The organism is Burkholderia sp. KBS0801 (assembly GCF_005937855.2).
Lineage (GTDB): Bacteria > Pseudomonadota > Gammaproteobacteria > Burkholderiales > Burkholderiaceae > Burkholderia > Burkholderia ambifaria.
The window spans coordinates 801,133-858,803 of record NZ_CP042179.1; the positions used below are offsets into that span (position 1 = coordinate 801,133).

Genomic DNA, 57,671 nt, shown 5'->3' on the forward strand with positions numbered 1-57,671 from the left:
TTCCAGATACTTGTTCTCGGTCAGCGTGTCGGTGCCGTCGCCCTGCTGGAACCAGTTGCGCCACACGCGCCAGTCGACGTGCTCGCACACCTGCGCGCGGCCGAGCATCGACAGGTTCAGGGTCGGACGCGACAGCAGGTCCAGCGGCTTCAGCCGCCGAACGGCGTCGACAGTCGCCTTCGCCGAAGCAGTTCACCGTGACCGTGCCCGCGCGAATCCGCGCGGCGACCTTGTGCGCGCTGTTCACGTTGTCGGTCCACAGCGACGCGGCCAGCCCGTAGCACGTATCGTTGGCGATCCGCACCGAATCGTCGACGTCGTCGTATTCGATGACGCAGACGACCGGCCCGAACACCTCGTCGCGCGCGATGCTCATCTCCGGCGTTACCTGACCGAAGATCGTCGGTTCGACAAACCGGCCGCCCGTGTCGGCGAGGATCAGAACGCGGCCGCGACGGCCTGTTCCGCCACCGCATCGAGGTTCGCGACGTGATGTGCTGCATGGACTGCATGAACTGCGTGCACCGCACACCGCACGGCCGCCGGCATCGGGCGAAGTGCGTCGCCGGTGGCGCGGCTTTACTGCTGCAGCCAGGCCTTCAGCTTCTCTGGATGTGCATCGACGAACTTCTTCGTGGCCGTCGCGTAGTCATTTACCGGTGCTTGACAGCCAGGATGTGCTCGAATCCTCGAACCGAGACATTCCGATTTCTCACTTAAAATAAAATATTCGTTAATACAATTACGCAAATCCATATGGGCGCAATCCGATACCCCGGCGCCCGAACCCGTGATTTTCCATCCAGATCGACTCAAGCCCCGCTGCTCCTGAGAGCGCGCGGATCTTTCGCCTTTTGCGCGGGGCATTCCACTTCGTGACGCGATGCTCGTTTCGCCTTGGTGAACTTCCTGACGCTTTATTCAGTGCTCCGACAACCAGACTCCACCGAAGTCAACAAATCGCAAGATGGTTAACCGAAATCGATTAATTCAATAAAACGTCGGTGCTTAATGGAATCGATTTCAACAAATAATTCCAATCACCCCCTCGTATGACCGTTTACTTTCCAAGTTTACTTCCGCTAAGCTTACGGCACACTTTTTAAACCCACCAAATCGATCGACGAATTCCCAACCTTCAAGCAATCCGCACTAAATAGCTCGATTATTGTTTATTTTCAAAATCAAATGAGACGGAATCAATCCATAAACACCGGCAAGCCATCATGTGATTGACCGGCCTCTCCGTGCGTCGCTCGTCGACATGTGCCTGCCGCGCCGACGCCGTCTCTTTGGCATCGCGATTCAGGTTGGGCGGGCCGGGCCCGATCATCTGGCCCGGCCCGCGCCGCACCGCTATCGCGAACTTCAAACTCACACTCTTGCGAGCGCTGACGATGGATGACTTTTGCCGCGCGAACTTGCCCCCTGCCGAAGATTGGCCAACGTTTGTCTTTGAGTTGCCGGGGCTGCAGTTTCCGCCGTTTCTCAATTGCGCCGCCGCGCTGCTGGATACCGCAGTCGAAGAACGAGGCTGGGGCGATCGCATTGCGATCAAGACCGAGTCGGGCATCGCGTGGTCGTATCGCGAATTGCGCGATGCCGGCAACCGGATCGCCAACATGCTGGTCAGCGATGCGGGCCTGGTGGCCGGCAATCGAGTGCTGTTACACGGCACCAATCACCCGATGCTTGCCGCCGCGTGGTTCGGCGTGGTCAAGGCCGGTGGCGTGGCCGTCGCGACGATGCCGAAGCTGCGCGCGGGAGAGCTGTCGACCATCATCGGACGAGCCCGGGTCACGCACGTCATCTGCGAAGCCGGTCTGTCGACCGAGCTCGACGGCGCGATGGCGAGCGTGCAGTGGCGCGGCGAAGTTCGACGCTACGAGACGGACGACACGCATCCGCACGCGCGCTGGCTCGGTGGCTATTCAGCGGAATTCGCGGCCGCCGACACGCGCGCGGACGATCCTTGCCTCATCGCGTTCACATCGGGGACGACCGGGGAACCGAAGGCAACCGTCCATTTTCATCGCGACGTGATGGCGGCCTGCCACTGCTTTCCGGCGCACGTGCTCCGGCCCACGGCCGATGACGTCTTCTGCGGATCGCCGCCGCTCGCGTTCACGTTCGGGCTCGGCGCGCTGCTGCTGTTTCCGATCAGTGTCGGCGCGAGCGTCGTGCTGTTGCCGAAAGCGAGCCCGGAACGGCTGCTGGCCGCCGTCGACCGGCACCGGGTCAGCATCCTGTTTACGGCACCGGCGGCCTATCGGTCCATGCTCGACCATCTCGACAGGCATGACGTGTCGTCCCTGCGCAAATGCGTGTCGGCGGGCGAGGCGCTCCCGTCGTGGACGCGCGACGCATGGCAGGAGCGCACCGGCCTGCACCTGATCGACGGAATCGGGTCGACCGAGATGCTGCATATCTTCGCGTCGACAGGCGACACCGGCGCGAAGGACGGCGCGATCGGCAAGGCGGTGCCCGGTTACCGCCTTGCCGTCGTGGACGAGCACGGCCGATGCCTGCCACCCTACGAAATCGGCTATCTGGCCGTGCAGGGGCCGACCGGGTGCCGCTACCTGAATGACACGCGGCAACGCGACTACGTGAAGCACGGCTGGAACCTGACGGGCGACAGCGCCTACCTGGACGAGGACGGCTATCTGTTCTATCAGGCGCGCGCGGACGACATGATCATCAGCTCCGGCTACACGGTGTCTCCCGGCGAGGTGGAGCAGGCGCTGCTGCGCCATCCCGATATCGCCGAATGCGGCGTCGTCGGCCAGATCGACGAACGAGGCGGCACGCTCATCTGCGCGCACGTGGTGCTGCGACCTGGCGTCGACGGCTCGGAAGCGTTGACGATGCAACTGCAGCAGCACGTCAAGAGCGTGATTGCGCCGTACAAATGTCCGCATCGTATTGCCTACCACGCCTGCAGTTTGCCGCGCAACGAATCGGGCAAATTGCGTCGCGCCGTGCTCCGGCAGGCGGGTCATGGCGTGACGCGTCCCCTGAATCAAGCAGTCCAGAACGAACACACCCTATGAAAATTCTCGGAGCCGCTGTGGCCATCCCGGACTCGGCGACCACGGCGCAATCCTGCGCCAACGATTACGCGATCAAGGCAGCCAGGCAGGCGCTGCTGCAAGCCGGTTGCCTGCCGTCGGAACTGGATCTGATCGTCAGCCTGTCGATTTCTCCCAGCCGGATGGCGGACGCACCGACGATCGCCGGGCCGCGGCTGGCGCACCCGGTGCAGCGCGACCTGCGTGCGCGACATGCGGCCGTGTTCGATCTGCTCGACGCGGACTGGACGCTCGCACTCGATCTCGCGCAAAGCCATTGCAAACAGCTCGGCTATCGACGCGCGCTCGTCGTTCGCGCGGAGGCGCTCGCGGACGTCGAACAGGTGGCCACGAGCGGCTTCGCCGACGGCGCGGGGGCGATCGTCCTGACGCCTGCCGGCCATGACCGAGTTTATGCCAGCCGCTACGCGGACCTCGAGTCGCCCCCGTTCGCGACGCTCGACGCGCTTCCCGCCCGGCGCGTGAACGGCATCCTGTCACTGGCCCGCTTCGAGAGCCGGTTCGATCACGCAACCGGTCGATTCGACGCCGAACCGGCCAATGCGGCCACCGCGCTGCGCGCGATGGTCGACGCGGTGCAGAGCCGCATCGACCGGCGCGTCGCCACGCTATTTTGCGAATCCTGGTTGAGTGGATGGCCATCGATCGTCACCGGCGTGGGTCGCGATTTCCACGTCGATGTCGTCTCCGGTTCGACGGACATCCCGAACCCGTTCCAGTTGCCCGCGTGGCTCGCGTCCCGCGTCGCACATTCGAGGTCGTTGCGTGACGATGAACATACGGTGGTCGCCATGACGCTGGATCCGTTCAGGCCGCGCATCGCCTGCAGCACGATGGAGATCTGATGGTGCACAACGTCCGAATCGCAAGTCTGGCGTGCCGCCTGCCGGCACGCCAGGTACCCAACGACGATCCCGTCTTCGCGGGCGTCGAACCCATTCCGTCGGAATGGTGGCAATTCTGGGGCATCGAATCGCGCTACATGATCGATCCCGATGCCGGCGAATCCGAGCTTGCGCTGGCCGAGCGCACGGCCCGCGACGCACTCGCCCGTGCCGGCGTGGAGGCCGCCGAACTCGATCTGGTGCTGTTCAACATGACGTCGCCGTTCGTCTCGCTCGCCGACGGCCGGCGCCGTTTCGCGCCGCGGCTGGCGCGTGCGCTGCGCGACAGGCTCGGCGCCACGCGCGCGCTCGATGCCGATGTCGAGATGGAATGCGCGAGTTTCGTGCTGCAACTGCAGATCGCCACCAACCTCATCAAGCAGGGACGGGTGAAGCGCGCCCTGGTGTGCTCGTCGGAGCGCATGTCGGCCGTGGTCGACTACACCAGTAAATCGTCGACGAACTTCGGCGATGGCGCGGCCGCGGCCGTGCTCGTCGCCGAGCCGGCCGATCCCGATGGCGCCGATTGGCTGGATGCCGCGTATCACAGCGATGCAACCCGCTACGACCTCGTGACGATGCAGTGGCGCAATGCGCGGGCGGCGGCAGACGACGCGGCAACCGACGCCGACAACCCGTTCGGCGTGTATTTCACGCTCAAGCCCGAAGCGCAGGAGGCGATCTCGCGTTTCATGCCGGTGGCCATTCCCGACATCGTCGAGCGGCTGTTGCACCGGAGCGGAACGGGCATCGCCGACATCGACGCGATGGTGTTCCATCAGCCGTCGGCGCTGCTCGTGCGCGCATGGGCGCAGCGGCTCGGGCTCAAGCCCGACCAATACGTGATTCGCGTGGCCGATTGTGCGTGCCTCGTGTCGGCCGCCGTGCCGTTTGCGCTGTACGAGTCGATCCGGGAAGGCGTGATCCGGCCAGGATCGTTGGTCGTGATTGCCGGCGCAGGCGCCGGCTGGGGCTTCGGCGCGCAATTGTGGCGCTGGGGCGAAACCGTCGTGACGGATGCGGGCGATGCCGTCGCCGCCGTGACGGAGCAGGAGGTGCGGACATGACCGCCAGACTCGTCATCGCCGGGATGGGCCACGCACTGCCGGACCGGATCGTCAGCAACGACGAAGTCGCCGGCATGATCGACACCAGCGACGCGTTCATTCGCGAACGAACCGGCGTCGTGGCGCGACGCTATCTTGCCCCCGATCAGCATCTGGCGGATCTCGCGTGCCCGGCCGCGGAACGGGCGATGGCCGACGCCGGCGTCACGGCGCGCGACGTCGATCTGCTGATCGTCAATACGCTGTCGCCGGATCACCACGATCCGTCGCAAGCGTGCTACATCCAGCCCCGGCTCGGATTGCGGGAAATTCCGTGCTTCGATATCCGCGCGCAGTGCAGCGGCGGGCTCTACGGAATCGAGATCGCGCGCCACTTCCTCGCGAGCGGCCTGTATCGCAACGTGCTGCTGATCTGCGCCGAAGCCCTGTCGCGGCGGATCGACTCCAGCAATGCCGGCCGCAATCTGTCGATCCTGCTGAGCGACGGCGCCGCCGCGCTGCTGCTGCAAGCGACGGACCACCCGGCGCACGGGCTGATCGACCTGACGCTCGGCGCCGACGGCACCCAGTTCGACCTGCTCAGCACGGAAGCGCCCGGCGCGCGACGCCCACGCTTCATCGACGCGGACGACATCGCGGCCGGCCGGCACCATTTCCGGATGAAAGGCAGGCCGATGTTCGAAGACGCCACGCGGCGCATCGTCGACGCGTGCCGGCAAATGCTCGACAAGCACCGGCTGACGATGTCGGACATCGGCCTGGTCGTGCCGCACCAGCCGAACCTGCGCATCCTCGACGCGGTCATCGGGCAACTCGGGCTGCCCCGCGAGCGGTGCATGATTTCCGTCGATCAGCTGGGCAACATGGCGAGCGCGGCGTTTCCAGTCGCGCTGGCCATCGCACGCGAGCGGGGCCGCATGCCGGCCGGGCAGCTCAACCTCTTCGTGACCTACGGCGCGGGCGCGACATGGGCCTGTGCGCTCTATCGGAGCTGAACGAACATGCTGAACGCTTCCCCGGGGTGGATCGATCAGCGGCTGGCCCTCGTCGGCACGGCCGACGTGCCGCTGTACGTGATCGTCAACGACGAGGCCGCGACGCTGATCGAGGGTGGCCTGAGCGGCATGACGGAGCTCGTGTGGCAGCAGCTTCACGACCTGCTGCGGGACTTTGGCGGCATCCGGCATTTGCGCTACTGGCTGATCACCCACTCGCACTATGACCATTGCAGCCTGCTGATGACGCTCAAGTCGCGCATGCCGTGGCTCCATGTATCCGGTTCTCCCGACGCGTTCGATGCGTTCCAGAGCCCGTCGGCCTGCCGAACCATCCGTCAGCTCGACGCGCAAGCGTCACGGTCGTGGGATCCCGCCGTCGGCGTCGATTTCACCGAGTTGTCCGACCTGCCGTTCTACCCGGTCAATCCGGACACGCAGCTCGACATCGGCGACGGGATGCAGATTCGCACGATCGCGCTGCCGGGCCACAGCCGTTGCCAGTTCGGCTACTACTGCCCGCAGCTGGACATCGGTTTCGTGTCGGATGCGCTCGGCGAATTTCAGGGCGCCACCAGCTGGCTGCCGCTGGTCTTTCAGGACCTGTTTGCGTATCGGCACACGCTGGACGTCATCGAGCAACTGCAGGCGCCGCGGCTCGCATTGGGACATCACGGCATCCTCACCGGCGAGCTTGCCCGATCGGCCGTGCGGCATGCACGTGCGTGCCTCGATGCGCGCGAGGCCGACGCACGCGCGGTTCGCGGCAACGCCACCGCCACGCACGAACTGGCCCACCACTGGACTGCGCGTTATGCGGCAAGGAGCGAACGGGTGGTGCCGCATTTCCTGCACCTCAAAAGCATGATGCACATGATCGATCTGTTCCATCGCGCCGAATAGCCTCCTACGGATTCCCGCCGCAGCAACGCATGGGCGCCGGCCGGCGTCAGGCCGCTGCTCGCTGTTTTCATTCCACTTCCGACGACATCATGACCACTGCGACCTCGCCGACCACGCTTAGCGAATTGCTTCAGAACCGGGCCGCCACACTCGGCGACAAAACCGCCTACGTGTTCCTGAGCGGCCCGCCCGAACAGGAACAGGCCGAATCGATGACCTTCGCGGAACTCGACGCACACGCTCGCCGGGTCGCCGCGCTGCTGCAGCAGAACGCGATCGACATCGGCGACCGGGTCCTGCTGCTGTGCCGGCCGGGGCTCGACTATGTCAGCGCCTTCATGGGGTGCCTGTATGCGGGCGCGATCGCAGTTCCCGCCTACCCGCCGCGCAACAGGCAGCATATGGTGCGGATCGCCGGCATCGTCGAGAACGCAGGCGCGAACACGATTCTGTGTTCGGCCGAGGACCATGCGCGCTGCGCGACCTGGCTCGCCGATACCGACGCATCCGGCAGCACGCTGCTCGACGTCGGAGGCGCGCAGGCGCTGGATCCCGTGCCTTCGCCCGCCAGCGTGCAGCCATCCCGAATCGCCTTTCTGCAATACACGTCGGGAACCACCGGTAGCCCCAAGGGCGTGATGGTGTCGCACGGCAACCTGATGCATAACCTGGGGCTGATGCGCGAATGGCTCGCCTACGACGAGCAGAGCACGATCGTCAGCTGGCTGCCGCCATACCACGACATGGGCCTGATCGGCGTGATCCTGACGTCGCTCTACGGCGGCTTCCGGAGCGTGCTGATGGCCCCGGAACGCTTCATCCAGCATCCGTACCTGTGGTTGCGTGCGATCAGCCAGTACCGTGCGGATCTGACGGGCGCTCCGGATTTCGCATACCGGATGTGCTGCCGGCGGATCTCCGACGAACAGCTGGCGACGCTCGACCTGTCGTGCGTGCGGGTCGCCTATAACGGCGCCGAGTCGGTGCGCGCCAGCACCTTGACTGATTTTGCGCAGCGCTTCGCCGCCGCAGGCTTCGCTGCCGACGGCTTTCTGCCGTGCTACGGGCTGGCGGAGGGAACGCTGTACGTCGCCGGTCGCGCGAAGCAGCATCCGATCCGGACGCTATGCGTCGACCAGGCTGCGCTCCAGCGGCAAGCCGTGGTGCTGCGCCGCGAATTCCTGGGCGTGTCGCCGCAGCCGCTGGATCGTCCGGGCGAACGGGTCCTGGTCGGCGTGGGTCGCACTGACGGCGAACAACACGTGATCGTGCGCGACCTGGAGACGAACGAGCGTTGCGCCGATCGGACCATCGGCGAAATCTGCGTGGCCGGCCCGAGCGTCGCCGCCGGCTACTGGCATCTGGACGAGCAGACGCATTCGACCTTCCAGCACAGTCTGGCGGGCCATCGGGATCAGGTGTTCATGCGCACCGGCGATCTCGGCTTCATTCTGGGCGACGAGCTTTACGTCACCGGCCGGCTCAAGGACATGGTGATCCTGGCCGGCCGCAACTACTACTCGGAAGACATCGAGTACGCGCTGATCGTCGGCGTGCCGGAACTCGTGCCGAACGGTTGCGCGGCCTTCATGGACGACCAGGTCGACGCGGAGCGCCTGATCGTCGTGGCGGAAGTCGAGCGCACACAGCGCAAGGGCAATCTCGACAGCTTCATCGACGCGATTCGCCAGGCTATCTGGAACCGCCTCGACATCGGCCCGAGCGCGATCGTGCTGGTGTCGCCCGGCAGCGTGCCGAAAACGTCGAGCGGCAAGGTGCGCCGCAGCACGTGCCGCACGCAGCTGCACGACGACGCGCTGACGATCCTCGCGCAGTGGGACGTCGAGGGCGGTGTACATACGCCCGCGCCCGATCGCCGGCAGCCCGCACGCCCGACAGCTGTTGCCGACCAGCCGGCGGCCAACGATCGCCGGCGTGATGAAAGCGCCACCGTCGACGAACTGAACGACTGGCTCAGGCACTACGCGCGCACGCGGATCGATTCGCGAACCATGGACGAGCGTCGCACCATTCCGCCGCACGTCGTGCTCGATTTCGGGAATCGGGGCCTGCTCGGCATGCCGATCGACCGTTCACATGGCGGCCTCGGCCTCGGCCAGCGCGACATGTTGCGCGTGTTCGCGCAGCTGGCCGCGATCGATTCGACGCTGGCTTTCTTTGTCGCCCTGAACAACACGCTCGGGATCCTGCCGATCATGCAGCATGCGCAGCCACCATTGCGCGAGGAATTGCTGCCGAGCCTCGCGAGCGGTCGGATGCTCGCCGCATTCGCGATCACGGAGCCGGCCGCGGGCTCGCATGTGCGCGCGATTGCCTCCCGCGCACAGCGCACCGGGTCCGGCGACTGGCTGGTCACGGGGAACAAGCGCTGGAGCGGCTCATCCGCCTGGGCGGGAATCATCAACGTGTTCGCGAGGCAGGCCGACGGCACCGGAATGGTCGGATTGGCGGTGCGCCCCGGCACGCCAGGCGTGCGGATCGGTGCCGAGGAGCTGACGATGGGCGTGCGCGGCATGATCCAGAATTCGCTCCATCTGGATCGGGCACGAATCAGCGACGCATACCGGCTCGGCGACATCGGCCAGGGGATGCTCGTGGCGCAGCACGCGATGAACATTGCACGCCTTGGCATCGCTGCCGTTTGCGTGGGCGGAATGAGACGCTGTGCGCAGCTGATGCATCGCTACGGAGCGCGGCGCCAGGTCGGCACCGGCCTCCTGCTGGACAACCCGCTGAGCCGCCTGCGCCTGGGCGAGCTGCGTGACCGCATCGACGGGCTCAATGCGCTGGTCGAGCACCTGGCCACGGAACTGGACCTCGGCGTCGCGCTGCCTGAAGACTGTCTCCTGATTTCGAAGATTCTCGGCTCCGAGCTGCTGTCGCAATCCGCTGACGAGATGATGCAGTTCCTGGGTGGCCGCGGTTATATCGAGACCAACCTGGCGCCGCAGATCTTCCGGGACGCGCGCCTGACCCGCATCTTCGAAGGGCCGACGGAAACGCTGCTGGTTCACCTGGGCAGTCGTCTGCTCAACGGGAGCGACGATTTGCTGCGTTATCTGGAGAGTGCGCTGAGCGCCGGTGCGCTGGCCAGGGAACTGCGCGAACTGGGCGCACAGCTGGCGCAAGACGGGCTCGCCAATGCGTCGAAACTCGGCGGCACCGCGCACGCGGCCGTGTGGGTCAATTATTGGCTCGGCACGATCGCGCAATGGGGATTGCTGCTGGCGGTGACCGAACGCGCGGCTGCGCAGCAGCGCATCGGCGACGGCACGCTGCGCTGGGCGCAGAGCCAGTACGAACTCGCGATCGAGGCGGCGCAACGGCAGGTCGGCCTGCGATCTGCCTTGTCCACGACAGTGGAATTGAACGACTGGGCAGCGCGCATCGGGTTCGAGATCGGCTCGATCGAGCAAACGATCCCGGGCGCAAGCCAACTCGTCGATCCGTTGCTGGACGCCGATGCCGACGCGCGTTCGGTCTCCCGCGCGCCCGACGCGCCAGCCGGCGAAGACGCCGGTTCGGCCGCAACCCCGATCGTGAGTGAGCCGGCAAGCCTGCTCGATCGCCAGCAGATTCATGCCGTCGAACAATGGCTCATCGCGTGGCTGGGCGAGCGCCTCAAGCACCGCAAGCTTCGATTGACGCGCGAGTCGACGTTCGCCGAAATCGGCTTCGACTCGATCCTCGCCGTCGAAATGACGATCGTTTTCAGCGAGACGTTCAGCGTGACCGTCGATCCGTCCGCGGTCTGGGACTACCCGTCCATTCGCGCGCTGGCCGCCCATCTCGCGCCCCGGACTCACGGCGCCGCGCCGGCCGTTGCCGTAGCGCACGCCGATTCGGATGCATCTTCATCCATTGCAGCGCAACCTTCGACCCTGTGAGACCGTCCAACATGCACGCCCGATTCGACCTTGGTGATTCCACCACCGCACTGGCCCGGCAGCTCGAACACTATCTCGACGCCTATCCCGACGAAACACGCACATTGCTCGGCCTGTCGGCCGGCACCACGATCGGCGTCGAGGTGCTCGACATGGAGCTGCCGGTCAAGCTCGAGCAACACACGCATGCAGCCACGTTGCGCATCGGCCGACACGACGCTCAGCGCGTGATGGCCTATACACGCAGTTGCAACTGGGCGAACGGTATCGTGCTGGTGCCGACGCTGGCGCGTCTGGTGTTTGCCGGCGCGTTCCGCGGCCTGCGGGCCGGAGCGCCCCGCGCGATGCGCGCGTTCGCAAAATCCCGCCAGCCCGACCCGACCCGTAACCTGGGGGTTCTGTGGGGCGCCCTCAACCTGTTGAGCCTGGCCGGCTGGTTGACCCTCGATCGCGGCGACGAAGACGCCGAATATGCGCTCACCCCGGCCGGTGAATATGTCGTCGCGTGCGTCGAGCACACCCGTCCGCTGTTCGAGCAACTGGCGAGTGCCACGTCGGTGCTCCAGCATCTGCACGCCCTGTGTCATCGAACGCGCATGGCGGCCGACGACAGCGTGCTGTATGCACAGCTCGCGCGGATCTGCATAGCGGGTTGGCCGGAGCTTCCGATTCCGGCCACCGATCTGGAGCGCCAGGTGAATGGACAGCTGCGCACGGCGATGGACGGCCTGTTGCTCGGCCCGACCTGGGTCGCGCTCGATATGCCGGTATTCGACAGGCAGCCGGATGGCCAGTACACGCAATCGGCGCCCGGAATCCTCGGCAAGCTCGACCAGCAGCCCGAAGGGGTCGCGGTCGGCGCCTGGACGCAGGCTGATCCTGTCGTGCTGCACGCGGCATGGGCGCTGATGTGCAAGTTCGGCATGGCGGAAATCGATCGGGAGAAGGTGCGCCTCACCGAGGCGGGCCGGATTCACCGTCCGATTGCCGCCCCTTACGCGGGGTTGCCCGCGTCCTATCTGCGTTCGTATGCGTTGCTCGACGAACTCCTGTTCCGCGACCCCGATCCGCTCGATATCGATAGCGACGGCCACATCGATCGCGTGATGAACGTGTATGCGTCGAGCGGCGCCGGGTCCGGGCCGGCGTCGCAGGAAATCACGACAAAAATCCTGCGCAAGTTGTTCGACGACACGCCGCTGGATCGCCAGCCGGCCGGCATCGCCGACATGGGCTGCGGCGACGGCAGCGCGCTGAAGCGCCTGGCGGAATACGTCATTACGTCGACGCGGCGCGGCCGGCACCTCGCGGCCTATCCGCTGCTCGTGATCGGCGCGGACTACAACGAATCCGCGCGCGGCCGCGCAGCCGCCACGCTGTCTGCGCTGAGAGACATCTCCGGCGTGCAGGTACGCGTGATCGCCGCCGACATTTCCCAGCCCGACCGCTACGACGAAGCCGTGGCCGAAAGCGGCCTGACCGTCAGACAGCCGGACGGCAGCGTGCGCCCGGCGCGATTGAGCGACTTGTTGCATACCTTCATGTTCCTGGTCCACAACCGCCGGCTGAGCATCCGTCGCAAGGACGCCGCCGAAGCGATCCTCGAGAGCCATCTCCGCACCGTCGATCGAGCACGCCTGCGCGCGGTTATCGATCAGCACTATGCGGGCGTCCTGACGGTATCTGATCAGGCCGAGTTGCCGATCGCGCTCGACCAGATCAAGCTTGCGTTCAAGGTGGCGTATAGCGATGCGGAAGGCCTTGTTCCCGGTTACGTGGCGGCTGCGGATCTCATCGACTTCCTGACCCGCTGGAAGCGCCACGCGAAGCATGGCTTTCTCATCGTGGAAGGGCATAGCCCGTGGGCGGAGAATCTTTGCGCGCGTGCGCCGGGCGGGCCGGACACGTGGTTGCGCACCGAACAGCTTCCGTCGGTGTTCAACTGGGGCATGCATTTCGTGTCGCGCCAATTCATGGCGCCGTTCAACGAATTCACACTCGCGTTGACCCTGGCTGGCCTGCGCCCCGACAGCCCGATTTATGGGCGGATTCATCCGGAGGGGTTCCCGGCGCCGGATCTGCTGAGCGACTATCGATTCTTCAGTATCGCAAACTATGTTGCCGATGCCGGCAACGCCGTTTCCGGCTAACGGTCCGTTCGGCGCCACGCAGCGTGCGGCTACGCCGCGAATGGCGTCAAGAAAACACCCCGGAGGCCGGATCGAGATCCGGCCTCCGGGGTGCGGTGCCAAACCTGCCTTCACGCCGGTTTCATGCCGTCGCCGGATTCACGCGGAAGCGTACACGCCACCCGCGCCCGACGCTCGCATCATGCGCTGTAGTCGTACACCCCACGCCCCGTCTTGCGCCCCAGCCTTCCTGCCGACACCATCTCGCGCAGCAGCGGGCACGCACGATACTTCGTGTCGCCGAAGTCCTTCAGGAACACGTCCATCACCGCGAGGCACACGTCGAGCCCGACGAGATCGGCCAGCGCGAGCGGCCCGATCGGATGGTTCGCACCGAGCTTCATCCCCGCGTCGATCTCCTCGGCCGATGCGATGCCTTCGGCCAGCACGAAGAACGCTTCGTTGATCATCGGCACGAGGATCCGGTTCACGACGAAGCCCGGCGCGTTGCGCACGCCGATCGGCGACTTGTCGAAACGCTCGGTGAGCGCGCGCACCGCCGACGCGGTCGCGTCGCTCGTCTGCAGCCCGCGGATGATCTCGACGAGCGGCATCAGCGGCACCGGATTGAAGAAGTGCATGCCGACGAAGCGCGACGGCTCGGCAAGCAGCGCCGCGAGCGCGGTGATCGAGATCGACGACGTGTTGGTCGCGATGATCGCATCGGGCCGCGCGACCGCTTCGATCTGCTTCAGGATGCGGCTCTTCAGCTCGACGTTCTCGGTCGCGGCTTCGATCACGATGTCGACCGCGGCGAGCTTCGCGTAATCGGTCGACGTCGTGATGCGCGCGAGCGCGGCGTCGCGTGCGCCGGCGTCGAGCTTCTCCTTCGACACGAGCCGCTCGAGGCTGCCCTTCAGCGCGGCGACGCCCTTGTCGAGGGCCGCATCGGTGACGTCGATCATCACGACGTTGAGTCCTGCAACGGCGGCGGTTTGCGCAATGCCGTTGCCCATGGTTCCGGCGCCCACGACGCCGACGGTTTCGATGGCCATGACGATTCCTGTATGTTCGGGTGCTGAGCGTTCGATTATCAGATGTTCTCGAAGATCGCCGCAATGCCCTGGCCGCCACCGATACACATCGTCACGAGCGCATAACGCCCGCCGATGCGCTTCAGCTCGTACAGCGCCTTGACCGTGATCAACGCACCCGTCGCGCCGATCGGGTGACCGAGCGAAATACCCGACCCGTTCGGGTTGACCTTGGCCGGATCGAGACCGAGCTCCTGCGTGACCGCGCACGCCTGGGCCGCGAACGCCTCGTTCGCCTCGATCACGTCGAGATCGGTGATCTTCAGGCCCGCGCGCTCGAGCGCCTTCTGCGTGGCCGGCACGGGGCCGATGCCCATGTACGCCGGATCGACGCCCGCATGCGCATACGCGACCAGACGCGCGAGCGGCTTCACGCCCTGCGCACGCGCGGCATCCGCGCTCATCATCAGCACCGCGGCGGCCGCATCGTTGATCCCCGACGCGTTGCCGGCCGTCACCGTGCCGTCCTCCTTCGCGAACACCGGCTTCAGCTTGGAGAAATCGTCCGGGCCCGCGTCGTGCCGCACGTGCTCGTCGGTGTCGAACGCGACCTCGCCCTTCTTCGTGCGGATCGAGATCGGCAGGATCTGATCCTTGAAGCGGCCTTCGGCGATCGCGCGCGCCGCGCGACGATGCGATTCGAGTGCGAGCGCATCCTGCGCATCACGCGAAATGCCGTACTTGCGTGCGACGTTCTCGGCCGTCACGCCCATGTGGATCGTTTGGAACGGGTCGTGCAGCGCGCCGAGCATCATGTCGACGAGCTTCGCGTCGCCCATGCGCTGGCCGAAGCGCGCGGCCGGCACCGTGTACGGTGCGCGGCTCATGCTCTCCGAGCCGCCGCCGATCGCGATGTCGGCATCGCCGAGCATGATCGTCTGCGCGGCCGACACGATCGCCTGCAGGCCCGAGCCGCACAGACGGTTCACGGTCAGCGCCGGCGTGTGCTGCGCAACGCCGCCGTTGATCGCCGCGACACGCGCGAGATACATGTCCTTCGGCTCGGTGTTCACGACGTGGCCGAACACGACATGCCCGACCGCATCGCCCGACACGTTCGCGCGCGACAGCACTTCGCTCACGACCTTCGCGCCGAGATCGGTCGGCGAGAAATCCTTCAGGCTTCCGCCGAAATCGCCGATCGCGGTACGGACACCGCTCACCACCACGACTTCCTTCGCTGCATTGCTCATCGTCTCACTCCGGTTCGTTCGCGCCCGCGGGCGCGGGATGCGTTGCGTTACATGTTCGGGTAATTCGGCCCGCCGCCACCTTCCGGCGTGACCCACACGATGTTCTGCGTCGGGTCCTTGATGTCGCAGGTCTTGCAGTGCACGCAGTTCTGCGCGTTGATCACCAGGCGATCGCCGCCATCGTCGTTCTTCACGAACTCGTACACCGCCGCCGGGCAGAAGCGGGCCTCCGGCCCCGCGTACGTGCGCAGGTTCACGTTCACCGGCACGTTCGCGTCTTTCAGCGTCAGATGCGCCGGCTGGTTCTCCTCGTGGTTCGTGTTCGAGATGAACACCGACGACAGCCGGTCGAACGTCAGCTTGCCGTCCGGCTTCGGATACTCGATCGGCGTGCATTGCGATGCCGGCTTCAGCATCTCGTGGTCCGCATGCTTGTGATGCAGCGTCCACGGCACGTTGCCACCCATCACCTTCTGCTCGAGCCCAACCATCAGCGTGCCGAGATACAGCCCCTTGGCCATCCACTGCTTGAAGTTGCGCGCGCGGTACAGCTCCGTGTACAGCCACGATTGCTTGAAGGCGTCCGGATAGGCGTTGAGCTCGTCGCTCTGGCGGCCGGCCTGCACCGCGTCGAACGCGGCATCGGCCGCCAGCATGCCGGTCTTGATCGCCGCGTGGCTGCCCTTGATTCGCGACGCGTTCAGGAAGCCCGCGTCGTCGCCGATCAGCGCGCCGCCCGGGAACACCGTCTTCGGCAGCGACAGCAGTCCGCCCGCCGTGATCGCGCGCGCGCCGTACGACACGCGCTTGCCGCCCTCCAGGAACGCGCGGATCGACGGATGCGTCTTGTAGCGCTGGAATTCCTCGAACGGCGACAGGTACGGGTTCGTGTAGCCCAGGCCCACCACGAAGCCGACCACGACCTGGTTGTTGTCCATGTGATACAGGAACGAGCCGCCGTACGTATCGGACTTCAGCGGCCAGCCGGCCGTGTGGATCACGAGGCCCGGCTTGTGCTTCGCCGGGTCGATTTCCCACAGCTCCTTGATGCCGATCCCGTACGCCTGCGGATCCGCGTTCGCGTCGAGCTTGAACTTCGAGATCAGCTGGCGGCCCAGATGGCCGCGGCAGCCTTCGGCGAACAGCGTGTACTTCGCGTGCAGCTCCATGCCGAGCTGGAAGTTCTCGGTCGGCTCGCCGTCCTTGCCCACGCCCATGTTGCCGGTGGCGACGCCCTTCACCGAGCCGTCGTCGTTGTAGAGAATCTCGGCAGCCGGGAAGCCCGGGAAGATCTCGACGCCCAGCGCTTCCGCCTGCGCCCCAAGCCAGCGCGTGACGTTGCCCAGCGAGATCACGTAGTTGCCGTGGTTCTGGAAGTTGGCGGGCAGCGCCCAGTTGGGCGTCGTGACCGCGCCCGTCTCGGACAGAAACAGGAAGCGGTCTTCCGTCACCGCGACGTCTAGCGGCGCGCCGCGTTCCTTCCAGTCGGGGAACAGCTCGGTGATCGCGCGCGGATCCATCACCGCACCTGACAGGATGTGCGCGCCGATCTCGGAACCCTTCTCGAGTACGCACACGCCGATCTCGGTGCCTTTCTCGGCGGCCAGCTGCTTGAGCCGGATCGCCGCCGACAGCCCGGCGGGGCCGCCGCCGACGATCACGACGTCGTATTCCATCGATTCGCGCGGGCCGTATTGCGCGAGCAAGTCCTGTGTGGTCAAAATCCTGTCTCCTCCTGCGCCCCGACCGTTACGGTCAGAACTGGTCTTCCGTCAACGCGAGCACGCTCTCGCTGCCCTTCGCGCCGACGATCGATGCTTCGAGCGCGCCGGCCTGCACGAGGACGTGTTCCGCATAGCATTGTGCGATCGCGATCTTCGCATCGTGGAACGCCGTGTCGTGCGCGCGGTTCGCGTGCGCCGCCAGCAGCGCGCGCGCCATTTGCCATCCGCACAGCACCACGCCCGCCAGCTTCAGGTACGGCACGCTGCCGGCGAACACCGCGTTCGGGTCCTGCTTCGCGTTCGCGAGCACGTAGTCCACCACCGACGACAGCGCGCGCGCGCCCTTCTCCAGCTGCGCCTTCATCGACGCGGCCGCCGCGCCGTCGAGCTTGCCGAGCGCCGCAACCGTGTCGCCGATCTCCGCGATCAGCGCCTTCGCGACCGCGCCGCCGTCGCGCAGCGTCTTGCGGCCGACGAGGTCGTTCGCCTGGATCGCGGTCGTGCCTTCGTAGATCGCCAGGATCCGCGCATCGCGGTAGTACTGCGCCGCGCCGGTTTCCTCGATGAAGCCCATCCCGCCGTGCACCTGCACGCCCAGGCTCGCCACGTCGTTCACCATCTCGGTGCTCCAGCCCTTCACGACCGGCACCAGATATTCGTAGATTGCCTGATGACGCGTACGCGTCGCCTCGTCCGAATGGCGGTGGGCAATGTCGCTGTGCGCGGCAGCCACGTATGCGAGCGCGCGAGCGCCTTCGGTCAGCGCGCGCATCGTGCCGAGCATCCGGCGCACGTCCGGGTGATGGATGATCGTCACCGACTGCTTCGCCGAGCCGTCGACCGGGCGGCTCTGCACGCGCTCCTTCGCGAATGCCGCGGCCTTCTGGTATGCGCGGTCGGCCACGCCGATCCCCTGCATCCCGACGCCGAAGCGCGCGGCGTTCATCATGATGAACATGTATTCGAGGCCGCGGTTCTCCTCGCCGACCAGGTAGCCGACCGCGCCGCCGTGGTCGCCGTATTGCAGCACCGCCGTCGGGCTCGCCTTGATCCCGAGCTTGTGCTCGATCGACACGCAGTGCACGTCGTTGCGTGCGCCCAGCGAACCGTCGTCGTTGACCATGAACTTCGGCACGATGAACAGCGAGATGCCCTTCACGCCTTCCGGCGCGTTCGGCGTGCGCGCGAGCACCAGGTGGACGATGTTGTCCGCCATGTCGTGCTCGCCCCACGTGATGAAGATCTTGGTGCCGAATACCTTGTACGTGCCGTCGCCCTGCGGCTCCGCGCGCGAGCGCACCAGCGCCAGGTCCGAACCGGCCTGCGGCTCGGTCAGGTTCATCGTGCCCGTCCATTCGCCCGAGATCAGCTTCGGCACGTAGCGCTGCTTCTGCTCGTCGGTGCCGGCCGTCAGCAGCGCCTCGATCGCGCCGTCGGTGAGCAGCGGGCACAGCGCGAACGACAGGTTCGATGCGTTCAGCATCTCGATGCACGGCGTCGCGATCAGCTTCGGCAGCCCCTGGCCGTCGTATTCGGTCGGATGCTGCAGGCCCTGCCAGCCGCCTTCGACGAACTGGCGGAACGCCGCGCCGAAGCCGGGCGTCGCCGTCACGACGCCGTCCTTCCAGCTGCTCGGGTTGCGGTCGCCCTCGACGTTCAGCGGCGCCAGCACCTCGCCGCAGAATTTCGCGGATTCCTCGAGCACGGCCTGCGCCGTGTCGTAGCCGGCTTCCTCGAAGCCGGGCAACTGCGCAACGTTGTCGATGCCCGCGAGTTCCTTCAGCACGAACAGCATGTCCTTGACAGGGGCGTTATAGCTCATGGTCGATGTTCCAATCAGGCGTTGAATGAGGCGCGCGGCCCGGGCGGCTGCGGCAAAACCGGCCAGCGCCAGGCGACGTCGTGACCCCATCGTACTGCTGCGGCGGCGGTTTCTCATTGTCATATCCGGCCCACATGGTGACAAAATCGGCCACGGGATGTGCGGGGCGATGCTGGAAACGGCCGGCCCGGAGCGGCTTGGCGGATGGCGGTTTTCGGAGAAAGGGCGTGCAATTGGCGTGCCGCCGTGGCCCGCGCTGGTGGGGCCGGAGTGGTCGAACCGGCCGATTCCGGCTCCGTTCAGTACCGACCGTCCGGAGAAACGCGAACTCGCACGGATGGACACCCACCTCCCTGGTCGACCCGATCGGCGAACCGGAAGTCGGCTGTCGGCTGTCGGCTGTCGACTATCGGCTACGCGATCGATTGCACCGGCTTTGTTATCGTTGCATGAGCGCAATGAAGCGCTCGACCAGACCGCCTGCCGCAACATCACTTCGGCCATCGCCAGACTGGATCGCTCAGATGCTCGGCGAAGTAGTCGGACAGCGCCGTCACCTTCGCGGGCCGCGCCCGCGCCGACGGCGTAACGAAATAAAGACCGCCCTTCGTCAGCGACCAGTCGGTGAGGATCGCCTCGAGACGGCCGTCAGCCAGATATTCGCCCGCGATGAACTCGGGCAGCTCGGCGATCGCCAGGCCATCGAGCAGCGTGGACAACAGCGCATCGGCGTTCGTTACTCGCAGCGGGCCCGTCGGCATGACCGGCTCCTCGTCGCCCACGTCGTTCGTGAAGCGCCATACGGCGCTGCGCGCGCGATACGCGTACGAGAGGCAAGGACGATCCGCCAGCTCGCGCGGATGCGTGGGTCGCCCTTCGCGCCGCAAATATTCCGGCGACGCCACCACGAATTGCGTGACGGCGCACAGCCGCCGCGCGACCAGCGACGAATCCGGCAGCGCGGCGATACGCAACGCGGCGTCGAATCCCTCGGCGATCAGATCGACCGACGCATCCGATAAATGCAGGTCGATCGACACTTCCGGATAGGCGCGAAAGAAGCCCGGCAGCAACGGCGCGACCCAGCGCAGCCCGAACGACATCGGCACAGCGAGACGCACCAGCCCGCGCGGCTGCACCGACATCTCGCGCGCCGAGCTTTCCGCCTCCTCGGCCCGGCGATAGATCTCGCCGGCTTGCTCGCTGATCGTCCGACCGAACTCGGTGAGCGACAGCTGGCGCGACGTGCGATTGAAAAGCCGCGCGCCCAGCCGGCTCTCCAGACGGGCCACACCGCGCGAGACGGTGGCGACGGACACCCCGGTCGCGCGCGCGGCAGCCGCAAACGACCCGTGCTCGGCCACCTTCGCGAACATCGCGAGCCCCTCGAAATCAGGCAGTTGCGCCACGTCCCCTCATCTTTGCATATCTGCAACGTTTGATTGCGATTAATTCTATTTCGAAATGATCGAGCCGTCGATATTCTCCTCACATCGCAGCACGCAACCGCGTCGCGAACATCACTGACCTAACGAAAGGAGCAATACCATGGCACGCAAACTCGACAACAAGATCGCACTCGTCACCGGCGCAACCAGCGGCATCGGTCTTGCCACGGCCCAACGTTTCGCGGCCGAAGGGGCGCACGTTTATCTCACGGGCCGGCGCCCGGCCGAACTCGATGCCGCCGTGACCGGCATTGTCGAAGCCGGCGGAAAGGCGACCGGCGTACGGTCGGATTCCACCCGGCTCGATGAGCTCGACGCGCTGTATGAACAAATCAAGAAGGAGCACGGGCGCCTGGACGTGCTGTTCGTGAACGCCGGCGGCGGTTCGATGCTGCCGCTTGGCAGCATTACCGAGGCGCACTACGACGAAACCTTCGACCGCAACGTGAAGGGCGTGCTGTTCACGGTGCAGAAGGCACTGCCGCTGCTCGCCGATGGCGCGTCGGTGATTCTGACCGGCTCGACCGCGGGCAGCGCGGGTACCGCTGCGTTCAGCGTGTATTCGGCTTCGAAGGCGGCAGTGCGGGCCTTCGCACGCAGCTGGATTCTCGACCTCAAGGAGCGCCATGTCCGCGTGAACACGATCAGCCCGGGCGCGACGCGCACGCCCGGCCTGCTCGATCTCGCCGGTGACGATGCGACTCAGCGTCAGGGGCTGGCCGATTACCTGGCTGCCCAGATCCCGATGGGGCGCCTTGGCGAGCCGGGCGAGATCGCGAGCGCGGCGCTGTTCCTGGCCTCGGACGACGCGAGCTTCGTGAACGGCATCGAATTGTTTGTCGATGGCGGCCAGCAACAGATCTGAGCGTGGCTCGGGTGCGGTGGACGCGTCTTCGACGATCGCACGCCGCGCCCGGCACACGCGTACCGAGTCCCGTCATGATTGAACGACGCGCTTTTCTGGCGCTTGCCGCAATCCGGCACGACGGTGTCGACGTCCGCCAGCATTTCCGCGTGAGCGAATCCGGGCACGCCGGCGAAGCGCCGCTCGGTCCGCTCGTCGTGTGGAACGACGTCGAGTTCGCGCCGTACTCGGGCTTCGGCCTGCGCGCTCACCGCGATGTCGAGATCGTCACGTGGGTACGTTCGGGCGCCATCACGCACGAAGACGACGCGGGCAATCGCGCGCGCCTGGTCGCCAATTCCGTCCATGTGGTGAGTGCCGGCGCGGCGATCCACTGCGCGGAGCGCAACGACGAAAATGTACCCGCGCGGCAATTCCAGATACGGCTACGTCCGCGCACACAGGCCAGTACGTCGCGCTGCGCGACGCGCGTCTGTTCGCTCGGATGTCGCGAGAGCCGATTCGTTACGCTGGCGAGTGGCGATCCGGAGGATGTCCGCGCCGGCGCATTGCCCATTCACGCCGACGCACGAATGCGTATCGCGACGCTGCGTGAAGGCGCGGCGATGCATCACGCTTTGCCGCTGTCCGGTTCTGCCTATCTGGTTGTGGAACATGGGCGCGTTGACGTGGGGCATATCACGCTGGCGCGACGCGACGGCATCACCATACGCGATGAAACGTGCGTTACGTTGAGAGCGAAAGACGACACGGATGTCGTGATTGTCGAACTCTTGCGCTAGGACAGATGCTTCATCAGAGCGCGCCGCGCCAGCGTTCGTTGTCATTTCCGGCGGAAATAGCCGGAAACGGTTGGTCATCAGTCGAACGTGATCAGGTCCTTGAAGATCAGTTGTCCCCACTTATTTCCGCGTGCGTGCACGAGCAGGCCACCGTCCGAAAGCCCACCCAGTTTGATTGGCGCGAAACCGAGTTTTTCGGCAAGCGCGCCGATCTCCGCTGCGGCGCCGTCATCGTCGCTCGCGAGGAACACGACTCTCCTGCCCCCATGTATGGCCGGGTCCTGGCCGAGGACGGCGGCCACCAGATGATTGAAGCCTTTCACCAGCCGGGCTCCGCTGAACGCGTTCGCGACGAAAGCAGAGGACGGAAGACCGCCCAGTTCCTCGAGCGGGGCCTGCGTGTTCATCGCGTCGACGACAGTCTTCCCCTTCCAGTCGCGCAGCGCTTTTGCAACCTCCGGGTGCGACTCGAAGCGGACAGCCAGAAAGATGATGTCCGCCCTGACGGCTTCCGCCAGGGTTTTGGGAATGATCGTGGGGCCGATCGCTGCCGCATCGGCCGCGAAGCTTTCCGGGGCGCGCGTGGTTGCAACGGCCACTTCGATGCCGTTGCGGGCGAACGCCCTGGCAAGTGCGTGGCCGACCTTGCCGAAGCCAATGATTGCGTAACGCATATGTTTCTCCTTCGTTTGTCGGCGCGGTCAGAGCTTGTAACCGCCGCTCGCTTCAATCGTCTGGCCGGTCACCCAATGGCCATCATCGGAGGCCAGGAACGCCACGACGGCGGCGATTTCCGAAGGCTCGCCAAAGCGGCCCAGCGCGATCTGGGCCTCGGCCGCCTTGACGAGTTCGGGATTCTCCCGAAAGGCGGCGTTCGCATCCGTTCGCGTGAAGCCCGGCGCGACGGCATTCGCGGTGATGCCACGCGGCCCCAGCTCGATGGCGAGCGTATGAGTCAGCGTATTGATGGCGGCTTTCGCCATTGAATAGACGGGTGCTGCGGTCACGGGCTTCGTGGCAGCGGCGGAAGAAATGTTGATGATGCGTGCGCCATCGGCGAGACGATCCAGCGCGGCCTGAATGATGAAGAACGGCGCGCGGGCGTAGACCGCCATCAGCGTGTCCCAGCTTTCCGGCGTTGCGTCCTTGAAGCCCAGCCAGCCGGTATTGCCGGCGTTGTTGACCAGAATGTCGAGCGCTCGGCTGCCGTTCCGCTGGCTGAACTCGTCGTCGAGTCTCTCGAACAAAGCCGGGACGGTCGCCGGATCAACGAGATCCGCGTGGATCGCGAATGCGGTGCCGCCCGCTTTCTCGATGGCTGCGATCGCCTCGTCCGCGCCGGATTTGCTGGCGTTGTAGGTAAGCGCGACGGTCGCACCGTCCTTTGCAAGGCGTTCGGCGATGGCGCGGCCGATGCCCCGCGATGCCCCGGTCACGAGCGCTGTCTTGCCCTTCAGGGATTGAGTCATTTGAGTTTTCTCCTCAGAGTTGTGCCAGGCCACCGTCAACGGCGACCTCGCTGGCGGTCATGAAGCTGCTGTCCGACGACGCAAGAAAGGCCGCCACCGCGCCGATCTCGGCCGGATCGGCCATACGCTGCAGCGGCGTCATCGCCCCGTAGGCCTTCTGCCCCTCTTCGCCCAATGCCTCCTTGGCGAGTTCGGTTGCGGTCGCGCCGGGCGACAGTACGTTTACGCGGATGCCGGTGCCCTTCAGGTCCTCCGCCCACGTCCGCGCGAGGTTGCGCACCGCTGCCTTGCTCGCGCTGTAGGCCGTGAATCCCGGCGCTCCCGTGGTGCCGGCGCTCGATCCGGTCAGGATGATCGAACCGCCCGCGCCCATCAGCGGCAGCGCCTTCTGGACCGTAAAGATCGTCCCCTTCACATTGGTGTCGAAGGTGTCGTCAATGTGCTCGGCGGTGATCTGGCCGAGAGGCAGCGGGCTTCCCGCCCCGGCGTTGGCGAAGACGATGTCGAGGGTTCCGCGCTCCGCCTTGACCGCCGCGTAGAGTCGGTCGAGGTCGGTCAGGTCGCAGACCGAGCCCTTCACCGCACGGGCATGGGGCCCAAGGTCGGCCACCGCGGCGTCGAGCGCTTCCTGCCGGCGGCCGAAGATGAAGACGAAGGCGCCCTCTTCAATGAAGCGTCCTGCCGCGGCGCGGCCGATGCCGGTAGCGCCGCCGGTGATCACGGCGGTCTTTCCATTCAGTCTGTTCATGTCATGCACCCTTCGAAACAAAAGCGAGAAAACTGATTCTGGGGCTCTTGATTCATGAAGCCAATTGACTGAATATCTATAAATACCATCTACTTTCTAGATAGATATGCTGGACAACGTCACCATCAATCAACTTCGGGCGTTCGTCGCCGTGTGTGACCAGGGAAGCTTTTCCGGGGCGGCAAGGGAACTGAGGCGGGCGCAGTCGGCGATCAGTCACGCGATCAACGCGCTGGAGAATGCGTTCGACGTGATGCTGTTCGAACGAAACACGCGCAAGGCGACGCTCACGGCAGCAGGCCGCAGCCTCCTGCCCGATGCGCGCGGGGTGATTGCGCGCACCGAGGAAATGAAGATGCGCGCTGTCGCGATTGCCGAAGCCGGTGTTCCGCAGGTCTCGGTCGCCGTGGATACCTATTTTCCGCGTACGCACCTGATCGAATCCCTGCGCACCTTGCAAGCGGACTATCCGACGGTCGCGATCAATCTGCGCATGACGACCATGCAGGGCGGCGAGCGCCTGGTTCTCGACGGCACGTGCGCATTGGCGGTAACGATCACCGATGTGCCCGAGCTGAGCCAAGACTCCATCGAGCGGCACCATTTATGTGACGCGCAAATGGTGACCGTCTGTGCGCCATCGCATCCGCTCGCGGCAATCAAGGGGCCGATTCCGCGGGAGGAATTTGGCCGGCACATCCAGCTCGTCGTGACGGACAATCAGCCCGATGCGGAAAAAACCCAACAGGGGGTCGCCGGTGAACGCCAGTGGTGGGTGAACGATCTCGGCGCGAAGCACGATCTGCTCAGGGGAGGCTTGTGCTGGGGGCACATGCCGCGCCATCTGGTCGAGGAAGACCTCGCGAAGGGATTACTTGTCGAACTCCAACGGCGCGCGTGGCACATGCGCGCCCTCACGTTCATGATCTCCCAGCGGCGCGGGTACGCGTTTTCCGAAGGCGAGACACGGCTGATCGAACTCCTTGGCCATCGTCATCCCGTCCCAAAGGGTGGCAAGACCAAGGCCAGCGTCACGCGCGGTCGGTGACGGATTTGCCCGGCGACGCTGTGCGAACCGTGACGTGAGCACCGGCCGAATTCGTCGCGTTGCGGCTGCTTCCACTGCCTTGCAAACCGGCATCAACCACGCTGCCATTCGTCGCAGGTTCCCCGCGATCGCATCGCGACGCGTGTTTCAGGAACAGAGGCGGGTCATACGATGATCGCGGTCTGAGCAGCGGGCTGCTTGAATCCGAAATGCGGTCATCAACATGGTTCATCTGGCCGAAATGGATTGCCAAGCGACCTCCACGGAAATCCACGAAGAACCCACTGCATGGCGGTCGCTGCCAAATCGCCCGCCCTTTTTCGCTGTCCGGACGCACGCGTTTCTGCGTAGACTTTCATCTGATCAGGCCACTTGACGTCCTCACCCGCCTAAAGGCAGGTGATTCCCACACCTGGCGATGCACGTCCGCATCGGAGAATGTTCAGCGCAGCGTTGATATCACGATCATGCTCGACACCACAGTCACTGCAGGCCCACTCTCTTACTCGCAGTCCTGCGATACCTTTCGGCCGCGTCGTGCTGTCTTTCGATCCGCACGACGAACAGGACTGGGTAGAACCGCTTTCGTCGACTTCCTCGAATGTGGCTCCGTGCGCGATCGCTTTGTAGCGGAGCTTGTTTCGGAAGGACGACCAGGACGCGTCGTAGACGCTCTTCGCCATCCTGGTTCTGGCAAGTTTGACGGCAGATACGTTGCCAACCGCGATGTAATCGAAACGCCGCACCAGATCGAGCGCGAGCTTATGCTGGAAATCGGCACGGGCATTCGCCACCTTGGCGTGCAACTTCGCGATATGCCGCTTGTGCTTTCGCGCTCGCTGCGCTTTCGCGAGCTTCTGGGCCGCGCATCGACCAAACCGATCGTTAGGCAGCTTCTCGCCCGTCGAAAGTGTGGCGAAGTCTTTCAAGCCGAGATCGATGCCGACACCGGAACGGATCGGGCGGGCCTGAACATCGGGCATCTCGATCACGATATTCAAGAACCAGTTGCCGCGCGCATCCTGCGCGAAGTTGGTCCCATCCTTGATCTTGCCTTCTGGAAGCGGGCGGCTGTTGAACACGCGGAAGGCATTGCCGGCAAAGCGGAACGCATCACCTTCGCGCTTCAGGTCACGCCCCTTCAGCGGCACCCAGCCCAGCGATTTCCTGCCGCGATAGCGCAGGTAGGGCCGACGGTGCTGACTGCGCGACTTCGCATATTGCTCGCACGTCGCGTTGATCGTGCCGGAGTGGATACCGAGTTCCTTGCTGCTCCCCGTCGTCAGCACGTTCAGATCGAATCCCGTCGGCCACTTCTTGCTCCACTTGAGCGCATGCTTCTGCGTGTCATTGCAGAAGTTCCAGACGTAGTTCACCGCACGGCTCTGCTTGTTGAGCAGTCCGTTGAGCGACTTCACCCGGTAGCGGTAGACAAGAATCATGCCGGTGATCCTAACCCGTGGAAGAAGCTGCCTGTCAACAGCACTCCTTTCCTTCCCGCCATCCGCCCCGAAGGAAGTCCCCTTGGGGGAAATGGCGGGGTTTCTCTGAGCAAATTCTGATGAATGAACGCCCGAAGCCCATCGCGGATTTCGTCCGGATCGCCGCCGATCTGTTTCGGTCGGACAAGCTTCCGCCGGCCGCGCGCGCGTTCGCACCGCAGGTATTCGCACGGCTGCAGACACCATCGGATGACGGCAAACGGCTCACGGTCCGATACCCCGCATGCGAATGGCTCGACCCAGCGCTCGAATCGGTCGCGCGCGTCGACCCGACGTTCGCCACCGTCGCGCAACTGATCAAGTCGCTCGAGCCCGACGTGGGATGGTCGCGTCGCACGTCGGGAAAGGACGGTAGTCCGAACTATATCGACGGCCACGTGAACGGAATGATTTGCGGGCCCGGCGGCGCGGAGAGCCGCGACGACATCCAGCTCGGCTTCTCGTTGATGATGCCGCACGTCAGATATCCGAATCATGGTCATGCGCCGGAGGAAGCGTACGTGCTGATGACCGCAGGCGAATTCCGGCAGCAAAACGGCGCGTGGTTCGATCCCGGGATCGGCGGCGGCATCCACAACCCGCCGGGAGCGTTGCACGCGATGCGCTCCGGCGACGCACCGTTCCTCGCGATCTGGTGCCTGCTGAATTGATCCGGCGTTCGACGCGACGTGCCGACGGCGCCGACGGCGGTCAGCAGCCAGTCATTGGCCTACCGACCGGTCGGCATTGCTTCAGGCCGCTATTGAAAGGCGCATATGAGTTTCGGGACCAGCCCGATCGTGCCCGGCGAAGATGTGAACGATTCCACGCGCAGGCAGCCGCCGAGGGGAGCCGGCCATGGGAACACGCAAAGGAACCCGGTTATGGGAAAACACACCGGGTGCCGCCGCCCGCAGGCCCTCTCGAGCAACACCGCCGCACCGCGAAAGCGGCAGTAAGCGCACGCGGTCAACATCCGTTCGACCGACGCGATATTGCGCGCGCGTGGATAAAACGCAACAGTAGAACCGAACGCGCGCTCGACGCGCTCGTCCTCGATAGCGGCGCCGTTATGAGGCATACTCTATTCGCGCACATCGAACGATCGTTCTTTTTTAAACGCAAGCCGTCGCGCGAACCACTAAACACACACATGATTCTGGTACCTTGACGCACCGGCCCGCGCGCAATGCAATGGCCATCACCCATCTTTCACACTATGACACTACAGATTGGGATTCCTCTGGAGACAGCCACCGGCGAACGGCGCGTTGCGACCGTACCCGAAGTGGTCGAGAAACTGATCAAGCTGGGGTTTTCGGTGGCCGTGCAAAGCGGCGCCGGCGCCGGCGCGAATTTTGACGACGATGCGTATCGCGCGGCCGGCGCGAGCATCGCCGCGTCGGCGGCGGAGCTCTGGTCCGGCAGCGACATCGTGTTCAAGGTGCGCCCGCCGAGTGCCGACGAAGTCGCGCTGATGCGCGAAGGCGGCACGCTGATCGGCTTCGTGTGGCCCGCGCAGAACCCCGAACTGATGCAGCAGCTGGCCGCGAAACGCGCGACGGTGCTCGCGATCGATTCGCTGCCGCGCACGCTGTCGCGCGCGCAGAAGATGGACGCGCTGACGTCGATGGCCGGCATCAGCGGCTACCGCGCGGTGATCGAGGCCGCGCATGCGTTCGGCCGCTTCCTGAACGGCCAGGTCACGGCGGCCGGCAAGGTCCCGCCGGCCAAGGTCTTCATCGCCGGCGCCGGCGTCGCGGGCCTCGCCGCGATCGGCACGGCCGCGAGCCTCGGCGCGATCGTGCGCGCGAACGACACGCGCGCCGAGGTGGCCGATCAGGTCAAGTCGCTGGGCGGCGAGTTCGTCAAGGTCGACTACGAAGAGGAAGGCTCGGGCGGCGGCGGTTACGCGAAGGTGATGAGCGAAGGCTTCCAGCAGGCGCAGCGCGCGATGTATGCGCAGCAGGCCAGGGACGCCGACATCATCATCACGACCGCGCTGATCCCCGGCAAGCCGGCGCCGAAGCTGATCACCGCCGAGATGGTGCAGTCGATGAAGCCCGGCAGCGTGATCGTCGACATGGCCGCCGAACAGGGCGGCAACTGCGAACTCACGGTGCCCGGCGAGGCGGTCGTGCGCCACGGCGTGACCATCGTCGGCTATACGGATCTCGCGTCGCGCCTGTCGCGCCAGGCGTCCACGCTGTACGGCACCAACCTGCTGCGCGTGATCGAGGAGCTGTGCAAGGGCAAGGACGGCACGATCAACGTCGACTTCGACGACGACGCGATCCGCGGCCTCACCGTCATCAAGGAAGGCAACATCACGTGGCCGCCGCCGCCGATCAAGCAGGCGGTCGTCGCACCCAAGCCGCAGGCTGCCGCACCCGCCGCGGCCGCGCCGGCGAAATCCAAGGGCCACGGTCACAGCGGCGAGCCGATGTCGGCCAAGGCGCTCGCGATCGTGTTCGCGATCGGCGCACTGGCGTTCCTGCTGGTCGGCCAGTTCGCGCCGGCCAGCTTCCTGTCGCACTTCACGGTGTTCGTGCTCGCGTGCTTCGTCGGCTACATGGTGATCTGGAACGTCACGCCGTCGCTGCACACGCCGCTGATGAGCGTGACCAACGCGATCTCGTCGATCATCGCGATCGGCGCGCTGGTGCAGGTCGCGCCGCCGCTGGGCGAGCTGGCCAATGCCGGCGACCGTCCGTCCGGGCTGATCCTCGGTCTCGCGGTGGGCGCGCTGACGCTCACGGCCGTCAACATGTTCGGCGGCTTCGCGGTGACGCGTCGCATGCTGGCGATGTTCCGCAAATAAGGGGACGACAACAATGACTTCCAACCTGACTACCGTCTCCTATATCGGCGCCGCGATCCTGTTCATCCTCAGCCTCGGCGGGCTGGCCAATCCCGAGACCGCGCGCCGCGGCAACCTGCTCGGCATGATCGGCATGCTGATCGCCGTGCTGGCCACCGTGGCCGGCCCGCGCGTGTCGGCCGCGGGCATTCCGTACGTGATCGCCGCGCTGGTCGTCGGCGGTGCGGTCGGCCTGTACGCCGCGAAGAAGGTGCAGATGACGCAGATGCCGGAACTGGTCGCGCTGATGCACAGCCTGGTCGGTCTCGCGGCCTGCCTGGTCGGTTTCGCGAGCTATATCGATACGTCGCTGCAGCTCACCGGCGCCGAGAAGGCGATCCACGAAGTGGAGATCTACGTCGGCATCCTGATCGGCGCGGTCACCTTCGCGGGCTCGATCATCGCGTTCGGCAAGCTGTCCGGCAAGATCGGCGGCAAGCCGCTGCTGCTGCCGGCACGCCACTGGCTGAACCTGGCCGCGCTGCTGATCGTGATCTACTACGGCCGCGCGTTCCTGCATGCGGAAACCATCCAGGACGGCATGCTGCCGCTCCTCGTGATGACGGTGCTCTCGCTGCTGTTCGGCGTGCACATGGTGATGGCGATCGGCGGCGCGGACATGCCGGTCGTGGTGTCGATGCTCAACAGCTACTCCGGGTGGGCGGCGGCAGCCACCGGTTTCATGCTCGGCAACGACCTGCTGATCGTGATCGGCGCGCTGGTTGGCTCGTCCGGTGCGATCCTGTCGTACATCATGTGTCGCGCGATGAACCGCAACTTCATCAGCGTGATCGCGGGCGGCTTCGGCAGCGGCGCGGGCGCACCGGCGGCAGCCGGCGGCGCGGCGCAGCCGGCCGGCGAGGCGGTCGCGGTGAGCGCGATGGAAACGGCCGAGCTGCTGCGCGAAGCGAAGCGCGTGATCATCGTGCCGGGCTACGGGATGGCCGTCGCGCAAGCCCAGCACACGGTGTTCGAACTGACGAAGCTGCTGCGCGAAAAGGGTGTCGACGTGCGTTTCGCGATTCACCCGGTCGCGGGCCGCATGCCGGGCCACATGAACGTGCTGCTGGCCGAAGCGAAGGTGCCGTACGACATCGTGCTCGAAATGGACGAGATCAACGGCGACTTCCCCGAGGCCGACGTGTCGATGGTGATCGGCGCGAACGACATCGTGAACCCGGCCGCGCAGGACGACCCGTCGAGCCCGATCGCCGGCATGCCGGTGCTGGAAGTGTGGAAGGCGAAGACGTCGATCGTGATGAAGCGCAGCATGGCGTCCGGCTATGCGGGCGTCGACAATCCGCTGTTCTACAAGGACAACAACCGCATGTTGTTCGGGGATGCGAAGTCGATGCTCACTGAAATCTTCGGCGCACTGAAAGCCTGAGTGCGGCCTCGCGCGCGGAGCGGGCAGCCAGCCGCTCCCGCGCCGCGCCGCCTCCCCCGGCAGCAACAAGGCGGCATCATGTTCGACATCGTCCGTCGCGGAACCCAAGATGATGAATATCGATACCGACCTGCCGGTGATGGTGACCGGCGCAACCGGCTACGTCGCGGGCTGGCTCGTGCAACGGTTGCTCGAAGCCGGCGTGACGGTGCATGCGGCCGTTCGTCATCCCGACGATCCCGACAAGCTCAAGTATCTGCAGCGCATCGCGGCCGGCCAGCCCGGCACGATCCGCTATTTCCGCGCGGACCTGCTCGAACCGGGATCGTATGCGGACGCGATGGCCGGTTGCGGCACCGTGTTCCATACCGCATCGCCGTTCACCGTCTCCGTTCGTGATCCTCAGAAAGAACTGGTCGACCCGGCGCTGCTCGGCACGCGCAACGTGCTCGACACTGTGAACCGCACGCCGTCGGTCCGGCGCGTCGTGCTGACCAGCAGCTGCGCCGCGATCTACGGCGACAACGCCGATCTCGACGCGGTGCCGAGCGGCGTGTTCACCGAGGCGAACTGGAATACCAGTTCATCGCTGACGCATCAGCCGTATTCGTATTCGAAGACGGTGGCCGAGCGCGAAGCGTGGCAGATCGCCGGCGCGCAGCAACGCTGGCGTCTCGTGACCATCAATCCGTCGCTCGTCATCGGGCCCGGCATCAATCCGTACGCGACGTCGGAGAGCTTCGAGATCGTCCGGCAGATGGGCGACGGCACGATGAAAATGGGCGTGCCGGATCTCGGCATGGGCGCGGTCGACGTCCGCGATGTCGCCGACGCGCACCTGCGGGCCGCGTTCCTGCCGGACGCGAACGGCCGCTACATCGTGTCGGGGCACAACACGAGCCTGCCGGCGATGGCGGCGACGCTGCTCGAACGGTATGGCGCCGACTACCCGATCCCGCGGCGCATCCTGCCCAAATGGCTCGTGTGGTCGATCGGCCCGCTGGTGAACAAGGGCGTGACGCGCCGCGTCGTCGCCCGCAACGTCGGACTGCCGTGGCGCGCCGACAATAGCCGCAGCCGCAACGAACTCGGGATCCACTACCGCCCGCTCGCCGAGTCGATGAACGACTTCTTTCAGCAGCTGATCGAAACCGGACAGTTGCGGCGAGGAGCCGCTTCGTGATGTCACCGGGCCGGCAGGTCATGCCGGCCGGCCCCGGGGTGCGCGTCGACGAATGGCTGCCCGCCCCACGCACGATGAGTCGCGCCCCGACGGGAGCCGTCCATGGGATCGAAACAAGGATGCCGGTTATGGGAGCGAGGTTGAAAAAACCGCGCTACGCGCGCCGCCGGTAAGTCCCCGGCGTACTCCCCGTCCAGTGCCGGAATGCGCGATGAAACGCGCTGGGATCGTCGAAGCCGATATCGGCGCCGATCGCCGCGATCGTGTCGAGCGTGTCGGTGAGCCGCTGGATCGCGATGTCGCGCCGCAGTTCGTCCTTGAGCGCCTGGAATGTCGTGCCTTCGGCGGCGAGGTGACGGCTCAGCGTGCGCACCGAGCAATGCAGATGCTCGGCCGCCTCGTCGATCACCGGCAGGTCGGGCAGCGCCGCCGACAGGTATTGCCGCACGCGATGGCACACGAGCTGCTCGCTGAACGATTCGAAGATCCAGTCGCCCGGCGCGCGCGCGAGGAACTTGCGCAGGTTGCGCTTGCTCTGCCGGATCGGCGCGTCGAGGTAGTCGGCGCTGAAGCGCATCAGCGTGCGTTCGCAGTCGAATTGCACGGAGCCGGAGAAGAAGTACAGGTGTTCGACCGCATGGCGCGGCCGCGGACACGCGAGCTCGATCCGCAGCAGCGGGATCTTCTGCCCGATCAGCCAGGAACACACGCCGTGCACGAGCTTGAGCATCAGCTCCTGGCCGAGCGCGCCGATCGGGCCGATGGCCGGGTTCGGTCGCAGCAGCACCTGCGCGACCAGGCCGTCGCGCTTCGAGTCTACGAAGAAGTCGTCGAGCAGGATATGGAAGAACTGGCCGAAACGATGCAGCGCCGTTTCGAGGTTGCGCGCATCGAGCAGGCTCAGGCACAGGTACTTCAGCGTGCCGCCGCGCAACGGGCGCGAGAAGATGCCCGGCATCTCGTCGTCGAGATCGATCGCGAGCGTGCGGTACAGCGTCGAGAACTGCTCCTCCGTCACGCGCGCATGCGGCTCGCCGAGCAGCTCGAGCGGGATGCCGGCCCCGCGCAGGTAGCGCTCGACCACGTCGCGCTGCGCGCCCGCGCTCGCCAGAAAACCGTTGACGAGCGAGATCGGCACCGTCGCGCTCGGCGACGGCAGCGCACGCCCGGGCTGGGCGGAAGGTGAGTCTGAACCGGTCATCGCGTCCCCGTCGGTCGAACCGCTCGCATTGTACTTGAGCGGCCCGGCGCGGACTGTCGGGGCTTGCGCCGGCACGCCGGCCCGCACGTCGGCCGCCGCGCGGCGCGTCGGCGCCATCAGTCCGCGCGGCTTAGTTCCCGGCGCAGGATCTTGCCGACCGTCGACTTCGGGAGCCGGTCGACCAGGCGGATCAGCTTCGGCACCTTGTACGCGGCGAGGTTCGCGCGGCAATGCGCGACGATCTGCGCGTCGGTCAGGGCCGCGTCGGGCGCGGGCACCACGAACAGCTTGACGGCCTCGCCGGTGCGCTCGTCCGGCACGCCGATGCATGCGCATTCGGCGACGCCCGGCAGCGCGGTCGCAACCGCTTCCACCTCGTTCGGGTACACGTTGAAGCCCGACACGATGATCATGTCCTTCTTGCGGTCGACGATCTTCAGGAAGCCGGCCGCGTCGAACACGCCGATGTCGCCGGTGCGGAAGTAGCCGTCCGTGGTGAACGCGGCCGCGTTCGCGTCCGGCTTGCGCCAGTAGCCGCCCATCACCTGCGGCCCCTTCACGCAGATTTCGCCCGCTTCGCCGATCGCCACCTCGCGATCCTGGTCGTCCAGCAGCTTCACGTCGGTCGACGGCAGCGGCAGGCCCGTCGTGCCCGTGAACGCGTCGATCGACTGCGGGTTGAACGTGACCACCGGCGACGTTTCCGACAGCCCGTACCCTTCGCGGATGAAGTTGCCCGTCACCGCCTTCCAGCGCGCGGAAATCACGTCGATCACCGCCGCGCCGCCGCCGGCCGACAGCTTCAGCCGCGACCAGTCGACCTCGTTCAGCCGCGGATGGGCGGCGAGCCCCGCATACAGCGTATTGACGCCGACGAACACCGACGGCCGCGCGGCCTTCAGCACGTCGATGAAGCCGTCCATGTCGCGCGGATTCGCGACGAGCCAGTTCTCCGCGCCGATCGCGAAGTAGGACAGGAAGTTCACCGTCAGCGCGAAGATGTGATACAGCGGGATCGCCGTGACGACGACCTCCTCGCCCGGCTGCCGCGCGCCCGGCACGATCGCGCCGAACTGCTCGATGTTCGCGACCAGGTTGCGATGCGACAGCGCGGCGCCCTTCGACAGCCCGGTCGTGCCGCCCGTGTACTGCAGCAGCAGCAGATCGTCGCCGCCGAGCGCGACCGGCTCGACCGCGAGCGATTCGCCGGCGGCCAGCGCGTGCGCGAGTGCGATCGAGCCGGGCGGCAGCGCATCGCACGCGCCGGCCGGCGCATCGACGACGCCGAGATCGCCGCGGCCCACGCTCAGCACGGTTCGTATGCGCGTCCTGCCGACCACATCGGCGAACGTGCCCATCGATCCGCCGCATACCACAGCCACTTCGACACCCGCGTCGTTGAGCTGATGTTCGAGCTCATGCGCGGTGTAGAGCGGATTCACGTTGACCTGGATCGCGCCGATCCGCGCGAGCGCGACGAACACCACCGGAAAGGCGAGCACGTTGGGCAGCATCACGGCCACGCGGTCGCCCTTGCGTACGCCCGCGACCCGCTGCAGGTACGCGGCCAGCGCGGTCGACAGGCGGTCGACGTCGGCATAGGTGAGCGTGCGGCCGAACGCGTGGAACGCGGGGCGCTCCGCGAAGCGGCGCATCGCGTCGTCCAGCAACGCGGTTACGGAAGGATGGCGATCGGCATCGATCTCGGCGGGGATCGAGCCGTACGAGCCGATCCAGTGTCTCTTCGTCATGTCCTGCTCCTCGGGGGACGGCGCCGGGCAGCGCCGTTCGCACAGCGGCCCGCGCACCGTATGGTCAAAAGCCGCCGCCTGACCGGCGACTATCGCCTGCCATCGCGGCTTTGAAAATGATCCGGGCGGTCGAAAAGATGATCGAAACGGACACGCGGGCGCGCGGCGACCCGCCTGTCGCCGCTTCCCGCCCGTGCATCGGTCATGCCGTGTTCGTCCGTGCAGACGCCAGTGCATCAGGGTGAACCCTATGGCGCCCCAACGCGTTCCGGCGCAGAATCGCGCACCGGAACGATATCGAATCGGACGCTGAACCCGCCATGCCGCGCAGTGCGCTCTTGAAACCGACGGCCTCCGGCCCCGCGTCGCTGCCCGACGCCCCGCCCGCCCACGTGTCGCGCGAGAAGCGCTTCTCGCCGGCCAAGCTGGCCGTGCTCGTCGGCGTCGCCCGGGAACTCGGCCTCGATCCGGCCGCGGTGCTCGACGGCACCGGCCTGTCGCCGGACGCCGTCACCGATCCGTTCACGCTCACGTCGTCGCGGCAGTTCCTGAGCGCCGCGCGCAATGCGCTCGACCGCTACGACGGCACCGATCTCGGCGTGCGCGTCGGCCGCCGGCTGCATGCGTCAAGCTACGGGATGTACGGCTACGCGATGCTGTGCTCGGAATCGCTCGCGCATGCGTTCGATTCGGCCGTCAAATATCACCAGCTCGCGAACGGGATGCTCGCGATCCGCTGGGTCGAACAGGGCGACACCGCGTCGTGGCTGTTCCCGGATCCGCACGAAGCCGCGCTGCCCGAGCCCGACTTGCCGCTGTACCGCTTCCTGATCGACATGCAGTTCGCGCTGCACGTGACGGTCATCAAGGACGTGATGGGTGCGTGGTGCGTGCCCGCCCGCGCGCAGTTCGCTCAGCCGGAGCCGGCGCACGCGGCGCAGCTCGCCGACGCGCTCGAATGCCCGATCGCGTTCGACCAGCCGCACCATGTGTTGAGCTACCCGGCCGCGTGGCTCGCACGCGCGCCGCAGCTCGCGAACCCGATCACCGCCGCGCAGGTGTCGTCGCACTGCGCGCGCCTGCTCGACGAACTGCGCAGCCAGGCCGGCGTCACGCGCCGCGTGTACCAGGAACTCACGCGCACGCCCGGGCAGTTCCCGGACATCGACGCGATCGCCGACACGCTGTGCATGACGTCGCGCACGCTGCGCCGCAAGCTCGATGCCGAAGGCACGTCGTACAGCGAGCTGCTGACGAGCGTGCGCAAGGCGCTCGCGATCGACTACCTGAGCACCACGACGCTCAGCACCGAGGACATCGCGCTGACGCTCGGCTTCAGCGATGCGGTCGGGTTCCGCCACGCGTTCAAGCGCTGGACCGGCACGACGCCGAGCGACGTGCGGCGCAAGCGCGGCCGGTAAGCGCGCGGGCAGATCGCCGCCGGATTTCAACGCGTTTCGCCCGGCGCCGGATGCGCAACCGGCAGCGCGAACTCGAACACCGCGCCGCGTCCGTCCCGATCGACGAGCCGGATCCCGCTGCCGTTGAGCACCAGCATCCGGTGCACGATCAGCAGCCCGAGCCCGCCGCTCGTCGCCGTGCCGCCGCTCATCGGCCGCTGCGGCCGTTGAAACAATCCTTCGCGCCGCGCCTGCGGAATCCCTTCTCCGGTATCCGATACGGTCACCACCACGCGATCGTCCTGCGGCGTCAGCGCCACTTCGACTTCGCCGTGCTGCGGCGTGTGCCGCAATGCGTTGTCGAGCAGGTTGGTCAGCACGCGCTCGATCATCCCGAGATCGGCCGATACGACCGGCACGCGCGGCGGGATCCGCGCATGCAGTGCGACGCCGCGCGACTGCGCGGCCAGCTCGAACTTCTGGAACACGTCCTGCACGAGATCGACGAGCGAGAACGGCTCGCGCTCGGCCTGCACGCCGCCCGATTCGAGCCGCGCGAGTTCGAACAGCGCCTGCGCGAGCCGGCCGACCTTCGTGCTCTGCGCGAGCGCGATCGACAGGTAGCGGCGGCGCTCGGTCTCGGCGAGCGTGTCGGACTTCAGCGACAGCGTCTCCAGATAGCCGTGCAGCGACGTCAGCGGCGTGCGCAGGTCGTGCGAGATATTCGTGATCAGTTCGCGCCGCTGCTGGTCCTGGCGCGTCAGCGCGCGCCACTGTTCGCCGATCCGGTCGGCCATCTGCGCGAACGCGGATTCGAGCACCGCGATGTCGTCGCCGCGCCGCCCCGGCGGCGAGCGCGGCACCGCCGGCTGCGTGTCGGGCGCGCCGTTCGCGTCGAAGCGGCGCATCGCGTCGGTCAGCCGGCGCAGCGGGCGCGTGATGAAGCTGAACGCGGTCAGGCCCGCGAGCAGGCCGAGCAGCGCGACGACCGCCATCGACCACAGCGTCGTGCGCAGCACGTTGCCGGCGTCGACGCGCGCGACCAGCCGGTCGTGCGCCTCACCGAGCAGCACCACGTAGATGTAGCCGGACGGCGGCTGTCCCGGGCGCTGCAGCGGCGCGGCGCTGAACACCTTGCGCGCGTCGGGGCTGCGCGGGTCGTCGCCGAGGATCGGCAGCGGGTCGCCCGCGATGAAGCGCTGCACCGGCGCGAGATCGACGCGCTCGCGCTTCACGTGGCCCGGCGGCGCGTCGTCGCCTTCGATCCGCCCCGCGTTGTCGAGCAGGTACACCTCGACGCTCGGGTTCACGCCCATCAGCTGGCCGAACAGCGTGCGCACGGCGTCCGGGCGCAGCCCGTTCGCGTCCATCAGCGGCGTGCTGCTCGCGATGTGCGCGGCGAGATCGCGCGACAGGCCCTGCACGACTTCCTTCTCGCGCATGTCGTTTGCACGGATCTGCAGCCAGGCCGACGCGCCCGAGCACGCGAGCAGCAACACCGCGAACACGCACGACAGCCGCTGGGTGAGGGTCAGTTTCATCAGAATTTGCTCCGAGAAACCCCGCCATTGATGGCGGGAAGGAAAGGCGTGCTGTTGACAGGCAGCTGCTTCCACGGGTTAGGATCACCGGCATGATCCTTGTCTACCGCTACCGCGTGAAGTCGCTCAACGGACTGCTCAACAAGCAGAGCCGTGCGGTGAACTACGTCTGGAACTTCTGCAACGACACGCAGAAGCATGCGCTCAAGTGGAGCAAGAAATGGCCGACGGGTTTTGAACTGAACGTGTTGACCACCGGCAGTAGCAAGGAACTCGGCATCCACTCCGGCACTGTCAATGCAACGTGTGAGCAGTACGCGAAGTCGCGCAGTCAGCACCGTCGGCCCTGCCTGCGCTATCGCGGCAGGAAATCGCTGGGCTGGGTGCCGCTGAAGGGGCGCGACCTGAAGCGCGAAGGCGACGCGTTTCGCTTTGCCGGCAACACCTTCCGCGTGTTCAACAGCCGACCGCTTCCCGAAGGCAAGATCAAGGACGGGACCAACTTTGCGCAGGATGCACGCGGCAACTGGTATCTCAACATCGTGATCGAGATGCCCGATGTGCAGGCCCGCCCGGTCCGTTCCGGTGTTGGCATCGATCTTGGCCTGAAAGACTTCGCCACACTTTCGACGGGCGAGAAGCTGCCCAATGACCGATTCGGCCGACGCGCGGCGGAGAAACTGGCGAAAGCGCAACGGGCGCGCAAGCACAAGCGGCATATCGCGAAGTTGCACGCCAAGGTCGCGAATGCCCGTGCCGATTTCCAGCATAAGCTCGCGCTCGATCTGGTGCGGCGCTTCGATTACATCGCGGTTGGCAACGTATCTGCCGTCAAACTTGCCAGAACCAGGATGGCGAAGAGCGTCTACGACGCGTCCTGGTCGTCCTTCCGAAACAAGCTCCGTTACAAAGCGATGGCGCACGGGGCCACGTTCGAGGAAGTCGACGAAAGCGGTTCTACCCAGTCCTGTTCGGCGTGCGGATCGAAAGACAGCACGACGCGGCCGAAAGGTATCGCGGGACTGCGAATAAGAGAGTGGGCCTGCAGTGACTGTGGTGTCGAGCATGATCGTGATATCAACGCTGCGCTGAACATTCTCCGATGCGGACGTGCATCGCCAGGTGTGGGAATCACCTGCCTTTAGGCGGGTGAGGACGTCAACATGCGTCCCGCTGGTCCGGCGCGGCGAGCTTGTAGCCGCGCCCCCACACGGTGAGGATCCGCACGGGCTCGGCCGGATCGGCCTCGACCTTCGCGCGCAGCCGGTTGATGTGGGTGTTCACCGTGTGTTCGTAGCCTTCGTGCTGGTAGCCCCACACCGCGTTCAGCAGGTCCATCCGCGAGAACACCTTGCCCGGATGCCGCGCGAAGAAATACAGCAGGTCGAATTCGCGCGGCGTGAGGTCGATGCGCGTGCCGTCGACGCTCGCTTCCCGCGCGATCGGGTCGATCGACAGGCCGGCCACGTCGAGCGTGCCCGCGTCGATCCGCGAATCGCGCGCGAGCGCGTCGACGCGCCGCAGCAGCGCCTTGACCCGCGCGACGAGCTCGAGCACCGAGAACGGTTTCGCCAGATAGTCGTCGGCGCCGAGCTCGAGGCCGAGGATCCGGTGCACCTCGCTCGAGCGCGCGCTGGTGATGATGATCGGCGTGTAGCGCGCCATCGCGCGGGCGCGCCGGCAGATTTCCAGGCCGTCGACGCCGGGCAGCATCAGGTCGAGGATCAGCGCGTCCCAGTTGCCCTGTTCGAGCAGGCGCAGGCCTTCCGTGCCGTCCGCGCTGTGCACGACTTCGTAGCGCTCGTCGCGCAGGTGCAGGCTCAGCACGTCGGCGATGTCGGCGTCGTCTTCGACGATCAGGATGCGTTTGGGGTGGTCCATGGCGGTCGGCGGCGGCACGTCGGTCGGGGGCTCACGGTTGGGTGCGAAGGTTCTTTCGGCTGCCCTCTCCGGGCCGGCAGGCCGGCCTGCCGGGGAAGGCGAATGGCGGCAGCAACGCCGCGCTGTCGCCATTGTGCAAAATTTTGCCGGCGGCAGGGGTCACAATTCGTTTAAGTTTGAATCGCGCCCGTGACGTGAGCCAATGCCGGCAAGGCTATCCGATCCTGCCCCGGAGCGTCCGAAACGCAAAACGCACGCCCGTCTTCCCGCACTGCGATGCGAACGGCCGCCCGTCCGTCACGCACGCTTCAAGCCGCCAGCCCCGCCGATGGAATCGCCTGCATGTCAGGATTGAACCGGGTCATGCAGTTCAGATCGAGCGCGCGAATCTGCTCGGTCATGAAGTCGACGAAGATCCGGATGCGCGTCGGAAGATGCTGCCGGCTCAGATAGCAGATGTAGTGGCCGCGATCCTCCGGCACATGCTTCGCCAGTGCGACGACGAGCTCCTTCGACGCGAGATGGTCGCGGATCTGGTAGCCCGCCATCTGCGCGATGCCCGCTCCGTTCAGCACCGAACGCAACACCAGATCCGCGTCGTTGAACGTGAGGCGCGACGTCGGCAGGTACTTTTGCGTGCGGCCGTCGACATTGAACTCCCATTCGAACACGCGACCGCTCGCAAAGCGGAAATTGATGCACTCGTGCTGGTCGAGGTCGTCGATGCGCTGCGGGAGGCCATGCCGCGCGACATACGACGGCGCCGCGCAGAGCGCCATCTGCATCGGAATCAGTTGCCGGGCGATGATGCTCGAATCCTCGATGCGCCCGTTGCGGAACGACACGTCGATCCGCTCCGACACCAGGTCGATCGGCCGGTCATCGAGCAGCAGATCGATGATGATGTCCGGGTAGGCCTGCGCGAATTTTTCCAGCAGCGGCGCGACGATCTTCCTGCCGAACCCCACGGCCGAGCTGATGCGGATGAGGCCGCGCGGCGGCCCCTGCCGTAACTCCAGCATGTCGTTCATGGCTTCCACGATCTGTGCCACGCCCTGATGGCAGTTCTCGAAGAATCGCCGGCCTTCGCACGTCAGTTCGGTCGTGCGCGTGGTGCGCTGGAACAGCCGCGTGCTCAACTGCGCCTCCAGCTTCTGCACGTTGCGGCTCACGGCCGGCCGTCCGACGCCGAGCAGCTCGGCGGCTTTCGTAAAACTGCCCTCGCTCGCCACCGCGACAAAAGCAAGGATGCCCGCGTAGCTCGCACCGAAGCTCGCCGAAAGTGCATCGGCACGACCGGCCAGGTCTCGACGAGCGCCGTGCTCCGCTGTATCCGATTGATTCATTTCAGCTTCCCCAGACATACCGCTCATTCCGATTGTCCGTCGCTGGCCGGAGCCAACGAACCGCCACACTTGAGAACGCGAATCAGTTTCTTGCGAGCCACTCGTCGAGGCTGATACGGCCGAGTCGCGCAGGGCCGAGCGGCACCAGCGATTTCTCCTCGACGCGGCCGCCGTAGTAGCGGGCGTCGCGATCGGTCACCACCGCGCGCGTGTCGCCGATCGACCTCAGATAGCGCGCGACGATCTCCGCGAACGGCGCGCGGTCCGGGCCCGCGATCTCGATCGTGCCGTTCTGCGGCGCGGCGAGCGCGGTCTGCGCGACGAATGCCGACACGTCTTCCGCGGCGATCGGCTGAAACAGCCCGTCGCCGATGCGGACCGTGCCGTCTTCCGCGCCGGCATCCGCGATGCCGCCGATGAATTCCATGAATTGCGTCGCGCGAACGATGGTGTACGGAACGCCCGCTGCTTCGATCGCCTGTTCCTGCGCGACCTTCGCCGCGAAATAGCCGTTCTCCGGCATGCGGTCGCAGCCGACGATCGACAGCGCGACGTGATGGCGCACGCCGGCGGCCACTTCCGCCTTGCCGAGATTGCGTGCCGACGTGCGGAAGAAGTCCAGCACCGCCTGCGGCTCCCACGACGGCGCATTCGCCACGTCCACGACAACATCCGCCTCCGTCAACGCGTCGGTCAGGCCTTCGCCCGTGATGGTGTTGACGCCGGTGCGCGGAGATGCCGCAAGCGCCTGATGGCCCGCTTCGCCGAGCAACGTGACGACACGCGAGCCGATCAGGCCCGAACCGCCGATGACAACGATCTTCATCGCAAAATCTCCTGACGAAAGGTTTTGATAGGAACGCGTGAGGTCCGTAACGGGCGCCGTATCCGATGAAGTCGGTCATGACCGTCGCATCGCGTGGCTTAATTGTGGAAGAATCATGTCCTATCCATAAGTGCCAAGAATTGTCGATCGGACTAGTCCATGCCATGTCCGTGCCCCGTTACTCACGAGATCGCGATGCCTGAGCAAACATCCACGCTGACCATCGAGATCGACCGGCAAAATCAGTTGCCGATTTATCTGCAGATTTGTGAGCGCTTCAGAACAGCGATCGCCGCGGGTCATCTGCGTCCCGGCGATCGCGTACCCGCGCTGCGTGGTCTCGCGACACAACTGAGCACGGCGCGCGGCACGGTCGAACAGGCTTACACGATCCTGGTCGACGAGGGATATCTGCAAATGCGCGGCGCGGCAGGGACATTCGTCTCGCCTTCCCTGCCGAAATCGGTGACGCGGCCGCCGCCCAAGCGCACCGACGACTCCGCCTCGTTTCAGGCGTCGGACATGTCGCGCGACAGTCAGCCTCCACGGCGTCCGCAGCCAATCGCCGTCGCGATGAGCGGTGAGCCGCGTCCGTTGCAACCCGGGCTCCCCGCATTCGACGCATTTCCGCGCAAGGTCTGGCACCGGCTCGTTTCCCAGCGCGCGAGCAGCGGCGAACGCGCACTGCTGGGCTACCCGAATCCGGCCGGTTATCGGCCGCTGCGCGAACACATTGCAACCTATCTGACGCTGTCGCGCGGCGTCACCTGCATGCCGGAACAGGTGTTCATCACCAGCGGTTACCGCGCAACGCTGGAACTCGTACTGCGCAGCCTCGCGCGCCCGAACGACCGTGTATGGTTCGAGGATCCCGGTTATCTGCTCGCACGCAGTTTCCTGTCAGAAACCGGCGTGCAACTCGTCCCGGTGCCGGTGGACACCGAAGGGATCGATGTCGAGCGCGGCATGCAACTGGACGCGCAGGCACGCTTCGCACTGGTGACGCCGTCGCATCAGAGCCCACTCGGGCACACGCTATCCCTTGTCCGACGCATCGCGCTGCTGGATTGGGCCGAAAAAAAATCGGGCTGGATCGTCGAGGACGACTACGACAGCGAGTTTCGCTATCTCGGACGGCCGCTGCAGGCGCTAAAGAGTCTCGATCGGTGTGATCGCGTGATCTATTGCAGTACCTTCAGCAAGGCGATGTACCCCGGTTTAAGGCTTGCCTATACGGTTGTGCCGGAGCGTGCGGTGGAGCGCGTCGAACGAGTGGCATGCAGCATGAATGCCGGCTCGCCAACGCTGTTGCAGGCGGCCCTCGCGGATTTCATCGAACAGGGGCACTTTGCCCGGCATCTGAAGCGGATGCGTACGCTGTACGGCGAGCGGCGCACGCTGATCGTGCGCGCATTGCGGCAGGCGTTCGGCGAGCGGCTGATCGTCGAATTGCCGCCCGGCGGCATTCAGTTCGCGGTGCGGTTCGCAGAGGGGCCGGAAGGACCGGTCGACGACGTCGCCGTTGCAGCGCGTGCCCGCAACGCGGGACTTGCGGTCCTGCCGCTTTCGATCTGGTATTCAAACAGTCATACGCGACAAACGCCGCGCGGCCTCATCATCGGATTTGCAAACATCGCCGATGCGGACGAAGCGCACCGTCTCGCACAAACACTGCGTGCATGCTTGGATTGATGACGCGCGGCACGCAACAACTGCGCGGCCGGTGAGCGGCGGCAGTCCTCGACCCGGTGCACCGCAGGCGATCGCGTTTCTCGTGCCAGCGTTCGGATTGGTGTTCAACGGGAAACATACAATCGCCTCGAACGGCTATACCGTCGCCATTTGCGCTCCGCTAGCATGAAAGCGCCTTTCCGTCGACGAACCAGGAATCCGGGCTACACGCGGCGAGTGCCGCATTCCTCATACGATGGTTCGACCCGCACCGCTTCTTGAAGCCGCCATCTGCGCGCGTAGCGCAGCCCTTTTTTGCAAAACGCTTCGCCGAATGAACGATCTAGGGTCGGGGCGTCTCTCTGAACGCGAGCCTGCATCATGGATGACAAGACGCTGCAAGCCCCTCCTCTTTCCCTGCTCGACCGGTATCGCGGTCGGGATTTTCAATCTCTGTATGCGACGACCGTTACTGTAACCGGCGGCGAGACGGGACACGGCCGTGCATCCGGAGTAGTCCGCTCTGACGATGGTAATCTCGCTGTCGATCTGCGCCTTCCGACCGAGTTTGGCGGGCCTGGCAACGGAACCAATCCGGAGCAGCTGTTCGCGGCGGGCTTCGCCGCGTGCTTCCACGGTGCACTTAATCTGCTCGAAAAACGTGCCGAAATGGCCATTACCGATATGGCCGTGGAGGTGCAGGTTTCATTCGGCCGCGACCCGATGGACGGAGGCTATGCATTGCTCGTCGATGTCCGGGTCCGGATGCCCGGCATCGATCGCAGCATCGCGGAAGAAATGGTTCGAACCGCGGAGCGCTTGTGCCCGTACGCAAAGATGGCCAGACAAGGTACCTTCAATATCGTGACCGTCGTTGACTGACAAACCGCCGGCAGCATGGCAACGGCCTCTTGTCGGTGGATGGCGTTCATTGCTGCTGCCATGTGTGTGACGTCCCCGCCGCGCATCGCACGACACGTACGGGGACGCCGGCAGGTCAGCCGAAGGAGGCTTGCGGATTACCTGCTGCCAGTGCGTCGGCGCGATTCGGTGCTGGCGGATAGATCCACTGCGTGTTGATCATTTGCTTGCGCGCCTTTCCTTCGGCATGCGTCAGTTTGATCTCACGGTCCCAGCCTTCCGAATAAACAGCACCCCATTCACCAAGATCGACGCATGTCGCATAGAACGGCTGCGTGTATTCCAGCGTCGGCGCACCAAGCAAGTCGGCGGCGACGTTGTACCCGCCGAATTGCCCCATTACGATCGCGTGCTGGCACGACATCAATGCATGGTGCCCGTCATTGTCGCTCCGCGCTCGGGCCACATCGCCCGCCGCGAACACATGCGGCGCTTCGGCTACACGAAGATCACGCGTTACTTCGACGCGTCCGAGCGAATCGAGATGCGAGGAGACTTGCGCCGTCAGCGGACTGGCATGCATGCCACCCGCCCAAATCACGGTCATGGCTTCGATATGGGTGCCCGACGCGGTGCGAACGCCGTCCGCCCCCACCGACACGACGCGCGATCCGAGTACGGCCTCGACACCCAGCAAGTCGAAGGCTTCAGCGACGTAAGGCCGAGGATTGGGGCCGAGATCAGGGCCGATTTCAGCCTGCGCACCGATCACGACGATCCGAATCGTCGCATCCGTGCCTAATCTCTCGCGCAATCGCGCGGGCAATTCGGTGGCGACCTCGATACCCGTAAAGCCGCAGCCAACTACTGCGACGGTATTGCGTGCCGGCGAATCCGGCAGTTTGGCCAGCGCCGCGAAGTGCTCATCGAGCGCTACCGCGTCCTCGATACGATCGACGGAAAACGCATGCTCCGCCAGCCCCGGCACCGGCGGCCTGCTCAACTTGCTGCCGCTGGTCAACAACAGCCTGTCGTACGCGAGCAAACGCTTTTGGCCGTTGGAGCAAGCCACGCTGACCGTCTTCTCCCGAACGGCAATCTCTTCGACGCTACCCTCGAGAAATTTCACACCGACGGCATCGAACAGCGGCAGAAGCGGTGCAGCCATTCGCTGCGGCTCGCTTTCGTACAACCGCGGCCGGATCTGCAATTCCGGTTTCGGCGAGATCAACGTAATTTCAATGTCGCTGCTCGTCACACCGGCGCCATCCAGGACGCGCGCCGCGCTCAGTGCGCCCCACACGCCGGCGAAGCCCGCGCCCACTATCAAGATTTTCTGCGACATGATGATTGCCCTCGGTTGGAGAATTGCGATGTCGATGGATGCCTGTTGCAAGCCAAACAGGCAAAACGAAAACGTCGTCGCGCGAAGTCATCGTAGGTCGACGCGGCATTGCGCAGTAGATCCGCAAGCGTGCTCACGATGTTGCCTCCTTGGCACCAATCGACCTCATCCCGGCCGAATCGATCGCAGGCATGATGCGTGACGGAAGATCGCGCGCGACCAACGCGCCATATTCGTCACCCACCTGAGTTATCGATGAGGCAAATAAAATGCATCTCGGCAAATCGTACAAACTATCGGAATTTCTGATCTGGACTCGCTGGAAGATTTACGAGCTTCTCATTTTCGGTTCCGTGCCGGTCATCCTGTATCAATTCTTTTCCGTCACATGGCTGTCGATACCCCTGACGATCGTGGTCCTCCTCGGAACCGCGACGTCGTTTATCGTTGGCTTCAAGAACGTCCAGACGTACAACCGGGCAATGGATGCGCTGGACATATGGACCGACATCCAGGGCAAAAGCCGTCGCTGGGGGCAATTCACGCGCGACTTCGTGACGGATGAAGAGGTTGCCAGAAAGCTGGTCTATCGACACCTCGCCTGGTTGACCGCGCTGCGATACGACCTGCGCCGTCCTCGTGTCTGGGAAAGCACGAACAAGCGCCACAACGCGGAGTACCGTCGCTTCTATCGCGTGCCGGAATGGGAAAAGGACGTCAAGGAAATACTGCCCAAATACTTGTCTCCTTCTGAAGCGGAACAGGCTCTCTCGTCCGCTTCCATTACGACATTCGTGCTGGGCCTGCAAGGCAGTTCGCTAAAAGCACTTCACATGGCCGGCCATCTGAATTCGAATTTCCATATGGAACTTCAGAAAGCCATTGGAGACTTCATCGATCTCCAGTCACGATCGGAACGTTTCAAGAATTTCCCCTATCCGCGTCAGTACGCGACTGTCAGTTCCCTGTTCGTCCGGTTTTTTTGCCTGTCGCTTCCGTTCGGTCTTCTGAACGAATTCAACCGTCTGAACGATGGCGTGAGCGGCTTCATGCACGGCAATATGGTCTGGCTGGTGGTGCCATGCAGTGTCGCGGTGTCGTGGATGTACACGTCGCTCGATCAAGTTGGCGAAAGCACGGAGAATCCGTTCGAAGGCGGCGCGAACGATGTTCCCATTTCGACGCTGTGCGGCACGATCGAGCGAGATCTGAAAGCAATGCTCGGAGAACCTGAAGCCGGTTCGTCGAGCCACGCCATCATCGCGCTATAGCGAATCCGTCGTCTTCCGGCCCCGCGTCGGACCACTACAGTTTCGTGCTTCTGGCTGGAAGGCGCACCGCAGACGCGGCAGACAACGGCGATGTGCAGCCCCTCTGCGTCGACGTCGCCGCCAGCAACGACCGATGTCGTCTTTCGAGTGGCACCGGATTGCCACACCTCGATCATTGCTTCCCGCACCTCCTGTCGTCGATTGTTGTCGCCAGGACAACATGGTGAGGTCCATCGCAGCGCTACTGCCGCAAGACCACATCGACTACGCTTGGCCCTGACGGTGGCCGCATATGCCGCGCGCTGCATCCGGGAAACAAGCGCGTCACCGCAAGAGCAACGTGCAACCGCGCGCGGCAAGTCTGCGCCGCGCTGCGTCCTCGCACGTCATTGGCCGTGCCGGCCGAGGCTGGCGCGATGGGTGTGACACCGCACCTCCCCAACCGAGGAACGATCCGTGACAGAAGAAGACATCCGCCACAACGCGTTTGCGATGCCCGTGCATAACCCGGCATATCCGCGTCCGCCCTTTCGCTTCATCAATCGGGAGTACTTCATCGTTTCGTACGAGACGGACATGGACGCCCTTCGATCCGTCGTTCCGGAACCGCTGACAGTCGACCATCCCATCGTTCATTACGAATTCATTCGCATGCCCGATTCGTCCGGATTCGGCGACTACACGGAGAGCGGTCAGGTGATCTCCGTCCTCGATGAGGACGGCAATCGAGCCAATTTCACGCACGCGATGTACCTCGACGATGAAGGGCCGATCGCGGCCGGACGCGAAATCTGGGGATTTCCAAAGAAGCTGGCGTCGCCGACGCTCTGCGTCGATGGCAAGGACACGCTGCTCGGGACGCTCGACTACGGCACGCAGCGCATCGCCACCGGAACGATGGGCTACAAGTATCGCGCCCTCGACACGGCGATCGAGCGCCGCAAGCTCGCCGACACGCCCAACTACCTGCTCAAAGTCATTCCGCACGTCGATGGTTCGGCTCGCATTTGCGAACTGGTTCGCTTCTTCCTGCGCGATGTCGACGTGATCGGCGCATGGGAGGGACCTGCCGCGCTTGAGCTGCATCCGCACGCACTCGCATCGGTCGCCGATCTGCCGGTTCGCCGCGTGATCGGCGCGCGCCACATCATTGCGCATCTCACGCTCGATATCGGCGAAGTGGCCTATGACTATCTCGCCCCTGCCGAGTCGCTGAAACTCGCAGTCAACCAATAAGCTCCCGGAGGACGTATGGCACTGGATGACAAGATCGCGCTCGTGACGGGCGCGGCAAGCGGTATCGGCGCGGTGTGCGCGCGCAAGCTCGCGATGGACGGCGCGATGGTCGTTATCGCGGACCTGAATCTCGAGGCTGCGCGAAACGTTGCCGACGACATCGTCGGCAACGGCGGGTGCGTGCCAACGTCGTGTGCCCCGGTTTCGTCAGGACCCCGCTGGTCGACAAACAGATCCCCGAGCAAGCGAAGGTCCTCGGCATCTCGGAACAACAGGTCGTCAGGGACGTCATGCTGAAAGAGACGGTCGACGGCGAATTCACGTCGCTGGTCGATGTCGCGAACACGGTTGCCTTCCTGGCCGGCTTCGAATCGAACGCGCTCACCGGGCAATCGATCGTCGTCAGCCACGGCTGGTTCATGCAGTAAGGAGAACGCCATGTATTCGAGCCAGCGTAACAAGCTGAAGCAGCCTCCCCACATCAAGCTTCCCGCTTATGACGAAATCGGGCTCGTGCTGCAGGGCGGCGGCGCCCTCGGCTCATACCAGGCCGGCGTATACGAGGGTATGGCCGAGGTCGGCGTGGAACCGACGCGCATCGCCGGGGTATCGATCGGTGCGCTGAACACGGCGATCATCGCAGGCAATGCGCCCACGGATCGAACGGAAGCACTGCGCGGCTTCTGGAACACCGTCAGTCAGCCGACCGATCCTCTCTCGCACTTCGGCAATTACGTGTCGGCGTGGCCCGGGCTGGAAGACATCGGACGCAGGTGGTCGAGCGCATGGGCCGCAACGCGCACGTTGATGGAAGGCCAGGACGGTTTTTTCTCCCCGCGCTCGCATGCGCCTTTCGCCGGGTTCGGCAGGAAACGCCCCGACCAGATCAGCTATTACGATACGTCGGCGTTGCGTGAAACGCTGTTGCGGTACGCAGACTTCGATCGCATCAATGACGGAAACATTCGCGTATCCGTCGGCGCGGTCAATGTGAGAACGGGCAATCTCGTCTATTTCGACAATTCGAAAATGCGTCTCGCACCCGAACATTTCATCGCCTCCGGCGCGCTGCCGCCGGGCTTTCCGGCGGTCGAGATCGATGGCGAGTTCTACTGGGACGGCGGACTGGTTTCCAACACGCCGCTGACCGAAATCATCAGGGAAAGCCAGCACAAGGACACGCTCGTTTTCCAGATCGATCTGTGGAGCTCGCGAGGCAAGTTGCCCGGCGATTTCCTCGACGTCAGCGAGCGTACCAAGGACATTCAGTATTCAAGCCGCACGCGAGCCATCACTGCGTTCATGTCGCAGAACCAGAAGCATGCGCAGATGATCAAGGCGCTGCTCGAACACATTCCCGAACACGTGCGGCGTGCGCATCCGTTGTTGCAGGAGGCGCAGAAGACGGCCGATGGCAGCGCAGTGAACGTCGTGCACCTGATCTACAAGAACAAGGCGTTCGAGGGGCACTACAAGGACTATGAATTCAGCAAGGACACGATGCGCGAGCATTGGGCGAGCGGCCTCGAGGATATTCGGCGTTCGTTCGGACACCCGGACTGGTTCGATATCCCGAACCGCGAAATCGGCTTCGTCACGCGGGACGTTCACCGCTATCGGCAGGACGTCAATGAAACGGAAGGCCGAGGCGCGGACGCTTTTCCGCTAGCGAAACGCTCGCGGGAGCGGGAGCGGGAGCAGGAGCGGGAGCCGTCCGTCACCAGGTAATGCGTTGCGATACTTCCTGTGAGCCGGAAGATCACGGTCACGGCCAGCGAGTAGCCGGCGGCGGGCAGACGGATTCAAGCGGAACAAGGAACGATCTTCGAGATCGGGTATGTGCGAGCCTCAAGGAGAACGCCATGATGTCGCATGAAATGATTTCGCGGTACGGTACGTTGATCGTATTCCTGAATGTGTTCGGCGCTTCGCTCGGCCTGCCGCTGCCTGCCATACCGACTTTGATCACGGTCGGTGCAGGCGTTGCGCTCGTCACGCATGTTGCATCTTCGACATTGCTGCATTTCTCGACGATACTCGGCGCCGCCGTGATTGGCGGCTTTCTCGGCGATCTGGTCTGGTTTCAGGGCGGCAAACGGTACGGCAAGCGCACGCTTCATACCGTGTGCAAGCTGTCGCAGTCCCGCGAAGCATGCGTCAGGACGACAGAGCGCTTTTTCGGGCGATGGGGCGTTCGTGTGCTCATCGTTGCGAGATTCGTGCCCGGCCTGTCCCTCGTTGCCGTTCCGCTATGCGGTGCGATGGCCGTCAGGTTGCGCTCGTTTGTCTTGCACGATTGTGCGGGCATCACACTGTGGGCGTCGATCGGACTGGCGATCGGCACGCTATTCGCTTCGCAGATCGATGCGATTTTCGCGTTTGTCGCCCGTCTTGGCTGGCGAGCGCTGATCGTCGTCGTCATCGTTCCGGTGCTGTATGTCCTGTACCGCTACTGCCGCAGACTCATGCTGGCAAACGCGCTCGGTAAGGCGCGGATCAGCGCGGGCGAATTGCATGCCTTGCTCGCGAACCATCCGCGGCCGGTTGTGATCGATATTCGCTCCGCCGAGCGACGGATGCTCGATCCATTCCTCATTCCGGGCGCGGTAATTGGCGACGAACGAAAGACCCGCCAGATCATGGAGCGCCATGGAACGAACCGGACACTCGTCATCTATTGTGCGTGCCCGAACGAAGTATCTGCAGTGTCCGTGGCCAGGCAGTTGCGGCTGTCCGGCATCAAGCTGGCGTTGCCGCTTGCAGGTGGCATCGAGGCATGGCGCGCCGCGGGCTTCGACGTCGAGCCGATGATCGCGACGCACGAGCCGGCGATTGGCTGATATGTGTCTAGATCCGATCTCTCGGTCGGTATTAGATCAGGGCTGTGATTGCTTCGGGGTTACCTCATGAAGGGCCGTGATCGGACCCGCAAGAGACGTTCGAGCCTGCACGAACGAGGAAACAACAGTCGTCCGCCCCGCTATGTCGATTGCAAAAATGCCGAGGTGCGAATGTGCTGAATACAACCGGTGCTGCTTCTATTGCTACACAGTCGACATTAGCCTGACAATTTCCCGCAGGAGATAGTTCGCGGCCGGGCCAAGTCGCCGTCCGGCCCGTGTTATCACGTAGCGGTCAAATGTACGCGCGATTGGATGGTCGATCGGCACGGCCTTGACCTGACCCGAGGCAATTCTCTCCTGGGCTGCGCCGCGCGTCATGAATGCAACAGCCAGGTTCTGTGCCGCAATTGCAGCGGCCGTCGAAAACCGATCACAGCGAAATGCAGGCATGTACGTGCGTCCGATATCGGCGAGGATCGCGTTGACATGGGCCTGCAGCCCGAACTCCTCGGGCATAAAGACCAGGCGCTCGTTGGCGAGATCTTCCATCTTCACCGATTTGCGCGACGACATCGGATGGTCGACCGAAAAGATCGCGCATAAGGGCTCGCTCTGGAACATGCGCGCGTTCAGAGTCGGATCGGTCGAAGCACCGATGGACACGCAGATGTCGACCAGGTCCTCACGGATCATGGAGATGAGCTGGGGAAGCGAGCCGGTGCGCAACTCCACGACGATGCCGGGGTATCTGTCGAGGAAGGGTTTCAGGGCAACCGCCACCAGACTAGTCACGATGCCCTCGCCTGCGGCGATGGTAACCTGCCCGCGCCGCAGGCCGCGGTATTCCTCGAGTTGAGCGCGAAATCGGCGGGCATTGCGCTCGCAATCGCGGAAATAATCGACCGCCATCTGACCCGCTTCGGTCAACTCCATGTTTCGCCCACGACGCGTGACGAGCGAAAGCCGAAGCTCGCGCTCCGCAAGGGCGACTTGCCGGCTGATCGTCGACACGTTTACATGCAGGCCAAGTGCCGCCTGACGCATTCCGCCGAATGCCGCGATCGCGACCAGGTATTGCAGCGTGCGTTCCGAGAGACTCCGTTCGAGGGTATCCAAGCCAGACTCAAGTGTTGCATTCAATGCAACATTTTCGCAGCTCAACAGACAACTTTCCACTCAGATTTTCGTCGATACTCCGCCCATGGCCGGTCAGGGAACGCGCACGTTCCCGAGCCGAACGGAGACAGAGCGGATGACCGCTCGAAAGCATCGATGGAGGAGCAACATGAACGACGTCAGCAGGCAAGTCGAGAGCGTGGAGCAACGGCGGCCAGCCCGCGCGAACGGCGGCAGGGAGCCGATCAGCCCCTATGTGCTGCTGTTCGTCATGCTAGTGGCGGCGGTGATCGCGACATGGGTCGTCCCATCGGGCGAGTTCTCGCGGACGGTCAGCGATGGCGTCAGCCTCGTTGTCCCCGGCAGCCTGAAACCGGTGGCTCGGCACGGCGTGTTGCCTGGCGAGATGTTTGTCGCGCTGGCCAAGGGAATGATCGCGTCCGCGCCGATCATCTTCCTCATCCTGTTTACCGGCGGTGCGCTGGCGGTGCTCGAGGAGACCGGGGCTGTTCGTAGCGCGCTCGCATTGGCCGCTCACCGGGAAGGCGCGCGGACGCACATCACCGTCATCGTCCTGTGCGTCGTCTTTTCGCTGCTCGGCACCCTGGGTGTCGTGACGAATTCGGTCGTGGCGTTCGTCCCGCTTGGACTGCTGCTGGCCGAATCGATGGGGCTGTCGAAGGAAATGGGGGCTGGCCTGATCTATCTGAGTACCTATGCGGGCTTCAACACGGGCATCCTCAACCCGGTGACGACCGGACTGACCCAGCGTCTGGCCGGCCTGCCGATGTTTTCAGGCATGACGTTCCGCGTGTGCATCTACATCGCTTTCGTCGTGGCCACCATCATTTTTCTCGTCGCCCGGCTTCGCTCGAGTCGAGTGAACGGCGCGGCGGTTTCCGCCTCGACGCCGTCGATGGGCAGGGCCATGCCGCCGCCGTCTCCGCGACGCCCCGACACCCGGCAACTCGTCGTCGTCGGCATCGTGCTCGTCTGCCTGTCGGTATTCGTCTATGGTTCGTCGACGCGGCACTGGGCCGAAACCGAGATGATCGCGATGTTCCTCGTCATGGCGATTGCCGGCGGGATTGCGAGCGGCATTCGACCGGGCGAGATTGCGGACACGTTTCTGCATGGCTGCAGCGGACTCGTCAAGGGTGCGCTCGTGGTGGGGATGGCGCGAGCCATCTCGATCGTCCTCACCGACGGGAAGATCCTGGACCCGATCGTCGACATGCTCGCCGGATGGCTTGCCCCGCTCAATTCAACGGCGGCCGCGATCAGCATGTTCGCGAGCGCCGCGTTGATTCACGTCGGAATCTCGTCCGGATCGGGCGAATCGGCGGTGCTCATCCCGATCTTCGCTCCGCTGGGCGACACGTTGCACCTGACCCGCCAGGTGACGGTACAGGCCGTGCTGCTCGGCGAAGGCTTCATCAACTGTTTCAACCCGACTTCCGGTGTGCTGATGGCGGTCCTCGCGACCTCCGGTGTTTCCTACGTCAAGTGGCTGCGTTTCGTTGCGCCCCTGCTGGTCGCCTGGTTCGGCATCTGCATCGTCGCCATTGCAGCCGGCGTCGCCATCCATTTGGGCCCCTTCTAGTCCGCCGCTTCTTCCTGGATCGAACATGCTATTACCCGACCTCAGTTCCGTCTCCGACCTCGAACCGCTTGCCGACGACATGCGCAAGCTCCGCTATACGCTGCATTGCTGCCCTGAACTCGCGTTCGAGGAAGTGGAGACCGCGGAACTCGTTGCGAATCGTCTGAAGGAATACGGCTATTCGGTCGAGACGGGAATCGCCGAGACGGGCGTCGTCGGCACGCTGCGGCTGGGTGCGAGCGAACGCAGCATCGGGATCCGGGCCGACATGGACGCGCTGCCGATCGACGAGCTCAACACGTTCGACCACAAGAGCCTGCTTCCGGGACGGATGCATGCCTGCGGTCACGACGGGCATACCGCCATGCTGCTCGGCGCGGCGCGATACCTGGCGCAGCGCAGGCAATTCGATGGCACCGTGAACCTGATCTTCCAGCCCGCCGAGGAGCGCGGCTATGACAGCGGTGCCAAGCGAATGGTCGAGCAAGGGCTATTCGAGCGGTTTCCCTGCGATGCGGTGTTCGCGATGCACAACCACCCGGGCGCTCCGGCGGGCACGTTCATGTTCCGCAAGGGCAACTTCATGGCCGCGGGCGACCGCGTTTTCATCAAAGTCGTCGGCAAGGGCGGGCACGCTGCCCGCCCGCATCTGGCAAACGACCCGATCGTCGCGGCAGGCAGCATCGTGATGGCCTTGCAGACAATCGTGTCCCGCAATGTCGATCCGACCCAGTCCGCCGTTGTAACCATCGGACGGATAGCCGGTGGATCGGCGCCCAATGTCATTCCGGGCGAGGTCGAATTGAGCATCAGCGCTCGATCGTTCGACGCGGACGTCCGTCGGATGCTGAAGGAAAGAATCATCGGGCTCGTGCACGCGCAGGCCGACAGCTACGGCCTCACGGCCGTCGTCGATTACGTGGAGGGCTATCCAATGGTGACGAACACCGATGCCGAAACGGAGCTTGCGATCCAGGTCGCGAAAGAACTGGTCGGCGACGATCGGGTCACGGAACAGATGGCCCCATTGATGGGGAGCGAGGACTTCGCGTACATGTTGCAGGCGCGCCCCGGTGCCTTCCTGCGGATCGGTAATGGCCCGACCGATGGCGGGAACATCCTGCACAGCGCGACCTATGATTTCAACGACCAGAATCTGGTCGTCGGTTCCGCCTTTTGGGCAAGACTGGTGGAACGTTATCTGCCTTCGAACGTCGGCAACGGCCGATGATGCAACAATCATCATCGATGCGCGATTGGTCGATAACCAAGCGAAGCCGACGCTCGAATGTCGACCTACACCCGCATCGAACGACGGCTCCTGGCCGGTTTCTGTCTTTTATCGATCGCTTACCGATGGGACGACGAGTCCGGCATCCAAGGCCATGCGTATTCGGGGTAAGGAGCCCCTGCAGTTCCTTGCATGCTCCCAGGGCGCAAGCGCACAGGAGATATTGCCTCGAGAAATCAGTCTGCGCCTTCGGCAGTGCACGGAGTGTCACGTCGATGTCGCATCCTGGCGGCCTGCCCGGATTACTACTCCCTGCGGTAGTGGCCTACACTAGAACTTACACGTTCCGCGGGCTCGGTTGCAGCTTTGATGCAATGCAGTGTTGCCGCCGGCCGATTGAAGCGAGCGACTGGCGATACCACGGGCAACGCCGGAGTTAACTGTTGCCTGAGCGCATCTGGAACCGACGTTCAAGGAGGAGGTCATCATGTTGCAAGCCAGTGAAATCCAAAAGCGCTTTACCCATCTGCAGCAAACCGTGAGCGAGGCATCACGTACCTGTCACGCCGACAGGACGATTCCAAAGGACCTGATCAACTGGGTGGATGAGTTGGACAAGGAATGCAAATCGGCGAAGAAGCTCATGGCGTCCAACGATGAAGATCGTATGCGGCAATGCGTCGACGATCTCGAACGAATCGGTGATCGTGCAGAGCGTGCTTGCCAACAGGCCGGCAGTCTTGATGCCAAGATCATGAATGCAGTAAGTACGATGCATTCGGAACTTTCCGATCTAAAGCGACAACTGCATTGACGTACCCGACAGCCCCGGTTTCATGTATGTTTCACGCCGGGGCTGTTTGCCCTTCGGGCCGCACTTTGACACGCCGATAGGCAATATCAACGACTGGACCTTACCGGCACCCGCTGTTTGTGAACACGCGGCGCAACAGTTCGAGCACTTGCACGCGGGTCCTGAAGCAAGGGCACTTTATGCGCTGATGCGATTGATCGAGGGGCTTGATCCGTCCTTTCGGGATTGATCGCAGCCGTGGTGGTCGCGCCCATGCGAGCGCGATTGGGCAAGCCCACCCCTAATCTGTGCTCGCGCTCGCAGATCATCAGCGGACCGGAGTCGACCCGAAGCGGCCGGTCGGCACCCTACAAAGCAGCCATTCGGTCGCCGGGCTGATAACCACCTCGATGAGAAAGAGTCATACGCGCATGCGGAATCTCTCTCAGGGTGTTGTATTACGAGTTACTGCCTCGAAAAGCGTTATGTCACGCGTGACTAAAAACAGGCCGGGTGTGCCTGCACCGAGCACGTGCAAAGGCTCCAACTTGGCGACCTGCCTCCAGAATTCTTCCGTGTACGTATCACCGACGTTGAGCGGACTAAACCCTAAACGATTCACGAAATTTGCATGGGGCTCAAATTTCATAAACCTATCGTACACGTACCACTCGTCAAAGCCTGGCATCGGAAGTTGAGATACCACCTTGACTAACGGGCTGACCGCGAGTCTGTCGATCTTCGACCATCCCGCCGTGAATTCTTCGTCGGTCGGCGTATATGGCCCGCTGTCACAACTTGCAATTGCAACATAGCGCCCTAGCACTAACTCCGGACAGCGTAGAACTAAGTCCTCGATATCCCCGTCAGTGCCGTCGCTCCATTCGACAATCCGATAGCCGGCACGTTCGCCTGTGCTTAGATACATGGCAGCCTCCGCTGGCAGCCGTCCGCGTCAAGAGGGCAAGAGGGCAAGAGGGCAAGAGGGCAAGAGGGCAAGAGGAACGTTACCCTGAATTAACCGGCGATGATATGGATTTGCCCGCGCAATTCAATGACCGCAACCGATAGCTGCCGCTCGCCATCGCCGACAACCAGCCGGATGGCGAACTTCGACCGATCCCGTGCGGGCCGCGGGTAAACTCGGACAGTCACGGGACCGTTCGCTGGCTTGCACCCCGTCCTTTGGCTGCGTGAATGTATGCGTTTGTCTGCCACTCCTCGTAACCTAGAAGGAACCCTTCCATGCGCTCAAGCGATTCGCTCCAGCCGGTCGCTTGCGCCGTATGCCTAAGAAGGATATAGGCGTCAATACGCCACGCTTCGTCCGGTCTCGCATACAAAATGCGTCTTGTGCGGTAGCCCTTCCGAATTTCCGTTTCGACGTACTCTCTCTTGAGAAACCGTCCATCCGCCACATAGTGATCGAATAGCTTCTCTGGAATCAGGCTACCGTCAGTCAACGATGGGTATTCTTCGCTGAAGGCGGCAAAGGGCTTAATACCGTCAAGCATCAGCGCAAGCTCTCGATTTGTATGGACCTGATAAGGAAGGTCATCGAGCCAACAGCGGGGTCTCAGAATTGCATGGGTCGACTCTCCAACGGAAAAACCGAAATGCGCTGCGAATCTAACCGTCTCGTGCGTGCTCAATTCATAGTCGCCGTCTGAAGC

General features: G+C 64.5%; 44 protein-coding genes and 4 pseudogenes (2 of these 48 only partly in view). 27 read left to right on the top strand and 21 right to left on the bottom strand.

What is annotated here, in order from left to right:
- Positions 1–159 (bottom strand): annotated as a pseudogene (locus tag FFI87_RS33155) (LysR substrate-binding domain-containing protein) (its annotated part extends 273 nt beyond the left edge of the window); the annotation flags it as partial.
- Positions 153–430, bottom strand: a pseudogene (locus FFI87_RS33160) (aldehyde dehydrogenase family protein); the annotation flags it as partial. The pseudogenes FFI87_RS33155 and FFI87_RS33160, both read right to left, overlap by 7 nt.
- A 967-nt stretch (positions 431–1,397) precedes the next feature.
- Here FFI87_RS33160 and FFI87_RS33170 point away from each other — a divergent pair.
- The 7 genes from FFI87_RS33170 (at position 1,398) to FFI87_RS33200 (ending at position 12,999) form a co-directional block, all read left to right on the top strand.
- Entirely contained in the window at positions 1,398–3,053 is a 1,656-nt protein-coding gene (locus FFI87_RS33170; RefSeq protein WP_138850882.1) for an AMP-binding protein, read from the top strand.
- Entirely contained in the window at positions 3,050–3,937 is an 888-nt protein-coding gene (locus FFI87_RS33175) for a hypothetical protein (protein ID WP_138850610.1), read from the top strand. The genes FFI87_RS33170 and FFI87_RS33175 overlap by 4 nt, the downstream gene beginning before the upstream one ends.
- Complete coding sequence (locus FFI87_RS33180; protein WP_138850611.1) at positions 3,937–5,043, top strand: 3-oxoacyl-ACP synthase III family protein; 1,107 nt, start codon at positions 3,937–3,939, stop codon at positions 5,041–5,043. The genes FFI87_RS33175 and FFI87_RS33180 overlap by 1 nt, the downstream gene beginning before the upstream one ends.
- Positions 5,040–6,038 carry a ketoacyl-ACP synthase III gene (locus FFI87_RS33185; RefSeq protein WP_138850612.1) on the top strand — a complete coding sequence of 333 codons (999 nt, stop codon included), beginning with the start codon at positions 5,040–5,042 and terminating at the stop codon, positions 6,036–6,038. Before FFI87_RS33180 ends, FFI87_RS33185 begins: the two co-directional genes overlap by 4 nt.
- Before the next feature lie 6 nt (positions 6,039–6,044).
- Positions 6,045–6,941, top strand: a complete 897-nt coding sequence (locus FFI87_RS33190; RefSeq protein WP_012371921.1) for an MBL fold metallo-hydrolase — start codon at positions 6,045–6,047, stop codon at positions 6,939–6,941.
- 89 nt (positions 6,942–7,030) lie between these two features.
- Positions 7,031–10,849 carry an AMP-binding protein gene (locus FFI87_RS33195; protein WP_138850613.1) on the top strand — a complete coding sequence of 1,273 codons (3,819 nt, stop codon included), beginning with the start codon at positions 7,031–7,033 and terminating at the stop codon, positions 10,847–10,849.
- A gap of 11 nt (positions 10,850–10,860) precedes the next feature.
- A complete protein-coding gene (locus FFI87_RS33200) occupies positions 10,861–12,999 on the top strand; it encodes a hypothetical protein (protein ID WP_138850614.1) in 2,139 nt (712 codons plus the stop codon).
- 179 nt (positions 13,000–13,178) lie between these two features.
- Here FFI87_RS33200 and FFI87_RS33205 read toward each other — a convergent pair whose 3' ends face one another.
- From FFI87_RS33205 to FFI87_RS33225, 5 genes are all read right to left on the bottom strand, one after another.
- On the bottom strand, positions 13,179–14,033 hold the full coding sequence (locus FFI87_RS33205; RefSeq protein WP_012371924.1) for a 3-hydroxybutyryl-CoA dehydrogenase: 855 nt from the start codon (positions 14,031–14,033) through the stop codon (positions 13,179–13,181).
- A 38-nt stretch (positions 14,034–14,071) separates the two neighbouring features.
- Positions 14,072–15,265, bottom strand: a complete 1,194-nt coding sequence (gene bktB / locus FFI87_RS33210) for a beta-ketothiolase BktB (RefSeq protein WP_138850615.1) — start codon at positions 15,263–15,265, stop codon at positions 14,072–14,074.
- Positions 15,266–15,312: 47 nt separating this feature from the next.
- A complete protein-coding gene (locus tag FFI87_RS33215; RefSeq protein ID WP_409995138.1) occupies positions 15,313–16,941 on the bottom strand; it encodes an electron transfer flavoprotein-ubiquinone oxidoreductase in 1,629 nt (542 codons plus the stop codon).
- Positions 16,942–17,020: 79 nt separating this feature from the next.
- The gene (locus FFI87_RS33220; protein ID WP_138850617.1) at positions 17,021–18,811 is read right to left on the bottom strand and encodes an acyl-CoA dehydrogenase; all 1,791 of its coding nucleotides are present in this window, start codon (positions 18,809–18,811) and stop codon (positions 17,021–17,023) included.
- Between the two features lie 491 nt (positions 18,812–19,302).
- Positions 19,303–20,220 carry a LysR family transcriptional regulator gene (locus FFI87_RS33225; protein WP_138850618.1) on the bottom strand — a complete coding sequence of 306 codons (918 nt, stop codon included), beginning with the start codon at positions 20,218–20,220 and terminating at the stop codon, positions 19,303–19,305.
- 139 nt (positions 20,221–20,359) lie between these two features.
- Between FFI87_RS33225 and FFI87_RS33230 the strand changes: the two genes are divergently transcribed.
- Together FFI87_RS33230 and FFI87_RS33235 are read left to right on the top strand one after the other, a co-directional pair.
- Entirely contained in the window at positions 20,360–21,124 is a 765-nt protein-coding gene (locus FFI87_RS33230) for an SDR family NAD(P)-dependent oxidoreductase (RefSeq protein WP_012371929.1), read from the top strand.
- Positions 21,125–21,198: 74 nt separating this feature from the next.
- The gene (locus FFI87_RS33235; RefSeq protein ID WP_138850619.1) at positions 21,199–21,906 is read left to right on the top strand and encodes a pirin family protein; all 708 of its coding nucleotides are present in this window, start codon (positions 21,199–21,201) and stop codon (positions 21,904–21,906) included.
- A 77-nt stretch (positions 21,907–21,983) separates the two neighbouring features.
- Here FFI87_RS33235 and FFI87_RS33240 read toward each other — a convergent pair whose 3' ends face one another.
- The 3 genes from FFI87_RS33240 to FFI87_RS33250 are packed head-to-tail and all read right to left on the bottom strand — an operon-like array spanning position 21,984 to position 24,123.
- Positions 21,984–22,580: an NADPH-dependent F420 reductase gene (locus FFI87_RS33240; protein ID WP_138850620.1), complete on the bottom strand. Its 597-nt coding sequence runs from the start codon at positions 22,578–22,580 to the stop codon at positions 21,984–21,986.
- 27 nt (positions 22,581–22,607) lie between these two features.
- Entirely contained in the window at positions 22,608–23,375 is a 768-nt protein-coding gene (locus FFI87_RS33245; RefSeq protein ID WP_138850621.1) for an SDR family NAD(P)-dependent oxidoreductase, read from the bottom strand.
- Between the two features lie 13 nt (positions 23,376–23,388).
- Complete coding sequence (locus FFI87_RS33250; RefSeq protein WP_138850622.1) at positions 23,389–24,123, bottom strand: SDR family NAD(P)-dependent oxidoreductase; 735 nt, start codon at positions 24,121–24,123, stop codon at positions 23,389–23,391.
- A gap of 106 nt (positions 24,124–24,229) precedes the next feature.
- Between FFI87_RS33250 and FFI87_RS33255 the strand changes: the two genes are divergently transcribed.
- Entirely contained in the window at positions 24,230–25,171 is a 942-nt protein-coding gene (locus tag FFI87_RS33255) for a LysR family transcriptional regulator (protein ID WP_138850623.1), read from the top strand.
- A 389-nt stretch (positions 25,172–25,560) separates the two neighbouring features.
- On the opposite strand, the gene FFI87_RS33260 is transcribed toward FFI87_RS33255, so the two are convergent.
- On the bottom strand, positions 25,561–26,613 hold the full coding sequence (locus FFI87_RS33260) for an RNA-guided endonuclease InsQ/TnpB family protein (RefSeq protein ID WP_138850624.1): 1,053 nt from the start codon (positions 26,611–26,613) through the stop codon (positions 25,561–25,563).
- 119 nt (positions 26,614–26,732) lie between these two features.
- Between FFI87_RS33260 and FFI87_RS33265 the strand changes: the two genes are divergently transcribed.
- From FFI87_RS33265 to FFI87_RS33280, 4 genes are all read left to right on the top strand, one after another.
- Positions 26,733–27,323 carry a dimethylsulfoniopropionate lyase gene (locus FFI87_RS33265; RefSeq protein ID WP_138850625.1) on the top strand — a complete coding sequence of 197 codons (591 nt, stop codon included), beginning with the start codon at positions 26,733–26,735 and terminating at the stop codon, positions 27,321–27,323.
- Between the two features lie 548 nt (positions 27,324–27,871).
- Positions 27,872–29,473, top strand: coding sequence for a Re/Si-specific NAD(P)(+) transhydrogenase subunit alpha (locus tag FFI87_RS33270; protein ID WP_012371936.1), 1,602 nt, complete (start codon positions 27,872–27,874; stop codon positions 29,471–29,473).
- Positions 29,474–29,486: 13 nt separating this feature from the next.
- A complete protein-coding gene (gene pntB / locus FFI87_RS33275; protein ID WP_012371937.1) occupies positions 29,487–30,899 on the top strand; it encodes a Re/Si-specific NAD(P)(+) transhydrogenase subunit beta in 1,413 nt (470 codons plus the stop codon).
- A 109-nt stretch (positions 30,900–31,008) separates the two neighbouring features.
- Positions 31,009–32,082 (top strand): NAD-dependent epimerase/dehydratase family protein, encoded by a 1,074-nt coding sequence (locus FFI87_RS33280; protein ID WP_012371938.1) that lies wholly within the window; start codon positions 31,009–31,011, stop codon positions 32,080–32,082.
- A gap of 154 nt (positions 32,083–32,236) precedes the next feature.
- Here FFI87_RS33280 and FFI87_RS33285 read toward each other — a convergent pair whose 3' ends face one another.
- Together FFI87_RS33285 and FFI87_RS33290 are read right to left on the bottom strand one after the other, a co-directional pair.
- Complete coding sequence (locus FFI87_RS33285) at positions 32,237–33,400, bottom strand: AraC family transcriptional regulator (RefSeq protein WP_186381769.1); 1,164 nt, start codon at positions 33,398–33,400, stop codon at positions 32,237–32,239.
- A complete protein-coding gene (locus FFI87_RS33290; RefSeq protein WP_138850626.1) occupies positions 33,400–35,034 on the bottom strand; it encodes an AMP-binding protein in 1,635 nt (544 codons plus the stop codon). The genes FFI87_RS33285 and FFI87_RS33290 overlap by 1 nt, the downstream gene beginning before the upstream one ends.
- A 320-nt stretch (positions 35,035–35,354) precedes the next feature.
- On the opposite strand from FFI87_RS33290, the gene FFI87_RS33295 reads away from it, so the two are divergent.
- A complete protein-coding gene (locus FFI87_RS33295; protein ID WP_012371942.1) occupies positions 35,355–36,455 on the top strand; it encodes an AraC family transcriptional regulator in 1,101 nt (366 codons plus the stop codon).
- Between the two features lie 26 nt (positions 36,456–36,481).
- Here the strand turns inward: FFI87_RS33295 and FFI87_RS33300 are convergent, their stop codons facing one another.
- Positions 36,482–37,975: a sensor histidine kinase gene (locus tag FFI87_RS33300; protein ID WP_138850627.1), complete on the bottom strand. Its 1,494-nt coding sequence runs from the start codon at positions 37,973–37,975 to the stop codon at positions 36,482–36,484.
- Positions 37,976–38,067: 92 nt separating this feature from the next.
- On the opposite strand from FFI87_RS33300, the gene FFI87_RS33305 reads away from it, so the two are divergent.
- Complete coding sequence (locus tag FFI87_RS33305) at positions 38,068–39,120, top strand: RNA-guided endonuclease InsQ/TnpB family protein (protein WP_138850628.1); 1,053 nt, start codon at positions 38,068–38,070, stop codon at positions 39,118–39,120.
- A gap of 13 nt (positions 39,121–39,133) precedes the next feature.
- Here the strand turns inward: FFI87_RS33305 and FFI87_RS33310 are convergent, their stop codons facing one another.
- From FFI87_RS33310 to FFI87_RS33320, 3 genes are all read right to left on the bottom strand, one after another.
- Positions 39,134–39,856, bottom strand: coding sequence for a response regulator transcription factor (locus FFI87_RS33310; protein WP_105788721.1), 723 nt, complete (start codon positions 39,854–39,856; stop codon positions 39,134–39,136).
- Positions 39,857–40,164: 308 nt separating this feature from the next.
- The gene (locus FFI87_RS33315; RefSeq protein WP_138850629.1) at positions 40,165–41,202 is read right to left on the bottom strand and encodes a LysR family transcriptional regulator; all 1,038 of its coding nucleotides are present in this window, start codon (positions 41,200–41,202) and stop codon (positions 40,165–40,167) included.
- Positions 41,203–41,284: 82 nt separating this feature from the next.
- Positions 41,285–42,028: an SDR family oxidoreductase gene (locus FFI87_RS33320; protein WP_138850630.1), complete on the bottom strand. Its 744-nt coding sequence runs from the start codon at positions 42,026–42,028 to the stop codon at positions 41,285–41,287.
- A gap of 195 nt (positions 42,029–42,223) precedes the next feature.
- Between FFI87_RS33320 and FFI87_RS33325 the strand changes: the two genes are divergently transcribed.
- Both FFI87_RS33325 and FFI87_RS33330 read left to right on the top strand, forming a co-directional pair.
- Positions 42,224–43,720 (top strand): PLP-dependent aminotransferase family protein, encoded by a 1,497-nt coding sequence (locus FFI87_RS33325; RefSeq protein ID WP_012371953.1) that lies wholly within the window; start codon positions 42,224–42,226, stop codon positions 43,718–43,720.
- A gap of 360 nt (positions 43,721–44,080) precedes the next feature.
- Positions 44,081–44,581 (top strand): Ohr family peroxiredoxin, encoded by a 501-nt coding sequence (locus FFI87_RS33330; RefSeq protein ID WP_012371954.1) that lies wholly within the window; start codon positions 44,081–44,083, stop codon positions 44,579–44,581.
- Between the two features lie 115 nt (positions 44,582–44,696).
- Here FFI87_RS33330 and FFI87_RS33335 read toward each other — a convergent pair whose 3' ends face one another.
- Positions 44,697–45,905 carry an NAD(P)/FAD-dependent oxidoreductase gene (locus FFI87_RS33335; RefSeq protein WP_138850631.1) on the bottom strand — a complete coding sequence of 403 codons (1,209 nt, stop codon included), beginning with the start codon at positions 45,903–45,905 and terminating at the stop codon, positions 44,697–44,699.
- 269 nt (positions 45,906–46,174) lie between these two features.
- Between FFI87_RS33335 and FFI87_RS33340 the strand changes: the two genes are divergently transcribed.
- The 6 genes and pseudogenes from FFI87_RS33340 to FFI87_RS33360 all read left to right on the top strand — a co-directional run bounded on the left by FFI87_RS33340 (position 46,175) and on the right by FFI87_RS33360 (position 51,252).
- Positions 46,175–47,176 (top strand): bestrophin family protein, encoded by a 1,002-nt coding sequence (locus FFI87_RS33340; RefSeq protein ID WP_138850632.1) that lies wholly within the window; start codon positions 46,175–46,177, stop codon positions 47,174–47,176.
- Between the two features lie 456 nt (positions 47,177–47,632).
- Entirely contained in the window at positions 47,633–48,412 is a 780-nt protein-coding gene (locus tag FFI87_RS33345) for an acetoacetate decarboxylase (protein ID WP_138850633.1), read from the top strand.
- Between the two features lie 15 nt (positions 48,413–48,427).
- A pseudogene (locus tag FFI87_RS35415) lies at positions 48,428–48,523 on the top strand (3-hydroxybutyrate dehydrogenase); the annotation flags it as partial.
- A 23-nt stretch (positions 48,524–48,546) separates the two neighbouring features.
- Positions 48,547–48,840, top strand: a pseudogene (locus FFI87_RS33350) (SDR family oxidoreductase); the annotation flags it as partial.
- A 10-nt stretch (positions 48,841–48,850) separates the two neighbouring features.
- Entirely contained in the window at positions 48,851–50,140 is a 1,290-nt protein-coding gene (locus FFI87_RS33355) for a DUF3734 domain-containing protein (RefSeq protein WP_138850634.1), read from the top strand.
- A gap of 134 nt (positions 50,141–50,274) precedes the next feature.
- Positions 50,275–51,252 carry a VTT domain-containing protein gene (locus FFI87_RS33360; protein ID WP_012371960.1) on the top strand — a complete coding sequence of 326 codons (978 nt, stop codon included), beginning with the start codon at positions 50,275–50,277 and terminating at the stop codon, positions 51,250–51,252.
- Between the two features lie 204 nt (positions 51,253–51,456).
- Here FFI87_RS33360 and FFI87_RS33365 read toward each other — a convergent pair whose 3' ends face one another.
- On the bottom strand, positions 51,457–52,371 hold the full coding sequence (locus tag FFI87_RS33365; RefSeq protein ID WP_012371961.1) for a LysR family transcriptional regulator: 915 nt from the start codon (positions 52,369–52,371) through the stop codon (positions 51,457–51,459).
- A 169-nt stretch (positions 52,372–52,540) separates the two neighbouring features.
- On the opposite strand from FFI87_RS33365, the gene FFI87_RS33370 reads away from it, so the two are divergent.
- From FFI87_RS33370 to FFI87_RS33380, 3 genes are all read left to right on the top strand, one after another.
- Positions 52,541–53,974, top strand: coding sequence for a YfcC family protein (locus tag FFI87_RS33370; protein ID WP_138850635.1), 1,434 nt, complete (start codon positions 52,541–52,543; stop codon positions 53,972–53,974).
- A 25-nt stretch (positions 53,975–53,999) separates the two neighbouring features.
- A complete protein-coding gene (locus FFI87_RS33375; protein ID WP_138850636.1) occupies positions 54,000–55,205 on the top strand; it encodes a M20 aminoacylase family protein in 1,206 nt (401 codons plus the stop codon).
- A 487-nt stretch (positions 55,206–55,692) separates the two neighbouring features.
- Positions 55,693–56,019 carry a hypothetical protein gene (locus FFI87_RS33380; RefSeq protein ID WP_012371965.1) on the top strand — a complete coding sequence of 109 codons (327 nt, stop codon included), beginning with the start codon at positions 55,693–55,695 and terminating at the stop codon, positions 56,017–56,019.
- A gap of 424 nt (positions 56,020–56,443) precedes the next feature.
- Here FFI87_RS33380 and FFI87_RS33385 read toward each other — a convergent pair whose 3' ends face one another.
- Together FFI87_RS33385 and FFI87_RS33390 are read right to left on the bottom strand one after the other, a co-directional pair.
- On the bottom strand, positions 56,444–56,926 hold the full coding sequence (locus FFI87_RS33385) for a hypothetical protein (RefSeq protein WP_261378663.1): 483 nt from the start codon (positions 56,924–56,926) through the stop codon (positions 56,444–56,446).
- Positions 56,927–57,149: 223 nt separating this feature from the next.
- A protein-coding gene (locus tag FFI87_RS33390; RefSeq protein ID WP_138850637.1) for a hypothetical protein crosses the window boundary here: on the bottom strand, positions 57,150–57,671 show its 3' portion. 114 nt of this gene lie beyond the right edge of the window; 522 of the gene's 636 nt are visible here — the last part of the coding sequence; its start codon lies off the right edge, out of view; its stop codon occupies positions 57,150–57,152.

Coding starts and splice junctions, on each gene's coding strand:
- bktB (WP_138850615.1), bottom strand. CDS start 15,265: ATGAGCAATGCAGCGAAGGAAGTCGTGGTGGTGAGCGGTGTCCGTACC.
- FFI87_RS33325 (WP_012371953.1), top strand. CDS start 42,224: ATGCCTGAGCAAACATCCACGCTGACCATCGAGATCGACCGGCAAAAT.
- FFI87_RS33250 (WP_138850622.1), bottom strand. CDS start 24,123: ATGAACAGACTGAATGGAAAGACCGCCGTGATCACCGGCGGCGCTACC.
- FFI87_RS33305 (WP_138850628.1), top strand. CDS start 38,068: ATGATCCTTGTCTACCGCTACCGCGTGAAGTCGCTCAACGGACTGCTC.
- FFI87_RS33255 (WP_138850623.1), top strand. CDS start 24,230: ATGCTGGACAACGTCACCATCAATCAACTTCGGGCGTTCGTCGCCGTG.
- FFI87_RS33285 (WP_186381769.1), bottom strand. CDS start 33,400: ATGGCGCCGACGCGCCGCGCGGCGGCCGACGTGCGGGCCGGCGTGCCG.
- FFI87_RS33220 (WP_138850617.1), bottom strand. CDS start 18,811: ATGAGCTATAACGCCCCTGTCAAGGACATGCTGTTCGTGCTGAAGGAA.
- pntB (WP_012371937.1), top strand. CDS start 29,487: ATGACTTCCAACCTGACTACCGTCTCCTATATCGGCGCCGCGATCCTG.
- FFI87_RS33370 (WP_138850635.1), top strand. CDS start 52,541: ATGAACGACGTCAGCAGGCAAGTCGAGAGCGTGGAGCAACGGCGGCCA.
- FFI87_RS33315 (WP_138850629.1), bottom strand. CDS start 41,202: ATGAATCAATCGGATACAGCGGAGCACGGCGCTCGTCGAGACCTGGCC.
- FFI87_RS33290 (WP_138850626.1), bottom strand. CDS start 35,034: ATGACGAAGAGACACTGGATCGGCTCGTACGGCTCGATCCCCGCCGAG.
- FFI87_RS33360 (WP_012371960.1), top strand. CDS start 50,275: ATGATGTCGCATGAAATGATTTCGCGGTACGGTACGTTGATCGTATTC.
- FFI87_RS33320 (WP_138850630.1), bottom strand. CDS start 42,028: ATGAAGATCGTTGTCATCGGCGGTTCGGGCCTGATCGGCTCGCGTGTC.
- FFI87_RS33340 (WP_138850632.1), top strand. CDS start 46,175: ATGCATCTCGGCAAATCGTACAAACTATCGGAATTTCTGATCTGGACT.
- FFI87_RS33205 (WP_012371924.1), bottom strand. CDS start 14,033: ATGGCCATCGAAACCGTCGGCGTCGTGGGCGCCGGAACCATGGGCAAC.
- FFI87_RS33265 (WP_138850625.1), top strand. CDS start 26,733: ATGAATGAACGCCCGAAGCCCATCGCGGATTTCGTCCGGATCGCCGCC.
- FFI87_RS33300 (WP_138850627.1), bottom strand. CDS start 37,975: ATGAAACTGACCCTCACCCAGCGGCTGTCGTGCGTGTTCGCGGTGTTG.
- FFI87_RS33185 (WP_138850612.1), top strand. CDS start 5,040: ATGACCGCCAGACTCGTCATCGCCGGGATGGGCCACGCACTGCCGGAC.
- FFI87_RS33215 (WP_409995138.1), bottom strand. CDS start 16,941: ATGGAATACGACGTCGTGATCGTCGGCGGCGGCCCCGCCGGGCTGTCG.
- FFI87_RS33270 (WP_012371936.1), top strand. CDS start 27,872: ATGACACTACAGATTGGGATTCCTCTGGAGACAGCCACCGGCGAACGG.
- FFI87_RS33170 (WP_138850882.1), top strand. CDS start 1,398: ATGGATGACTTTTGCCGCGCGAACTTGCCCCCTGCCGAAGATTGGCCA.
- FFI87_RS33280 (WP_012371938.1), top strand. CDS start 31,009: ATGATGAATATCGATACCGACCTGCCGGTGATGGTGACCGGCGCAACC.
- FFI87_RS33355 (WP_138850634.1), top strand. CDS start 48,851: ATGTATTCGAGCCAGCGTAACAAGCTGAAGCAGCCTCCCCACATCAAG.
- FFI87_RS33380 (WP_012371965.1), top strand. CDS start 55,693: ATGTTGCAAGCCAGTGAAATCCAAAAGCGCTTTACCCATCTGCAGCAA.
- FFI87_RS33245 (WP_138850621.1), bottom strand. CDS start 23,375: ATGACTCAATCCCTGAAGGGCAAGACAGCGCTCGTGACCGGGGCATCG.
- FFI87_RS33335 (WP_138850631.1), bottom strand. CDS start 45,905: ATGTCGCAGAAAATCTTGATAGTGGGCGCGGGCTTCGCCGGCGTGTGG.
- FFI87_RS33230 (WP_012371929.1), top strand. CDS start 20,360: ATGGCACGCAAACTCGACAACAAGATCGCACTCGTCACCGGCGCAACC.
- FFI87_RS33195 (WP_138850613.1), top strand. CDS start 7,031: ATGACCACTGCGACCTCGCCGACCACGCTTAGCGAATTGCTTCAGAAC.
- FFI87_RS33310 (WP_105788721.1), bottom strand. CDS start 39,856: ATGGACCACCCCAAACGCATCCTGATCGTCGAAGACGACGCCGACATC.
- FFI87_RS33200 (WP_138850614.1), top strand. CDS start 10,861: ATGCACGCCCGATTCGACCTTGGTGATTCCACCACCGCACTGGCCCGG.
- FFI87_RS33295 (WP_012371942.1), top strand. CDS start 35,355: ATGCCGCGCAGTGCGCTCTTGAAACCGACGGCCTCCGGCCCCGCGTCG.
- FFI87_RS33260 (WP_138850624.1), bottom strand. CDS start 26,613: ATGATTCTTGTCTACCGCTACCGGGTGAAGTCGCTCAACGGACTGCTC.
- FFI87_RS33375 (WP_138850636.1), top strand. CDS start 54,000: ATGCTATTACCCGACCTCAGTTCCGTCTCCGACCTCGAACCGCTTGCC.
- FFI87_RS33385 (WP_261378663.1), bottom strand. CDS start 56,926: ATGTATCTAAGCACAGGCGAACGTGCCGGCTATCGGATTGTCGAATGG.
- FFI87_RS33240 (WP_138850620.1), bottom strand. CDS start 22,580: ATGCGTTACGCAATCATTGGCTTCGGCAAGGTCGGCCACGCACTTGCC.
- FFI87_RS33190 (WP_012371921.1), top strand. CDS start 6,045: ATGCTGAACGCTTCCCCGGGGTGGATCGATCAGCGGCTGGCCCTCGTC.
- FFI87_RS33175 (WP_138850610.1), top strand. CDS start 3,050: ATGAAAATTCTCGGAGCCGCTGTGGCCATCCCGGACTCGGCGACCACG.
- FFI87_RS33330 (WP_012371954.1), top strand. CDS start 44,081: ATGGATGACAAGACGCTGCAAGCCCCTCCTCTTTCCCTGCTCGACCGG.
- FFI87_RS33235 (WP_138850619.1), top strand. CDS start 21,199: ATGATTGAACGACGCGCTTTTCTGGCGCTTGCCGCAATCCGGCACGAC.
- FFI87_RS33180 (WP_138850611.1), top strand. CDS start 3,937: ATGGTGCACAACGTCCGAATCGCAAGTCTGGCGTGCCGCCTGCCGGCA.